At 63.8% G+C, this 53,027-nt stretch carries 45 protein-coding genes; 19 read left to right on the top strand and 26 right to left on the bottom strand.

Annotated elements, in window-relative coordinates; all coding sequences use genetic code 11:
- Positions 1-270: 270 nt before the first annotated feature.
- On the top strand, positions 271-1,656 hold the full coding sequence (locus tag ABD919_RS00395; protein ID WP_345232754.1) for a hypothetical protein: 1,386 nt from the start codon (positions 271-273) through the stop codon (positions 1,654-1,656).
- A gap of 135 nt (positions 1,657-1,791) precedes the next feature.
- Here the strand turns inward: ABD919_RS00395 and ABD919_RS00390 are convergent, their stop codons facing one another.
- The 3 genes from ABD919_RS00390 to radC form a co-directional block, all read right to left on the bottom strand.
- Positions 1,792-2,940: a PQQ-dependent sugar dehydrogenase gene (locus ABD919_RS00390; protein ID WP_345232752.1), complete on the bottom strand. Its 1,149-nt coding sequence runs from the start codon at positions 2,938-2,940 to the stop codon at positions 1,792-1,794.
- 264 nt (positions 2,941-3,204) lie between these two features.
- Positions 3,205-3,822 (bottom strand): hypothetical protein, encoded by a 618-nt coding sequence (locus ABD919_RS00385; protein WP_345232750.1) that lies wholly within the window; start codon positions 3,820-3,822, stop codon positions 3,205-3,207.
- A 68-nt stretch (positions 3,823-3,890) separates the two neighbouring features.
- The gene (radC, locus tag ABD919_RS00380) at positions 3,891-4,634 is read right to left on the bottom strand and encodes a RadC family protein (protein ID WP_345232748.1); all 744 of its coding nucleotides are present in this window, start codon (positions 4,632-4,634) and stop codon (positions 3,891-3,893) included.
- 115 nt (positions 4,635-4,749) lie between these two features.
- Between radC and ABD919_RS00375 the strand changes: the two genes are divergently transcribed.
- From ABD919_RS00375 to ABD919_RS00365, 3 genes are all read left to right on the top strand, one after another.
- Entirely contained in the window at positions 4,750-5,988 is a 1,239-nt protein-coding gene (locus tag ABD919_RS00375) for a metallophosphoesterase (protein WP_345232747.1), read from the top strand.
- A 123-nt stretch (positions 5,989-6,111) separates the two neighbouring features.
- Complete coding sequence (locus tag ABD919_RS00370; RefSeq protein ID WP_345232745.1) at positions 6,112-6,813, top strand: hypothetical protein; 702 nt, start codon at positions 6,112-6,114, stop codon at positions 6,811-6,813.
- Positions 6,814-6,936: 123 nt separating this feature from the next.
- The gene (locus ABD919_RS00365; protein WP_345232743.1) at positions 6,937-7,611 is read left to right on the top strand and encodes a carboxypeptidase-like regulatory domain-containing protein; all 675 of its coding nucleotides are present in this window, start codon (positions 6,937-6,939) and stop codon (positions 7,609-7,611) included.
- Positions 7,612-7,885: 274 nt separating this feature from the next.
- Here ABD919_RS00365 and ABD919_RS00360 read toward each other — a convergent pair whose 3' ends face one another.
- Positions 7,886-9,571 carry a hypothetical protein gene (locus ABD919_RS00360; RefSeq protein WP_345232741.1) on the bottom strand — a complete coding sequence of 562 codons (1,686 nt, stop codon included), beginning with the start codon at positions 9,569-9,571 and terminating at the stop codon, positions 7,886-7,888.
- Between the two features lie 412 nt (positions 9,572-9,983).
- Here ABD919_RS00360 and uvsE point away from each other — a divergent pair, with 412 nt between their 5' ends.
- A complete protein-coding gene (gene uvsE / locus ABD919_RS00355) occupies positions 9,984-11,021 on the top strand; it encodes a UV DNA damage repair endonuclease UvsE (protein WP_345232738.1) in 1,038 nt (345 codons plus the stop codon).
- A gap of 8 nt (positions 11,022-11,029) precedes the next feature.
- Positions 11,030-11,383, top strand: coding sequence for a hypothetical protein (locus ABD919_RS00350; RefSeq protein WP_345232736.1), 354 nt, complete (start codon positions 11,030-11,032; stop codon positions 11,381-11,383).
- A gap of 282 nt (positions 11,384-11,665) precedes the next feature.
- Here the strand turns inward: ABD919_RS00350 and ABD919_RS00345 are convergent, their stop codons facing one another.
- From ABD919_RS00345 to ABD919_RS00310, 8 genes are all read right to left on the bottom strand, one after another.
- Entirely contained in the window at positions 11,666-12,049 is a 384-nt protein-coding gene (locus ABD919_RS00345) for a hypothetical protein (RefSeq protein ID WP_345232734.1), read from the bottom strand.
- Positions 12,050-12,210: 161 nt separating this feature from the next.
- Positions 12,211-13,497, bottom strand: a complete 1,287-nt coding sequence (locus ABD919_RS00340) for a metal-dependent hydrolase family protein (RefSeq protein WP_345232732.1) — start codon at positions 13,495-13,497, stop codon at positions 12,211-12,213.
- A gap of 64 nt (positions 13,498-13,561) precedes the next feature.
- Positions 13,562-15,289: an FG-GAP repeat domain-containing protein gene (locus ABD919_RS00335; RefSeq protein ID WP_345232730.1), complete on the bottom strand. Its 1,728-nt coding sequence runs from the start codon at positions 15,287-15,289 to the stop codon at positions 13,562-13,564.
- A gap of 288 nt (positions 15,290-15,577) precedes the next feature.
- Positions 15,578-18,271 carry an MGH1-like glycoside hydrolase domain-containing protein gene (locus tag ABD919_RS00330; RefSeq protein ID WP_345232726.1) on the bottom strand — a complete coding sequence of 898 codons (2,694 nt, stop codon included), beginning with the start codon at positions 18,269-18,271 and terminating at the stop codon, positions 15,578-15,580.
- Between the two features lie 324 nt (positions 18,272-18,595).
- Positions 18,596-18,931: a hypothetical protein gene (locus ABD919_RS00325; RefSeq protein WP_345232724.1), complete on the bottom strand. Its 336-nt coding sequence runs from the start codon at positions 18,929-18,931 to the stop codon at positions 18,596-18,598.
- 152 nt (positions 18,932-19,083) lie between these two features.
- A complete protein-coding gene (locus ABD919_RS00320; protein ID WP_345232722.1) occupies positions 19,084-19,692 on the bottom strand; it encodes a helix-turn-helix domain-containing protein in 609 nt (202 codons plus the stop codon).
- The gene (locus tag ABD919_RS00315; RefSeq protein ID WP_345232721.1) at positions 19,689-20,066 is read right to left on the bottom strand and encodes a cupredoxin domain-containing protein; all 378 of its coding nucleotides are present in this window, start codon (positions 20,064-20,066) and stop codon (positions 19,689-19,691) included. The genes ABD919_RS00320 and ABD919_RS00315 overlap by 4 nt, the downstream gene beginning before the upstream one ends.
- A gap of 366 nt (positions 20,067-20,432) precedes the next feature.
- Positions 20,433-22,736 carry a heavy metal translocating P-type ATPase gene (locus tag ABD919_RS00310; RefSeq protein WP_345232719.1) on the bottom strand — a complete coding sequence of 768 codons (2,304 nt, stop codon included), beginning with the start codon at positions 22,734-22,736 and terminating at the stop codon, positions 20,433-20,435.
- Positions 22,737-23,062: 326 nt separating this feature from the next.
- On the opposite strand from ABD919_RS00310, the gene ABD919_RS00305 reads away from it, so the two are divergent.
- The 9 genes from ABD919_RS00305 (at position 23,063) to ABD919_RS00265 (ending at position 33,331) form a co-directional block, all read left to right on the top strand.
- Positions 23,063-23,518 (top strand): hypothetical protein, encoded by a 456-nt coding sequence (locus tag ABD919_RS00305; RefSeq protein ID WP_345232717.1) that lies wholly within the window; start codon positions 23,063-23,065, stop codon positions 23,516-23,518.
- Between the two features lie 216 nt (positions 23,519-23,734).
- Positions 23,735-24,661, top strand: coding sequence for a heavy metal-binding domain-containing protein (locus tag ABD919_RS00300; RefSeq protein ID WP_345232715.1), 927 nt, complete (start codon positions 23,735-23,737; stop codon positions 24,659-24,661).
- 94 nt (positions 24,662-24,755) lie between these two features.
- Positions 24,756-25,568 carry a DUF305 domain-containing protein gene (locus ABD919_RS00295; RefSeq protein WP_345232714.1) on the top strand — a complete coding sequence of 271 codons (813 nt, stop codon included), beginning with the start codon at positions 24,756-24,758 and terminating at the stop codon, positions 25,566-25,568.
- A gap of 192 nt (positions 25,569-25,760) precedes the next feature.
- Positions 25,761-26,972 (top strand): TolC family protein, encoded by a 1,212-nt coding sequence (locus ABD919_RS00290; protein ID WP_345232712.1) that lies wholly within the window; start codon positions 25,761-25,763, stop codon positions 26,970-26,972.
- Between the two features lie 2 nt (positions 26,973-26,974).
- Positions 26,975-27,541, top strand: coding sequence for a hypothetical protein (locus ABD919_RS00285; protein WP_345232711.1), 567 nt, complete (start codon positions 26,975-26,977; stop codon positions 27,539-27,541).
- 83 nt (positions 27,542-27,624) lie between these two features.
- On the top strand, positions 27,625-28,749 hold the full coding sequence (locus ABD919_RS00280; protein WP_345232709.1) for an efflux RND transporter periplasmic adaptor subunit: 1,125 nt from the start codon (positions 27,625-27,627) through the stop codon (positions 28,747-28,749).
- Positions 28,750-28,917: 168 nt separating this feature from the next.
- Positions 28,918-32,268 (top strand): efflux RND transporter permease subunit, encoded by a 3,351-nt coding sequence (locus tag ABD919_RS00275; RefSeq protein ID WP_345232707.1) that lies wholly within the window; start codon positions 28,918-28,920, stop codon positions 32,266-32,268.
- 80 nt (positions 32,269-32,348) lie between these two features.
- Positions 32,349-32,990: a hypothetical protein gene (locus tag ABD919_RS00270; protein WP_345232706.1), complete on the top strand. Its 642-nt coding sequence runs from the start codon at positions 32,349-32,351 to the stop codon at positions 32,988-32,990.
- Positions 32,991-33,121: 131 nt separating this feature from the next.
- Positions 33,122-33,331, top strand: coding sequence for a heavy-metal-associated domain-containing protein (locus ABD919_RS00265; protein ID WP_345232704.1), 210 nt, complete (start codon positions 33,122-33,124; stop codon positions 33,329-33,331).
- A 191-nt stretch (positions 33,332-33,522) separates the two neighbouring features.
- Here ABD919_RS00265 and ABD919_RS00260 read toward each other — a convergent pair whose 3' ends face one another.
- On the bottom strand, positions 33,523-34,944 hold the full coding sequence (locus ABD919_RS00260) for a Glu/Leu/Phe/Val family dehydrogenase (RefSeq protein ID WP_345232702.1): 1,422 nt from the start codon (positions 34,942-34,944) through the stop codon (positions 33,523-33,525).
- A 167-nt stretch (positions 34,945-35,111) separates the two neighbouring features.
- Here ABD919_RS00260 and ABD919_RS00255 point away from each other — a divergent pair, with 167 nt between their 5' ends.
- Positions 35,112-35,390: a hypothetical protein gene (locus tag ABD919_RS00255; protein WP_345232700.1), complete on the top strand. Its 279-nt coding sequence runs from the start codon at positions 35,112-35,114 to the stop codon at positions 35,388-35,390.
- Between the two features lie 231 nt (positions 35,391-35,621).
- Entirely contained in the window at positions 35,622-36,089 is a 468-nt protein-coding gene (locus ABD919_RS00250; protein WP_345232698.1) for a hypothetical protein, read from the top strand.
- Positions 36,090-36,229: 140 nt separating this feature from the next.
- Here the strand turns inward: ABD919_RS00250 and ABD919_RS00245 are convergent, their stop codons facing one another.
- Complete coding sequence (locus tag ABD919_RS00245) at positions 36,230-37,120, bottom strand: DNA/RNA non-specific endonuclease (protein ID WP_345232696.1); 891 nt, start codon at positions 37,118-37,120, stop codon at positions 36,230-36,232.
- A 167-nt stretch (positions 37,121-37,287) separates the two neighbouring features.
- On the opposite strand from ABD919_RS00245, the gene ABD919_RS00240 reads away from it, so the two are divergent.
- Entirely contained in the window at positions 37,288-37,932 is a 645-nt protein-coding gene (locus ABD919_RS00240; RefSeq protein ID WP_345232695.1) for a class I SAM-dependent methyltransferase, read from the top strand.
- Positions 37,933-37,959: 27 nt separating this feature from the next.
- Here ABD919_RS00240 and ABD919_RS00235 read toward each other — a convergent pair whose 3' ends face one another.
- The 12 genes from ABD919_RS00235 to ABD919_RS00180 form a co-directional block, all read right to left on the bottom strand.
- Positions 37,960-40,434: a TonB-dependent receptor domain-containing protein gene (locus tag ABD919_RS00235; protein WP_345232693.1), complete on the bottom strand. Its 2,475-nt coding sequence runs from the start codon at positions 40,432-40,434 to the stop codon at positions 37,960-37,962.
- Entirely contained in the window at positions 40,415-41,836 is a 1,422-nt protein-coding gene (locus ABD919_RS00230; RefSeq protein ID WP_345232691.1) for an HTTM domain-containing protein, read from the bottom strand. Before ABD919_RS00230 ends, ABD919_RS00235 begins: the two co-directional genes overlap by 20 nt.
- 115 nt (positions 41,837-41,951) lie before the next feature.
- Positions 41,952-43,070 (bottom strand): imelysin family protein, encoded by a 1,119-nt coding sequence (locus ABD919_RS00225; protein WP_345232689.1) that lies wholly within the window; start codon positions 43,068-43,070, stop codon positions 41,952-41,954.
- Positions 43,071-43,196: 126 nt separating this feature from the next.
- On the bottom strand, positions 43,197-44,342 hold the full coding sequence (locus ABD919_RS00220; protein ID WP_345232687.1) for a DUF4856 domain-containing protein: 1,146 nt from the start codon (positions 44,340-44,342) through the stop codon (positions 43,197-43,199).
- 181 nt (positions 44,343-44,523) lie between these two features.
- Positions 44,524-45,414 carry an SMP-30/gluconolactonase/LRE family protein gene (locus ABD919_RS00215; protein ID WP_345232685.1) on the bottom strand — a complete coding sequence of 297 codons (891 nt, stop codon included), beginning with the start codon at positions 45,412-45,414 and terminating at the stop codon, positions 44,524-44,526.
- Positions 45,415-45,522: 108 nt separating this feature from the next.
- Complete coding sequence (locus ABD919_RS00210) at positions 45,523-45,942, bottom strand: hypothetical protein (protein WP_345232683.1); 420 nt, start codon at positions 45,940-45,942, stop codon at positions 45,523-45,525.
- 452 nt (positions 45,943-46,394) lie between these two features.
- Positions 46,395-47,441: an arsenosugar biosynthesis radical SAM (seleno)protein ArsS gene (arsS, locus tag ABD919_RS00205; RefSeq protein ID WP_345232682.1), complete on the bottom strand. Its 1,047-nt coding sequence runs from the start codon at positions 47,439-47,441 to the stop codon at positions 46,395-46,397.
- Between the two features lie 217 nt (positions 47,442-47,658).
- A complete protein-coding gene (locus ABD919_RS00200; protein ID WP_345232681.1) occupies positions 47,659-47,991 on the bottom strand; it encodes an arsenosugar biosynthesis-associated peroxidase-like protein in 333 nt (110 codons plus the stop codon).
- A 64-nt stretch (positions 47,992-48,055) separates the two neighbouring features.
- Positions 48,056-48,892 (bottom strand): SDR family oxidoreductase, encoded by an 837-nt coding sequence (locus ABD919_RS00195; protein ID WP_345232679.1) that lies wholly within the window; start codon positions 48,890-48,892, stop codon positions 48,056-48,058.
- Positions 48,885-49,874 carry an NAD-dependent epimerase/dehydratase family protein gene (locus ABD919_RS00190; protein WP_345232677.1) on the bottom strand — a complete coding sequence of 330 codons (990 nt, stop codon included), beginning with the start codon at positions 49,872-49,874 and terminating at the stop codon, positions 48,885-48,887. The genes ABD919_RS00195 and ABD919_RS00190 overlap by 8 nt, the downstream gene beginning before the upstream one ends.
- The gene (locus tag ABD919_RS00185) at positions 49,874-50,566 is read right to left on the bottom strand and encodes a TIGR04283 family arsenosugar biosynthesis glycosyltransferase (protein ID WP_345232675.1); all 693 of its coding nucleotides are present in this window, start codon (positions 50,564-50,566) and stop codon (positions 49,874-49,876) included. Before ABD919_RS00185 ends, ABD919_RS00190 begins: the two co-directional genes overlap by 1 nt.
- 174 nt (positions 50,567-50,740) lie before the next feature.
- Positions 50,741-51,832 carry a BamA/TamA family outer membrane protein gene (locus ABD919_RS00180; protein WP_345232673.1) on the bottom strand — a complete coding sequence of 364 codons (1,092 nt, stop codon included), beginning with the start codon at positions 51,830-51,832 and terminating at the stop codon, positions 50,741-50,743.
- 96 nt (positions 51,833-51,928) lie between these two features.
- Here ABD919_RS00180 and ABD919_RS00175 point away from each other — a divergent pair, with 96 nt between their 5' ends.
- Positions 51,929-52,723 (top strand): DUF547 domain-containing protein, encoded by a 795-nt coding sequence (locus ABD919_RS00175; RefSeq protein ID WP_345232671.1) that lies wholly within the window; start codon positions 51,929-51,931, stop codon positions 52,721-52,723.
- Positions 52,724-53,027 lie beyond the last annotated feature (304 nt).

The raw sequence follows: 53,027 nt of genomic DNA, 5'->3' as shown, positions 1-53,027 counted from the left end.
CGAAAGCGCGTCACCTCTTTGTCGAGAAACAGCTTCTTGCCTTGCATCTTCCCTCTACGAAAACTGGTTCTGCAACAGCCACATAGGCTGTTCTATACCTTTGTGTTGTCGATTAATCATTCGTAATCAATGAGTTGCGATTGGATTGATTGATTTTGGCACGCAGCCCTTTCAAGCAGTAGGGCGCCCTGGCCGCGGGGTAGCTACACGCCGCCTGGCCCGACTTATTGCTACGACAGTACGCAGAAAATTCCATTAACCATCACCAAAATGAAAAAGCAGACACCTGCTCAAAGTGCCCGGCGCGGCGTTCGCAGCGCCTTTTACCCTACCCTGGGCCTGGCTGCCAGCCTGCTGCTGGCCAGCAGCTGCTCCCACGAGGAAGCAGAGGCTCCCGCTTTGGCAGCCCTCACCACCGAGGCCGACGCGGTGAGCGCCGACCTGGTGGCCGCCCCTGCCATCGCGGCCAGCAACTGGACTGCTGGCCGGTTCACGGGTAGCATTGTGCCGCTTGGCTCGCAGCGGGCGATGCCCAACGTGACGCTGGGCGGCAACCCCATCGTGAAAAGCAACAACCCCGAGAAATTCACCAGCACGGGCTGGCTGACGCAGCACACCTACACCCACCCCAGCCGGGGTGGCAACAACGCCTGGCTGAGCGGCAACTTCAACATCTACGTGAGCCACTACAACGGCCTCACTACCCAAGCCTACCTGCAGGTGCTGGCCGTGAACCCGCACGCTTACCCCATCACGGTATCCTATCGAGGCTCCATCCTCACCTCGTCTGAAGCCGGTGATTCCCGGGGAATTCTCGGCAAGTCGAACTACTACATGGTGACGGAAAACATGCTGAGGCTCCCCAGCACCGTCACCAGCAAAACCATACCGGCCCGGGGCGCCGTGCTCCTGGCTTTGAAGCGGCTCAACAGCGGCGGCAGCGTGGATGGCACGCTGCTGGTAAACGCGGCATCGCCCGGCGTATTCACGTATGTGGTGGCCACCAACACCGACAGGATTGATGAAGGCCTGTCGCTGGCGCATAACCCCAGTACCCGCCGCCCGGCCACGGGCAATATCAAGCCGCCTACCGTCAAAGACTTTGGCACTGAGGCCGGCGTGTATGGCTTCTCCAAGGTGACGGCCACCCCCAACGTACCGCTGCCCGGCGGCATCGGCCACATCGGCATTTCGGTTAATTATGCGGGGTATGAGGAAACTGTTGCCAGCCCCTACGTGCAAACGGCGCCGGCCAACCGCAACGGCAGCGGCCAGATACTGCGCCTGTTCGACTCCTCCTACCGTACCAACGGCAACTATGGCCACGAGTACAATGTGACGCTGCGCCTGCAAAACACCCTGGCTCGCCCGCGCCGGGTAAAGGTATGGTTTGCCTCCAACGCCCATACTGCCACCCGGGGCCTGCTCTACAACGGGGCCATGCTGTTCAACGGCAGCACCCGGCAGGTGGTGACCAAGCCGATAAAGACGGTTCCGAATGAGCCCTTTAATGCCCGGCAGGAGCTGACAGTGGTAAACGGTGTTTCCCAGCCCTTGCTGATAGGCGCTAATAGCACCCTAAACGTGCCAGTACAGTTTTATATCCCCGGCCTGTCGTCGGCAGGCGCACACTTTATCCTCGAAACGCAGGACTAAGCAGCCCGCTGGCCTGAAAACACAAAGCCCCATCAAGGCAGCGCCCCGTCGGGCGGGGTGCTCCTTGGTGGGGCTTCGTGCTTTAATCGGGTGCCTGCTACGGCTCTATTTGCAAGTGCTCAAGCAGGCCCAGGCTCACTTCTTCCAGATGTAATAGATGACGCCGCTTTTGTCGTCGCTCACAAGAAAGGCGTTTGGGCCCCACTGCATTACATCGCAAGGGCGGCCGTAGCGCTGAGCTTCGGTTTTGCCCTGTAGAAAGCCGGTAACGACGGGCACGTACCGGTCCCGGCCGGTCACCATCACCACCTCGTTGCCGCGCTGCCGGCCCACGGTGGTGCTGCCGTGCAGGGCCACCAGCATGCGCTGGTTGAGCAGGCTGTCGGCGTAGTTGGTGAAGTAGCACAAGCCCAGCGGGGAAGAGTGCGCCCGGAAGCCGCACAGGCCCGGCTTTTCTACCCGCAGCCCCGGCGCCCGGGTAGAGTCCTTGAAGTAGTCGTCGGGCCTTATCTGCTGGCGGTACTGATAGAAGTAGGGCCAACCGTAGAAGCCCTGGTCGCGCACGGTGGTAAGCACGTCCTGGGGCGTATCGGGGCCCAGCCCGTCCCGGCCCATGTTGGTTACCCAAAGCTGGTTGTTGACCCACTGCAGGCCCACGGCGTTGCGCAGGCCGGTGGCATAGAGCCGGGCCCGGCTGCCATCGGGCTGCATCTCCACGATGCAGGCCCGCCAGGCTTCTTTTTCCTTGCAGGCGTTGCAGCTGCTGCCAATGCTGACGTAGAGCTTGTTGCGGTGAATGGCCAGGCTGCGGGTGAGGTGCCAGCCGCCGTACTTGTAGCTTAAGCCGTAGGCCGGAAACCGGGCAATAACCCGGCCCTCGCCGGCCTGCTTCTGGGAGCCCGGCACGTAGTCAAAAACCGTGAGCTTGTCGGTTTCGGCCACGTAGAGGTAGTGCTTGCCCTGGGCAGTGTAAAAGGCAATCTGGTTGGGGTTGTGCAGCCGCTCCATAAAGGGAACCACGCTCAGAAAGCGGTGCTCCTGCTCGCTCCAGTTATCGAGCAGCAGCACGCGCCCGGCCTTGTTGTCGTCGAGGTTGTGCAGGTCGGTCACAAACAGCCGCCCATCGGGCGACTTTGCGAAGAAGCGGGGGCGCTCCAGGCCCTGGGCCGCTACGCTCAGCGCGTGGCCCTGGGGAATCTGTAAGGTAAAGGCGGGCTTGCCTTCCAGCAAGACCGGGGCCGGCTGCAATGGCAGCTGCGCCCAGGCCGTTAAACCGGTAGCCAAGCAGCAGGTGAATAGAAGCGTCAGAAGCTTATGCATAGGGGAGGCCACCGCAGCTGCGGCAGCTAAATCAGTTCTCAGGTCAGAGTACCGAGTTAAAAGTGGAGCGTTAAAAGTTAAAAAGCAGCCAGTAGGCATTTTAACTTTTAGCTGTTTGAAAAAGGGTACATCAGCTTATAAACAGTTCTAACAACCCTGAAATTAGGGCGGCCGCGGCTATAAGCGCTGCAGGACGCTGGCATTAAACTTCCGTAAACACCTGCGGCGCTACTGCCCGCAGGTGCAGGCCGTGGACTGATACTCCTGCAGCGCGGCCAGCTCCCGCGCTACCAGGGCTTGCCACTTCTGCAGGCGGGGCAGGGAAGGGTCCTGGTGGGTTTCCTGGTCGAAGCTCTGGTTGAATACATTCTCGGCTTTCAGCAGCAGGCCGATTTCGTCCTGCAGGTCGAGGCCGGGGCTGGCGCGGGTGCCGGCGTGGTGCTGGGCTATTTTCTGCCGGATTTTTCGGGCAAACAGCTCGTTGATGTCGAAGTGCAGCTGCTCGTGGGCCAGCACCAGCTGGTTGTCGAAGCGGGTGGAGTCTCTTACCCAGGACTTGCTTTTCACAAAGAACGACTCCACCAGCAGGGTGGGCCGGTCGTGCTCGTCGCGGTAGGGCAGCACGGCAATTTCCGCGGTGCAGCAGGCCGCCAGCCGGGCGCTGCCCGGGTAGGAGAGGTGCGCAGGAAAGCTGCGGGCCGCAAAGTCTTTCCAGCGCAGCTTCACGCCCGGCTGCCAGCAAACGACGTCGGGGTTGGGCGGCGGGTACAGCATGGTGCGCGACTGGCCGGAGGCAGCAAGGCCAGGCGGCAGGGCGACAAGGAGGACGAGCAGGTGGAGGCGCATGCAGGCTTCCCGCCCCGCTGGCGCGGGCAGGACAAGCAATAGGCCGGCCACGGCGCAAAAGTTCCCGCTTACAGCATGCCTTCGTCGGCGAAGCTGTAGTAGCCCTGGTCGGTGTAGATGAGGTGGTCGAGAATGGGCAGGTCCAGGAAGCTGCCGGCTTCTTTGAGCTTGCGGGTGAGGGCGATGTCGGCGGCGCTGGGGTTGCGGTTGCCGCTGGGGTGGTTGTGCACCAGGATGATGCTGCTGGCCAGGTTTTCCAGCGCCTCCTTGAAGATAAGCTTGGGGTCGGCCACGGTGCCGGCCACGCCGCCCTGGCTGATGGCGGTTTTGCGCATCACCACGTTGGCGCGGTTCAGCAGAACCACCCAGAACTCTTCGTGGGGCAGGTCCATGAGCTGGGGGCGCACCAGCTGGTAGATGTCGCGCGAGCAGGTGATGGTGACGCGGGCCGGGGCGTCGGCTTCCTTGCGGCGGCGGCCCAGCTCCAGGGCGGCCACCACCGTGATGGCCTTGGCTTCGCCGATGCCGGGGTGGCGGCAGAGCTGCTTCACGCTTTGGCGGGCCAGCTCGTTGAGGTCGTTGCCCACGGCCTGCAGCATGAGCATGCCCACGTCGACGGCCGACAGCTTGGTAGTGCCCGAGCCGAGGAGAATGGCCAGCAGCTCGGCATCGGAGAGGGCGGCGCGGCCCTTTCCCATGAGCTTTTCGCGGGGCCGGTCTTCCTCGGCCCAGCTCTTGATGCCAAAGGAAGAGGGCGTGGTGTAGGGGGGCAGGGGCGCGGTTTCTTCGCTGCCAGAATTAATCAGCTCCATATAGGTAGAATAGGAAGTAGGCAGGAAAAGTAAAGTAAAATCGGCGGGTTCGCGTTTGCGTTGCGGCCAGCCCCTCCTTAACAAAGGGCGGCAGCTGGCCGTTTTACCTTCTTGTATGCGCAACCGAATGCTTTTCTGGCTGATTATATCCGCCCTGTTTTTGTCGGAATGGTATGGCTTTCAGGCCGTCCGCACCATTACCCAGCACCAGTCCGCCAATGTGCGCCGGGCCGTGGCCATTGGCTACTGGCTGCTCTCGCTCACGGTCTGGATAGTGGCGTTCTGGGCCGGCAGCACGCGCAAAACCGGCAACACCCACCTGAAAAGCTACCTGATGAGCCTGCCCCTGCTGCTGCTGGCCGGCAAGCTGTTCGTTATCATCCCGCTGCTGCTCGAAGACTTCACCCGCCTCATTCGCTGGGTAGCCGGCCTAGTGACGCGGCCGGCCGGCAGCCCCGGCGAGCCCATTCCGCGCAGCGAATTCCTGAGCAAGCTGGCCCTGGGCCTGGGTGCCATTCCCTTCACGGCCCTGCTCTGGGGCATGCTGAAAGGCGCCACCGACTACAAAGTGCGGCGCGTGACCCTGCGCTACCCCAACCTGCCCCCGGCCTTCGACGGCTTTAAGGTGCTGCAGATTTCCGACCTGCACACCGGCAGCTTCAGCTCGACCGAGCCGCTGGAGCGGGCCGTGGCCCTCATCAACCAGCAGGGCGCCGACCTGGTGCTGATGACCGGCGACCTGGTCAACAACATCGCCACCGAGGTGGAGCCCCATATGGCGGCGCTGTCCAAAATAAAGGCCCCGCTGCCGGTGTTTTCCAGCCTGGGCAACCACGACTACGGCGACTACGTGCAGTGGGAAAGCCGCGAGGAAAAGCAAGCCAACCTGCAGCGGCTGATGCAGAACCACGCCAAGATGGGCTGGCGCCTGCTCAACGACGAAAGCCACATTATCACGCGGGGCGAGGATAAGATTGCCGTGCTGGGCGTGCAGAACTGGAGCAGCCACGCCAACTTCCCGCGCTACGGCAACCTGCCCAAGGCGCACGCCGGCAGCGGCGATGCGCCCTTCAAGATTCTGCTTTCCCACGACCCTTCGCACTGGGAAGCCGAGGTGCTCAACTACCCCGACATCGACCTCACCCTGAGCGGGCACACCCACGGCATGCAGTTCGGCGTGAACCTGCCCTTTCTGAAGTGGAGCCCGGTGCAGTACGTGTACAAGCAGTGGGCGGGCCTCTACGAGCAGGGCCGGCAGCGGCTGTACGTGAACACTGGCCTGGGCTACCTGGCCTACCCGGGCCGGGTGGGCTTCCTGCCCGAAATCACCGTGTTTGAGCTGCGGCGGGCGTAACAGGAGCGGGCTAATCAGCAGGTAGCCATGGACAAGAGCAGAGCCTAAGCAACTTCTACCGTGGGGCTTGCGTAAAGCGCCGGCAACCACTTACGGTTGATTTCCTTTTTCCTATCCTTTCCCATGAAAAATTCCCTGTTGATTCTCGCGGGCGCCGCTGCCCTTACTTTTTCGTCCTGCTCGCAGGAAAAAACCACCGAAACCACCACTGATACCACCACGACCACCGAAACCAGTGGCTCGGCCATGTCGGCGGCCGACACCGAGGCCATGATTCAGGCCCGGGCCCAGCGCATTGCCGATAGAATGGTGGCCGATATGAAAATCTCGGACGACGCCACCAAAGAGCGCATCCGCACCGTGTACCTGACCCGGGCCCAGCGCGTGGGCGGCATGCGTAGCCAGTACGCCACCGACACTACCGGCATGGCCGCCGCCATGCGCGACGCCAACGCCGCTACCGACGCCGAGTTCAAAACCATCTTTACCGACCCCACCCAGTACCGGGCCTACGAGTCGAGCCGCAACACCTACTACTCCATGGAGAACGAGGAGCCCAGCGTGTCGACTGATATGGCATCCGGCACTGGCTCGGATATGAATGCTACCGGCTCGAACACGGGCAGCACTTCGGGCACACCCACCTCCGGCATGAGCGACGTCGACAAGATGAAGATGAAGTCGGCCGATGGCAGCAAGGTGAAAGTGAAGTCGGACGGCGACGTGAAAATCAAAGACGCCCAGGACAACAAGCTGAAGGTGGACGGCGACGACGGCACCGTGAAAATGAAGCCTGAGAACGGCGAAAAAACGAAAATCAAATAGCGACGGATAAGGCCTTTCTGTCGATTTGGAACCCGCACCTGCAACGGTGCGGGTTTTTTTTGCCTCCCTGTTGCGCTACTTTGTGGCAGTTTTGTGTTAGGGTGGTTGATGAATGCTGCTGTTTTGAGTAAAGTCCTTTCCTGCGTTGCCGACTGGCCCCGCGGCCTGCTGGCCCTGGCCCTGCTGCTGGCGCTGGCCGCTCCGGCCCGGGCCCAGCTGCGGGTAAGCGGCACCATCACCTCGGCCGACAACCGGCAGCCGGTGCCTGGCGCCACGGTGCAGGTGCTGCGCACCCGCAGCGGCGTGGTGAGCTCGGCTACCGGGGCTTTTTCCATCGAGGCCCTGCCCACCGATACCCTACTATTTCGGGCCCTGGGCTTTAAATCCCAGCGCATGCCCCTGGGCAACACCGGCCTTTCCCAGCTTATCATCCGCGTGCAGCTGCTGCGCGACAGCGTGCAGCTGGGCGAAGTGAAAGTGACCGGCGACCGGGCCGACCGCGCCATCATCAACCGGGCCCTGCGCAATGTGAAGCGGCCCGAGCCGCCGGTGGTAAGCCAGGTGAAGCGCCCCCCCAAGCCCAAGCCGCTGTTTGCCGTCGACTCCACCGCGCCCAAGGCCGTGCCCACGCCCACCCTGGCCAGCCCCGTCAGCCTGCTCTACGAGGAGTTTTCCCGCGCCGGCAAGGAGCGCCGCAAGATGGCCGAAATCCTGGAAGCCGAAAAAGTGGAAAAGGCCCGCAAGGAGAAAGCCAAGTACAACAAGCAGTTTAAGGACAACCGGGGCTATGAGCCGTGAGGGTAGTGGTCAATGAGCAATTAACAATGACCAATGAGCAAAAAAGCGTGTCATGGCGAGTGAAGCGCAGCGGAACGCGGCCATCCGTCCTCTAGCACTCAGAAGCCAGATAAACCCAGACATAAAGAAGCCCCAACGCCAGAACTGGCATTGGGGCTTTTTTGTACGAGTGAAGCTATTGGGCCGGGCTGCTGCCGTAGCCAGTGGTTTTGCAGCACACCCGGGCGCGGCAGGGGCAAAAGCGAGCTGCCGACGCATTGTGACCTGCTGCTGCCTATTCCAACACCAAGCGCTGAAGCTGCTGGCCAGCGCGCACCAGGTAGAGGCCGGGGGACAGGGCCAGGGGCAGGCGCAGGGGACCGGCGGCGGGCATGGTGCCCTCCCCAAGCGGGCGCCCCAGCACGTCGAGCACCGTCACCCGCTGGCCAGAGGGCGGCCCCTGCACCCACACGGCCCCCTGGGCCGGGTTAGGCCAGAGCTGCAGGCCGGTGTTGCCCTGGGCCGTGGGGCGGGTAGTGGCCAGGGGCGTAGCCGCGGCGCGGGCCACGAAGCCGGTGGTGGTGCCGGGCCCGGCGCTGGCCAGCACGTGGGGGCCGAAGCGCACGGTGCGGGAGTGGAAGCCGCCGGCCATGTTCAGGCGCTGCCGTCCGTCCAGGGCCAGGGCCGTCACGTACACCGTGTCCAGGGGGAAGAAGCCCTGCCAGGTGCCTGTGGCCCCGTCCAGGCGCGCAAACTGAAATCTACCTGCGTTTGGGGTAGGGTCGAGCAAGTTGCCCGTTAGGTGTAACTGCCCGCGTGCGTCGGCAACGGTGTTAACGACTCCCTCGTTACCAACTCCCCCGTTGCGCACGGCCCAGTCCCACTGCCCAGTGCCGGCATCGAGCCGGGCCACAAAGGCATCGGCGCCGTAGTTGTTGGGGTAGTACACCGGACTGTTGGGCGGCGAGGGCAGCCGCGCGCTCAGGTTGGGCATCACGGTAGCACCGATGCGGGCCGCCGCGCTCACATAATAGCCGCCCACGTACAGGTGCCCGCTCCCGTCGTAGGCCAGGGAAAAGGGGAAGATAATATTCCGCTGCGTCACGGCATCGCCCTGTACGGCCCAGAGCCAGGCACCCGCATCGTTGGTTTTGGCCACGAACAGCTCATGGCCATACTGGTCATAGTATGAGCCCGGTACGGTTCGCGTGGTCAAGGTAATGGCTCCGAAGCTGGCCGTGCTGCTGAAAGAGCCGGCCACGTACAGGTCACCCTGGGCATCGATGGCCAGGTGCTCGGCGCCGGCGCCCACCGACCGTGCCCAGAGCCAGGTGCCGGCGGGGTTCAGCTTAGCCAGATACACCATCGGACCGGCCAGCGGAAAAGGTCCGGCCGTCGTTGCCGTAGCCACGCTGCCGAGCACGTACAGGTCGCCGGCCGGTCCCACGACAACCTTATTAAGTTCATCTGGCCCGGTGCCGCCCACGCGGCGGGCCCAGGAACACTGCCCGCTGGCGGCGTCGAATTTGGCGACAAAGCCCTCGTTGTTGGCGCTGGAGTTGAAGAGCACGGGCCCACCGGGGCCGAACTGCACGCTGTGGCTACGAAACGTGCCCACCAAGTATACTCCGCCCACACTATCGACGGTCAGGGCACTGGCTAAGGCTTGCTGCCCGTCGTTGATTTGCACAGCCCAGACGTAGTTACCTGCCACATCGAGCTTGGCCACAAACACGCCATAGAAACTAGGAGAAACCGAGAGTAGAGTGTTGCCCAGGGCAATGGTGCCTTCGAACTGGCCAGCCACATAGGTGTTGCCGCGCCGGTCTGCCACCAGTGCGGTAGGACCCCATCCGTTAGTGGTGCGACCGTCCCCGCTGGCACAGGTCACGGCATAGTCGAAGGTAGGGGCCTGGGCGTGCGTGGCCCGGCTGCCCAGGCCTAGGGCCAGTAAGGCCAGGAAGTGGAAAAGATGTTTCATAGCGGGTCAGGGTTAGTTTTCCAGTTTTCCTACCCGGGCGTTCAGGGCCTCGTTGGCTTTTTCCAACTGGATAAGGTGCAGCGTCAGCTCCTCAATTTTCCGGAGTAGTAAGGCCTGCATTTCTACTAGCTCGATACCATTGCTGCCTACCTGCCCGGCACTGCGCCTGCGCTGATGATGTTACAATGTAGGCAAATTGTATGGTGATTCAGGGAGGCTTGTCAAAGAACAGGAGAAAGCTAAGCTGTCACTGTTGCCCGTTGAGCCTGATTTTTCTTCTGTTTTATACCTCAGAACCTAGCAAGCAGTGAAGGGAAGGCTTGGCCGTGCCGCGTATTGACACCTGCTTTCTTACCGCTCATTGCTCACTGCTTATTGATAACTGTTCACTGATAACTGCGTAAGCCGGGCTATGAAGATTGGGTATCCTTGCGTGAACGAGGCCATGGACTGCAGCGCGGCGTCCACCTTCCGGCTGGCTTCTTATACCGATGAGCGGGTGCAGGCGGCCGTGGCCGGCAACCTGGCCTGCGTGCGCCGCATGCTGGAGTGGAACGTGGCCCAGGGCCTGCTGTTTTTCCGCATGGGCTCGGGCATTGTGCCCTTTGGCTCGCACGCCATCAACACCTTTCCCTGGCAGACGCACTTCCAGAACGAGTTCAGGGCCCTGGGCGACTACATCAAGGCCAACAACCTGCGCGTGAGCTTCCACCCCGACCAGTTTGTGGTGCTCAACTCGCCCGACGCGGGCATTGTGGAGCGCAGCATTGCCGAGCTGGTGTACCAAGGCTCGATGTTCGATTTGATGGAGCTGGACGCCACGGCCAAGCTGCAGATTCACGTGGGCGGCCTGTACGGCGACCGGGACCTGGCCATCAGCCGGTTTGCGGCGGTGCATAAGCAGCTGCCGGAGGCTGTGAAAGCTCGCGTAGTGGTAGAGAACGACGACCGGCTTTTCAGCCTGCGCGACTGCCTGCGCCTGCACGAGCTGACCGGCGTGCCCATTCTGTTCGACAACTTCCACCACGAGTGCCTCAACCACGGCGAGCCCATGCGCGAGGCCTTGCGCCTGGCCGCCGCCACCTGGCAGCCCGGCCGCGACGGCGTGCCCATGATGGACTACAGCTCCCAGGCCCTGGGCGAGCGCAAAGGCAAGCACACCGATGCCATTGTCGAAGACCTGTTCCGAGGCTTTCTCACCCAGCTCGATGGCCTGGATATGGACATCATGCTGGAAATAAAAAATAAGGAAGTCAGCGCCCTGCGGGCCGTGGCCATCCTGCGCGAGCTGGGGCTGGCGGCACCCGCGCCCGGCCTGCCCATCCCGCCGCTTAAACTTCCGGCCGACGCCAGCGCTTCTGCTAAAGCCAAAGCCGGCAAGCGCACGCCCAAGCCCACTACAACCTCCGTCGACGCCCCCATCACCCTTCCCGACCCTTCCATTCACTAGCCCCGGTTATGACCTCCGACCACCTGAACGCCACCATCTCGGCCCTGAAAAACGGCCTCACCAGCCTGCCCCTGGGCTCCGCTATCGATAATGCCGAAACCTGGCAGCAGGACCTGATGCAAAGCGGCCAGCCCCCGCTGCAGGACATCGGCCGCGAGCTGGGCAACCTGCAATCCATGCTGTCCAGCGGCGCGCTGGCTCCCTCAGCCATTGGCCGCAGCCTGCACCTGCTGGGCGACCAAACCAGCCAGGCCAGCGCCTCGGCTCCCGATGAGGTGAAGAAAAGCCTCATTGAGCTGGCCGACCTGCTGCGCCGCCACGGCACTGACCTGCAGGCCCACGCCGAGAAAGGCCAGCGCTAAGAAAAAGGCCCCGCCAGCAAGCTGCTGGCGGGGCCTTTTTTTGAGTTAAAAGTTGAGAGTTAAAAGTTAAAAGGCGTTCTGCTTTTTTGACTTTTAACTCTCAACTTTTAACTGAGAAACTGTTTAGGAAGTCATTAGAACGTCATGCTGAGCGAAGTCGAAGCATCTTGCCCGCAGCAGTAAATCCAATCGAAAGGATTCACTCTCGTGGTAGAGATGCTTCGGCTGCGCTCAGCATGACGGCCGGTAGTTAAATTTTAGACTTCCTAAACAGCTTTTGAATTAAGGCTGGGGCAGGGTGCTGCTGCGGGTGCGGCGGCTGCGGCCCGGCACCACGTCGGTTGATTGCCGGCGGTGGTCGCCTTCGCGTATCAGGGGCTGCTCGCGCACGTCGGGCACGGCCGTGGGCGACTGTTCGGGGGTAGCGGCGGGGAACACGGCGGGGTCAGGTGGCAGGCGGCTGGGCTGGGCGTCGCGGTTGGTGAGGGGGCGCTGCACCTCCGGCGGCCCCTGAATGGTGCTTTGGTTGAGGGCCGGGTTCACGGGGGGCACCGTGGTCTGGTTCTGGCTGCCGCCCCGCATGGGCGCCATGGGGTCGAAAGGCACCGTCTGGGCTTGGGTGCTGGCTGCCAGCAGCAGGCCGATGAGGAGGGGGGAGAGTTTCATAGCGGAAAGGAAGAGGGTGGGAGAAACGAGAAAAACCGGCTGCCTCTAACTAGAAACTGCCGGTTTTTCAGTGCTTAACGCAAGTGTCCGGCTAAGGTTAGCCGGGCTTTTGGATTCGCCTTTCTGGGCCGGTTGCCGTTGGGGCCCCGTGCCGGGGCTCGCTACGGCTGCCGGTACAGCACGCCGCCTTTGAGTACCAGCCGCACCTGGCGCAGGGCCCTTACATCCTGGGTGGGGTCGCCGGCCACGCCCACCAAGTCGGCCAGCAGGCCGGGGCGGATGCTGCCGCGGTCGGCCAGGTGGAAGAGGCGGGCGTTGTCGCTGGTGACGCCGCGCAGCACCTGCAGGGGCGTGAGGCCGTACTCCTGCACCAGCAGCTCCAGCTCGCGCACGTTTTCGCCGTGGGCGAACACGCCCGCGTCGCCGCCCATGGCCAGGGGCACGCCGGCTTTGATAGCGGCCTGCACGCTCTGCCGCTTCTGCCGGATGCGCTCCGGTGCGGGCTCGTCGGCCTTGCGCCAGCCGCGGTACCGGGCAATAGCGTCGGTGGCGGCCACGGTGGGGCAGAGGGCCACGCCGCGCTGCTTCATCAGCTGGAATACCTCGGGCGTGCCGCCGTCGCCGTGCTCAATGGTTTCGACGCCGGCCAGGGTGGCCATGCGCATGCCCTCGGGGGTGCCGGCGTGGGCCACCACGGGGCGGCCGGCGGCGTTGGCGGTTTTCACAATCAGGTTCAGCTCGTCCTGGGTAAAGGTGGGGCGGGAAGGCTCGTTGGCGCCCCAGCGGTAGTCGGCGTACACCTTAACCACATCGGCGCCCTTGCCGATTTGCTCGCGCACGGCCCGGATGATGCCGTCGTGCCCGTCGGCTTCCTGGGCGCCCTGGGGCACGTCCACGTCCACCGAAAGCTTGGGGCCGTAGCTGCCGGTAGCCACCAGCGCCCGGGTGGCTACCAGCAGACGCGGCCCGGGAATAATGCCCTGGTTGATGGCCTGCTTCAGGCCTACGTCGGCGTATCCTGCTCCTTCGGTGCCCAGGTCGCGGGCCGTGGTGAAGCCGGCCAGCAGGGTAGCCTGGGCGTGGGCCGTGGCCCGGGCCACCCGCAGCGCCTGTGACTCCAGCAGCACCTGGTCGTTCCACTGCGCTTCGTTGTAGGGATGCAGCAGCAGGTGGGAGTGGCCCTCAATCATGCCCGGCAGCAGCGTCAGTCCGGGCAGCTCCAGGGTGGTAGCACCGGCGGGCGCCGGCAGCTTGTCGGCCGGCCCCACGGCTTTTATCCGCTCGCCTTCTACCAGCACCACCCAGCCGGGGTGCAGGTCTTGCCCGTCGAACACGGCAGCGGGGCGCAGCAGGGTGATGCTGGGCGCAGTGGTTTGCGCCTGCAGGAAGTATAGAGGCAGTAAAGCAAAAGCCAGCAGGAAGCAGGCAAAGCGTAAAGGGAAACGCATCGGCTTAGTCGGAGGTAGACGTTGAGGTGCCTAAGCTACGGGAAGACGGGGCCTGGCAGCCGGCCTATTCCACTACCAGCCGACGTGTGGCCTGGATTTCGCCGGCCTGCACCTGCAGGGCGTAGAGGCCCGCGGCCAGGCCCAGCAGCCTCAGCTCGTGGCGCAGGCCGGTGGCGGGCAGGGCTACCGTCTCGCGGCTGACGGTGCGGCCCAGGGCGTCGCGCAGGGTGAGGGTGGCGTGGGTAGCGCCGGGCATTGGGGCCAGCGCCACCGTGGTAGCGGCGTGGGCGGGGTTAGGCAGCAGATGAAGCGCCTGCGCCAGCGTGGCGGCCGAGGTGCTGGTGGGGTTTTGCACGCTGAAGTAGCCGGCAGTGGTAGCGGCTCCGCTCGCTTTTTGTACGGTGATGGGGCCGGTAAGGGCCCCGGCGGGCACTACAATGTCACTAATGGAGGTGCCCGCCGCGTTCACCCTGAAGCCGCTGCTGACCGTGGCGTTGCTGCCGGTAAAGCGGATAAGCTGCGTTCCTGTCAGGTCGGCCCCGGTTAAGGTCATGCGGCTGCCAACGGACCCCACCGCGGGCAGCATGCCCGTGACGGTGGGCACGGGATTCACGGCCAGCAGCACCACTACTTCGTTTACCATTGCCAGCGCCGCCACCAGGTCGGGGCGGCCGTCGTTGTTCACGTCGCCCACGGCCACGGCGTAAGGGCGCTCGTTGTTATAAGTGGCGGTATGGTTGGTGGAATACACTGCCAGCGGCCCCAAGATGCCGCCCAGCCGCCCCGGCAGTATCCCCAGTTGTGTGGTGTTGGTATTGGCCACCACCACATCAAGCAAACCGTCGTTGTCGACGTCACCCAGCGTCATCCCCAGCCCCCCACCTCCGCAAGGATAGGCAGTGGCTGCTCCAAACCCGCCGCCAGCCTGCCCCAGCAGCACTCCTACCTGGGCGGCCCCTTGCCCGGCCACGACCAGGTCGAGCCGGCCATCGCCGCTGACGTCGCCCAGGGCCACATTGCGGGGCTGGCCAGCGAAGAGGTAGGTAGTGGGCGGGCCAAAACCGCCCGTTGATAAGGCCAGCAGCAGGGCCGCGCCGCCGTTGTTGCTGGCGGTGGTGGTGGCGATGTCGAGTCGGCCATCGCCGTTAACGTCGCCCAGCGCCAGGCCTTCGGGGCTGCTGCCAGGGCCGGTGGTGTAGCGAAGGGGAGCGGCAAAGACACCGCCCGGCTGCGCCATAAATACGTCCACCGCATTGTCAAATAGGCTGGTTGAAACGACATCCAACCGGCCGTCGCCGTTCATGTCCCCCAGGGCCAGCCCCCGAACGGTGACATTAAACATCACCGGCAAAGTGGTATAGGGCCCAAAGCCTCCGCCCGACAGGGCCGGCAACACCCCCACGCTGGGCAACCCGTAATAGGTGCTGGCCACGATGTCGGGACGGCCGTCGCCAGTGACGTCGCCCAGCGCCACTTTAAGGGCGCCGCTATTGGTGCCCGGACCAACGGCGTAAGTGGTGTAAGGGCCAAAACCGCCCCCGGCCAAGGCCAGCATTACCCCCACGCCGTCCTGTATGTCGGTCGTCACAATGTCGGGAAGCCCGTCGCCGTTCACGTCCCCCAGCTGCACCTCATTGGGGCCGGTATAGCCGCTCCCCAAGTTATTGTTCGTGTTGTATACGGCTATTGGGCCGAAGTCTTGTGCCCGTGCGGGCACAGGCAGCAAGGCCTGCAGGGCTACTGTGAACAACACCAAGCCGAAGCTGCGGGCGAAAAGGCGGGTCTGGTGCATATTAAACTAGGAAAATGCTGTGGCTGGCAGGTTTACAAGATAGCCTCGGTAAATATACCCGCTGCCGGTTTTCAAGGCGTCTGCTACCATTTACCACGCCCAAACCGGGCCAGACGCCGCGTCCGATGCCACTCCGCGTCGGCGAGAGGCATCCGACACCATGTCGGGAGGGTTTTGGCGACGAAGGCTACCCGTCGCCGGGTCCAACCTGGTTCGGCTGAGCAAATGGCAGCCGACATAAATTTGCTGACGCACCGTTAGGGCCCGGAGACGCGAAGGGGCGCGTCTCTACAGTCGTTCTGGTGCCATGGTGCTGCTGGAGAAGACAAAATGCTCCTTCCGTTGTTCTGAGGGGGCCCCCAGCAGCCGCACAATCAGCCCCGTCCAGCCGGTTTGGTGGCTGGCGCCGAGGCCCTGGCCGCTGTCGCCGTGGAAGTACTCGTAGAAGAGCAGGTAGTCTTTGAAGTGGGGGTCGGTTTGCAGCAGGGCGTTGTCGCCGAAGGCCGGGCGCTGGCCCTGCTCGTCGCGGCGAAACAGGGCGGCGAGGCGGCCGGCCAGGGCCGTGGCCACCTCATCCAGGGTGCACTGCTGGCCCGAGCCGCTGGGGTACTCCACCGTGAAGCTGTCGCCGTAGTAGTAGTGAAAGCGCTGCAGCGACTCAATGATGAGGTAGTTAATAGGAAACCACACCGGCCCGCGCCAGTTGGAGTTGCCGCCGAACATCGACGAGTCCGATTCGCCCGGCACGTAGCTCACGCTGAAGTCGGTGGTAGGCGTATGGAACACGTAGGGGTGCTCCAGGTGGTAGCGCGATAGTGCCCGGATGCCGTAGTCGGACAGGAATTCTTCCTCGTCCAGCATGCGCTGCAGCAGGTGCTTGAGGCGGTCGGGGCGCAGCAGTGACAGCAGGTGGTGCTCGCCCTTGGCCGCAGGCCACTTCGAGATAAGGGCCGCCAGCTGGGGCCGGTTTTCCAGCAGCCAGCTTACGCGGTGGCTGAACTCGGGCATGGCCTGCAGCAGCTCCTCATCGAGCACTTCCACGGCAAAGAGCGGAATCAAACCTACGATGGAGCGCACCTTGAGCTTGGTGCGGCGGTCGTCGGGCGTGTGTAGCACGTCGTAGTAGAACTGGTCTTCTTCGTCCCAGAGGTTGAAGTTGCCGTCGCCGCTGCGGGTCATGGCGTCGGCGATGTAGAGAAAGTGCTCGAAGAACTTGCCGGCAATTTCCTGGTACACGGGGTTGGTGCGGGCCAGCTCCAGGGCCATGCGCATGAGGTTGAGGGCGTACATGGCCATCCAGCTGGTGCCGTCGCTCTGCTCGATGGTGCCGCCGGTGGGCAGGGGGGCGCTGCGGTCGAACACGCCGATGTTGTCCAGCCCCAGGAAGCCGCCCTCGAAGATGTTGCGGTTGCTTTTGTCCTTGTGGTTTACCCACCAGGTAAAGTTGAGGGTGAGCTTGTGGAAGACCGACTCCAGGAAGTAGGTGTCGCCCTGGCCGTTGTTGCGCTTTTTGTCCATCTGGTACACGCGCCAGGTGGCCCAGGCGTGCACGGGCGGGTTCACGTCGCTCAGGTTCCACTCGTAGGCCGGCAGCTGCCCGCTGGGGTGCATGTACCAGTCGCGGGTGAGCAGGCGCAGCTGGCTTTTGGCAAACTCGGCATCCACCATGGCCAGCGGAATGCAGTGAAAAGCCAGGTCCCAGGCCGCGTACCAGGGGTACTCCCACTTGTCGGGCATGGAGATGATGTCGGCGTTGTAGAGGTGGCGCCACTCGCTGTTGCGGCCTTTGTCGCGGCCGGGCGGTGGGGGCAGCACGGCCGGGTCGCCGTCGAGCCACTGGGCCATGTCGTAGTAGTAGTACTGCTTGCTCCAGAGCATGCCCGCGAAGGCCTGGCGCTGAATGCGGCGGTCGTCGGCATCGGCCAGGTCCTGCTGCAGGCAGTCGTAGAACGCGTCGGCCTCCTGCTGGCGCCGGGTCAGCAGCTCCTCAAAGTCCTGGAAGGGGGCGCCATGCGTCTCCCTGCTCAGGCGCAGGCGCACGGTGGCGCTGCCGCCCGCCACAATGCTGAAGGCGTACTGCACAGCGGCCTTGGTGCCTTTGCAGGCCGGGTTGATGGCCGCGGCATCGCCCTCCACCACGTAGTCGTTGATGCCGTCCTTGAAGTAGCGTCCCTGGCTGGGCAGGCCATACAGCCTGGGGCCGTTGGTGTCGTTGTCGCAGAAGAGCAGGGGCGGGGGCAGGCCGGGCAGGCCGTGGTCGCAGTAGAGGTGGTAGCTGCCCAGCTCGCGGTGCTCGGCTTCGAGGCGGCCGGGGCCGGTGGCGCGCAGCTGGGGCCGGTAGTCGTCGAGGCCCCAGGCCCAGGTGTTGCGAAACCAGAGCTGGGGCAGCACCTGCAGGCGGGCCGTGGCCGGGCCGCGGTTGTGGGCCGTAATCTGGATGAGCAGGTCGTCGGGGCCGGCTTTGGCGTATTCCACAAACACGTCGAAATAGCGCCCTTCGTCGAAGATGCCGGTGTCGAGCAGCTCGTACTCCGGCTCCTGCCGGCTGCGGCGGGCACTTTCGGCCACCAGCTGCTCGTAGGGGAAAGCCTGCTGCGGGTACTTGTACAGCATCTTCATGTAGGAGTGCGTGGGCGTGCTGTCGAGGTAGTAGTAGTGCTCCTTCACGTCCTCGCCGTGGTTGCCCTGGCCGTTGGTGAGGCCGTAGAGCCGCTCCTTCAGCATCTCATCCTGCCCGTTCCACAGGGCCAGGCCAAAGCACAGGCGCTGGCGGTGGTCGCAGATGCCGGCCAGGCCTTCCTCGCCCCAGCGGTAGGCCCGGCTGCGGGCCATGTGGTGGGTAATGAAGTCCCAGGCGTTGCCGTCGGCCGAGTAGTCTTCGCGCACCGTGCCCCACTGCCGCTCGGTGAGGTAGGGGCCAAATTTTTTCCAGGCAGCGTTGCCGGCGGTGGTATCAGAAAGTCGAAGTTGTTCCTGTGTCATCAATAGAAATAGCCAAAAGGCCATGCCGTGCAGGCCCGCGCGGGGCGGGCCTGCCGCATGGGCAGAATAGAATAGTATAAAAAATCAGCCTTGCCCGGCTGGGGTCAAGGCCGCTGGGCTGAGCGCCGGCCGAAGGCCGCGGCACTCGTAAAGGGGCAGGAAAGAAGGGGAATAGTCAGGTTCGTTCATAGTCCTGCAAACGCGCGCTGGCCCGTGGTGTTACAAATGCCGAGCTTAAGGCCCTGGGCGGCAGCGCGGCCCAATCGTTTGCAATGCGGCCTGCAGCCGGTAGCGGGCCACAATAAAAAAACTGCCCGGGAAAGCTTACGGCAGCAAGCTGGGCCGCAGCCACTGCATGGCCTCGCCCTCGTTGTTGAACAGGTCGATGTCGTAATGCTGGCTCGGGGCCTGCGACAGCGCTACAAACTTTTTCTGGTCGGGGTCGGTGCGGTAGATTTCGCTCATGGCCGGCGAGCTGAGCACCGCCAGGCGCAGGCGGCGGGGCGCTAGCCGGCTGGCTGCCTGGGGATAAAACGTGCTGCTGCACCACGCGCTGAGCTCCACGGTTACCGTATCCCGGCGGCGCACATCGAATAGCCAGTCGCTGGCGCCGAAGGTTTTCGCCGCTGCTAGCATCTGAGCAGAATCGGCCTGCACCACTTCCAGCGGGGCATGCGTGTGTCAGCGCACAACCATCATCTGCAAGTCCGGGCGGAAGTAAGCTGTGCGCGTCTTAAGTTCAATGGGAGCCGGCATGAGCTAAAAGCACAGGGGGGGCAACAACTACCCAAGCGCCGGGCCCGGCGGCAGGCCTAGCCAAGGTTGTCCAGGGGCAGGCGGCCGGCCTGGCCGGGGCCCAGCTGCTGGAACTCGGTGGGAGAGAGGCCCGTCACCTGCCGGAACTGGTTGGTGAGGTAGGCTGCGCTGCTGTAGCCCAGCTGCCGGGCTACCTCGGCCACCGTGGCCTGCTGGTAGCTGAGCAGCTCCTTGGCCCGCTCCACCTTCTGGCGGATGATGTACTTCTCCAGGGTGAGGCCTTCCAGGGCCGAAAAAGCCTGCGAGAGCTGGTGGTAGTCGCGCCCCAGCCGCTGACTCAGGTACACGGAAAAGTTCTGCCGAAGCTCGGCGGCCGGCGTGTAATGAATCAGCTCCACCACAATGGCTTTTATCTGCTCCACCAGCTGCCGGGTCGGGTCGTCGACCAGCTCAAAGCCGCCCGCCTGCAGGGCCGCCTGCACGGCGGGGCGGTCGGGCACCGGGCCAGCTACGTCGGCCGCGCCCAGCACCACCTGGCGCAGGGGCAGGCCCAGCTGCGTCAGGGTGCGCTCCACGGCTTCCACGCAGCGGGCGCACACCATGTTGCGGATGATGAGGCGGGTGCTATCCGGCGCGGGCGGGGCTAAAGGGGCGGTGGGGTTCATACGACGACAATGCTGCCCCGCAGCATGTGCATGCCGCAGGTAAACTCAAATTTACCGGCCTGCTGCGGCAGAAACTCCACCGCCGTGGTCTGGAACGCCGGCAGCTCCCGCCGTATCTGGAAGTCGGGCAGCAGCAGCTCTTCCGAGCAGCTGCTTTCCTCGTCGCGGTAGAAGTTGAGCTGCACGGGCTGGCCCTTCTTCACCTCAATCACATCGGGCGAGTAGCCGCCTTTCACGGTAATATCGACCTGCTGCACGCCGGTGGCGGAGGAAACGGCGCTGGCTACCTGGTGCGGCGCAAAAAAGAAAAACCAGACGACGAAGGCGATAAGAGCCAGGCCGAGGATGGTTACGAGAAGCTGGGAGGTGTCCATTTTTTTTTTAATTAAAAATTAAAAATTATGAATTAAAAATTGACGGCAGGGCCGGGTGATAACCTGTATTATTATATTTCTTGTGGAGGAGCTTTTTTGATGGAAGTCATGGCTTTGAAGCAGTTTAGTAAGTGTCAAAACCCAATCTTAACCGTCATGCTGAGCGCAGCGCAGCGCAGCGCAGGCTAAGCATCTCTACCACGAGAGTAAACCCTTTTTAAGGAGAATTACTGCCGCCGGCAAGATGCTTAGCCTGCGCTCAGCATGACGTTCTTTCCGTGACGTTCTAATGACTTCCACAAAGCTTCTTTATGACGGATTAAAGGACTCATTGCCGGCTCATTTTCAATTTTTAATTCATAATTTTTAATTGACAGAAAAGCCGCGCAGGCGCAGCGAGTTGGTCAGTACCGACACCGAGCTCAGGGCCATGGCGGCGGCGGCCAGCATGGGCGAGAGCAGCCAGCCGGTGAAGGGGTAGAGCAGGCCGGCGGCAATGGGAATGCCCAGCACGTTGTAGATAAAGGCGAAGAACAGGTTCTGGCGGATGGTGCGCATGGTGTGGCGCGACAGTGCGATGGCCGTCACCACGCCCATCAGGTCGGCCCGCATGAGGGTGATGGCGGCGGCTTCCATGGCCACGTCGGTGCCGGTGGCCATGGCCAGGCCCACATCGGCCCGGGCCAGGGCCGGCGCGTCGTTGATGCCGTCGCCCACCATGGCCACGCGGCGGCCTTCGGCCTGCAGCTCCTGCACCTTGCCGGTCTTGTCCTGGGGCAGCACCTCGGCAAAAAAGCGGCTGATGCCCACCTGCCGGGCTACTTCGGCGGCGGTCTGGGGGTTGTCGCCGGTCATCATCACCACTTCCAGGCCCTGGCGCTGCAGCTCCTTAATGGCCGCGGCTGAAGTGTCGCGCAGGGTGTCGGCCACGCCGAGCAGGGCGGCAGGCTGGCCGTCCACGGCGGCGTAGAGCACGGTTTTGGCCTGGGCCAGCAGCGGGGCGGCGGCCTGTTCCAGGGCGGGGGTAATGGCCACGCCATTCTCCCGCAGCAGGCGCCGGTTGCCGATGAGTATGCTGCGCCCCTCGACGCTGGCTTTGGCACCCTGGCCTTCTACGGCCTGGAAGCTGCTGGCGGTAAGCTGGCTGCTTTGCTGCTCGTCGGCATAGCGTACCACGGCGGCGGCCAGCGGGTGCTCGCTCTGCCGCTCCACGGCGGCCAGCAGGGGCAGCAGTTCGGTGGCGGCAAGGCCGGGTAGGGGCAGGAAGTCGGTTACGGCGGGCTCGCCGCGGGTAATGGTGCCGGTTTTGTCGAGCAGCACGGTGTCGACCTGGTAGGCTTTTTCCAGGGCTTCGGCGTTGCGAATCAGCACGCCGTGCTCGGCGCCTTTGCCGGTGCCCACCATGATGGCCGTGGGCGTGGCCAGCCCCAGGGCGCAGGGGCAGGCAATGATGAGCACGGCCACGAAGTTGACCAGGGCCAGGGGCAGGCGGGTGGCTTCCGGGGCGAAGTCGAACCACAGTACAAAGGTGAGGATGGCAATAATCACCACCACCGGCACGAATACGGCGCTGACCTTGTCGGCCAGGCGCTGAATGGGGGCGCGGCTGCCCTGGGCTTCGCTCACCAGCTTCACAATCTGGGCCAGCATGGTTTCGGCCCCCACCTTGGTCACGCGGAAGCGGAAGGAGCCGGTTTTGTTAAGCGTGGCGCCATACACCGGGTCGCCGGCTTTCTTTTCCACCGGCAGGCTCTCGCCGGTGAGCATGGACTCGTCCACGGCCGAGTGACCGGCCTCCATCACCCCATCGGTCGCTACTTTCTCGCCGGGGCGCACCACCACCAGGTCGTTGAGCTGTACCTGCTCGATGGGAATGTCTACTTCCTGCCCGCCGCGCAGCACGCGGGCCGTGCGGGCCTGCAGCCCCAGCAGCGCCTTTATGGCGGCCGAGGTGCGCGTCTTGGCCCGCGCTTCCAGCACCTTGCCCAGCAGGATGAGGGCAATGATGGTGGCCGTGGTGTCGTAGTACACCTCGGCCGCGATGCCGCGGCTGGTAAGCCAGCCGGGGACGATGGTAGCCACCAGGCTGAAAGCGAAGGCCGCGCCGGTGCCCACGGCAATGAGGGTGTCCATGCTGGCCGTGCGGTGGCGCAGCCCGTTCCAGGCCGAGACGTAGAACTCGCGCCCGCTGTAGAAAATGACGGGCAGGGTGAGCGCCAGCAGCACGTAGTTCAGCACCGGCATGGAGATGCGCTGCATCAGGGCCGGCCATAGCATGAGCATAGACAGCGGCATGATGACAGCGGCAAGGGCCGTGGCCACCCAGAAGCGGCGGCGCAGGCGGGCGTAGGCCAGGGCTTTGCGGGCTTCCAGCTCGTCGTCGCTGGCCAGGGGGCTGGCGGCGGCCGGCTGGGCGGTTTCGGCCACGCCGTAGCCGGCCTGCTCCACGGCGGCTTTCAGGCCGGCGCGGTTTATCTGGGCGGGCACGAAGTCGATGGTGGCTTTCTCGGTGGCCAGGTTCACCACGGCGCGCTGCACGCCGGGCGTGCGGCTGAGGGCGCGCTCCACGAAGTTGGAGCAGGAGGCGCAGGTCATGCCCTCAATGTTAAGGGTGGCCGTTTCGGTGGCCGCAGGGGCGGCCGTCTCGGGGGCAGTGGGCGTTGGTTTCATGAGCAGGCGGCCGGGAGGCCGGTTGGGTAAGTGCTTATTCAACGACAAAGGAAGCGGACGGGTGCCCCGGTACTGGTGCGCAATTCCAGCCTGGAGTTGTAAGATTTGTCGGGCCCTGGCAAGCGCCGGGCAAAGGGGGGCATAATTCAGCCAGCGGCTTGCAACATTTCTGAGGCCGGATGACCGCGCCAGGGCGCTAATGCCCGGAAAAACACGCGGCTGGCCCTTTTTTCTCTTTGCAGTTGGTCAAGGCGTGGTGCCGTGCGCCAGTCAAGCCAATTGACGGGAAAGAACTCCGTCCCTACTTTTGTCGTTCGCAAATCCCTATGTTCCGACTTTCTCCCATAACCAAGCGTACGACGGCCTCGCTGCTGCTAGTGGTGTTTCTGCACCTGCTGGCCAAGCAATGCCTGTGCCTGGCCATGGGAGTACCCGTCGGCAATGCCCAAGCCGTAGCCGCCAAAAGCACCGCGCCCGACCCGCACGCCTGCTGCAAGAAGCTGGGCAAGGAGCAGAAGAGCCGCAGCACCAAGCCCATGCCTGCGAGCGAGAAGCCCGACGACTGCTGCAAGCATAAATCGGTGGTGCTGAAGTCGGTGGACGCGCCCACGGGCAAGCAGCTGGACGCGCCCGCGCTGCTTAGCCTGCCGCCGGCACAGAGCTTCACCTTTGCCCGCTTTGTGGCCTGGGATGCCTCGGCCCCGGTTACGCTGGTGCCCCCGCAGCACCTGCCCCCCAAAATCCCCGACTTACGGGTTTTCCTCCGGTCCCTGACCGTCTAGTCGTGCGTGCCTGCTAAGGTCTGCGCCGCTTCCCCGTGGGGAAGGGGCCGGGCCTTTTTGTTTGGCCCTGCCCCCGACCTGGCCCGCCTGCGTTTGTGGCGACGGGCCCCTGCCGACCAATAAGTTAGCCGAGCAGGTGTTCTGCTTCCGCCAGAGCAGCCTGCCTTATCTGCGCCAGCCTCGGCCCCCTCTGCGGGAACCATCATCAAAAAAAACATGAAATCCATCTCAATCCTCACCCTGGCTGCGGCCACGGTTCTTTCCTTCGCTTCCTGCTCTTCCGACAACAAAAAGGCCGATGAGGCCACTGCTGCCGACGCGGCCCACAGCGGCGCCCACACCTACACCTGCCCCATGCACCCGGAGGTGGTGAGCGACAAGCCCGGCGACTGCCCCAAGTGCGGCATGCACCTCGAGCACACCGACGGCGCCGTGAGCAACGGCAAAACCTACAGCATGGCCTTCAGCACGACGCCGGCTCAGCTCACGGCAGGCCAAGCGGCTACGCTGTCGTTTCAGCCCCAGGAGCAAAACAATACCGCGGCCCCGGTGCCGCTGGCCGTGGTGCACGAAAAGAAAATCCACCTCATCATCGTGAGCAAGGATTTGTCGGAGTTCTACCACGAGCACCCGGAGTTCAAGGCCTCGGGCCGCTACGACGTGCCGTTTACTTTTAAGAGCGGCGGCGACTACGTACTGTACCAGGACTACCAGCCCGAGGGCGCCGGCCACCAGCTGGGGCGCCAGGACGTAAGCGTGGCCGGCCCGAAAAAGGCGGCGGTGAAGTTCTCGGCCGACCAGCTGCAGTGGAGCAAGAACGGCTACCAGGCCACGCTCAGCTTCAGCAAGCCGGCCCAGGTGGGACAGTCGCTGGCCCTTGCCGTCACGCTAAGCCGCAACGGCCAGCCGGTGACCGACCTGGAGAACTACCTCGGGGCCCTGGGCCACATGGTGGTCATCAGCGAAGACACCAAGCAGTACCTGCACGTACACCCCCAGGACCAGGCCGACAAAGGCCCGAAAATCGGCTTCCAGACCATGTTCGAGCAGGCCGGCCGCTACCGCGTATTCCTGCAGTTCAACCACGGCGGGCAAATTCATACCGCCGACTTCACTGTAAATGTGGCCCCGGCTACGGTGTAGCTTAAGCCGCTAGCCGGCGCGGCTTCGTATCCATTCCGGTGCTGCCCGCGTCGGCGCCTTTTCTTATTACCCCCAACATCTAAACTCTGAACCCATGAAAGCCCCGTTCTTTCTTTCCCTGGCCCTGGCGGCCTCCTTGCTCAGCAGCTGCGGCGAGCAGAAGCCCATCCGCGAATCCAATGAGCCGGCCAGCGCCGAAACCGAAGCCACCATCGACTCGGCCCATCAGCACCACATGGAGCACGGCGCGGGCGCCGCGGCCGGCAGCAGCCTTACCGGCGCCATGGCCAAGATGATGCAGGACATGCACGACTTCAAGGCCAACGGCAACACCGACCACGACTTCGCCCACATGATGATGGCCCACCACCAGGGCGCCGTGGAGATGTCGGAAGTCTTGCTGCGCGAGGGCAAGGACCCCGCCCTCAAGGGCATCGCCCAGAAGATTCTCGACGACCAGAAACAGGAAATTAGCGCCCTGAATGCCGCGGCCGAGCGCCTGGACGCGGCCGCGAAGAACTACGAGCCTACCAATGCCAGCGACAAGTACCAGCAGCGCATGACGGCCTCCATGAAGGTGATGATGCAGCCCGTTACGCCCACCGGCGACGTCGACAAAGACTATGCGCTGATGATGATTCCCCATCACCAGAGCGCCGTCGACATGGCCCAGGCCGTGATTGACCTGGGCAAGGACGCTCAGGTGAAGAAAATGGCCCAGACCATGATTCAGGAGCAGAAAAAGGAGATTGCGCAGTTCCAGGCCTGGCTTAAGCAGCACGGCGGCGACCAGGCCGCGCAGGCTACAAGCGCCGTGTACGAGTGCCCCATGGCCTGCGAGGGCAGCAAGAGCACCAAGCCCGGCAAGTGCCCGGTGTGCGGCATGAACCTGGAAAAGAAAGGGTAAGACTGCTTAGTTGTCAGTTGTTGGTTGTCAGTTGTCAGGGATGTTCTGACGGCTGCCTGGCTAGCGCAGGCTGACAAATCAACTTGCTCTGGCAGCGGCCTTTCCAGGACAAGCGCCAAATAGAGCCTTGCCTTGGCGGCAGCATCTCCAGAACAAGCTGACAACTGACAACGAACAACTGTCAACTAAAGAATGAAACGAATTCTGATAGCCGGCTTGCTGCTGGCACTGGGGCTGGGCCCGGCCGGGGCTCAGCAGCTGGTGCTGCCCCTGGACAGCGTGCTGACCGGCGCGCTGCGGGCCAGTCCTTTGCTGCGGCAGTCGGGCGAGGAGCGGCGCGAGCAGGAGGCCCTGCGGCGCGGCTCCTTCTCGCTGCTCAACCCGGGGCTGACCGTGGAAAGCCCCACCGGGGAGTTTTTCACCCTGGGCGTGCAGCAGCTGTTCGACTTTCCGACCGTGTACACGCGGCAGGCCCGGGTAGGCCGGGCGCAGGTAGAGCTGGCCGACCGCAGCCTGGCCGTGGCGCGGGCCGGCGTGCGGCGCGACGTGCGGCTGGCTTACCTGGCGCTGCAGGTGGCCGAGGCCCGGCAGCAGCAGCTGCGCAGCCAGGACAGCCTGCTGCGTACCCTGGCTACGGCCTCGGAGCGGCTGTTTGCGGCGGGGGAGGTCGACTACCTGCAGCGGGTGAGCACGGCGGCGGAGTCGCGCCAGGCCAGCAACCGCGTGCAGCAGGCCGAGGCCGACCGCCGCGCCGCCCAGCGCCGCCTGGGTTTGCTGCTGGGCCGCCCCACCGCCGACCTGGCCACCGGCACCGACCTGAGCCGGCCGGCCAACCTGCCCAGCCAGGCCCCGCTGGCCCTCATCGACGTGGCCGACACGGCCCAGCTGCGCGGCAGCCCGCAGTGGGCCCTGTACACCCAGAACATCGAGGTGAGCCGTCAGAACCTGCGCCTGGCCCGGGCCCGCAACCTGCCCGGCCTCAGCCTGGGCTACATCAACCAGGGGCCGCGTGAAACGCCGCAGATTCAGCGGCTGCAGGCGGGCCTCACGCTGCCGGTGTTCTTCTTTCTGAACCGCAGCCGCACCCAGGCCGCCGAGGCCCGGCTGCGGGCCGCTACCGCCCAGCGCGAGGCGGCGGCCCTGGAGCAAAACAGCCAGTACCAGCAGGCCCTGGCCGACGCTCGGAAGTTTGGGGCCAGCCTGCGCTACTACCAGGAAACCGGCCTGCCCCAGGCCGTTACCATCATCCGCACCGCCCAGCGCCTGTTTCAGGCGGGGGAAGTGAGCTACTACCTGTTTGTGCAGAGCGTCAACCAGGCCTTCCAGATTCGCACCGACTACCTCGACGCCGTGCGCGGCTACCAGGAAGCCCTTATTCAACTCAACTACCTGCAAGGCCAATGAACATGCGCTTTCTCTTGCTGATGCTGCTGACTTTTCTGCTGACGGGTGGCCCCGTGCTGGCCCACGGCGGCGAAGACCACGGCGCCGAAGCCAAGCCCAGCGGCGCGGCCGGCCCCAGCTACTTCTCCACCTTCGCCGCCTCCGAGCAGTTTGAGCTGCTGCTGCGCTACGAGCCCCTGAAGCCCGGCGAGCCGGCCCACCTGCGCCTGTTTATCGCCGACTTCGCTACCAACGCCCCCATTCGCGGCGCGAAGCTGGCCCTGACCGTGCCCGAAGACAATACCGTGAAGCTGACGGCTACCGAGCGCGGCCCCGGCGAATACCTCATCGAGGGGAGCTTCCCGAAAAAGCAGGCTTACAGCATGACCGTTACCCTCAGCGCCGGCGAGCAGGCCGACCTGCTGCTGCTCAAAGGCATTGATGTAGGCAAGGAGCTGCCCCACGACGAGCACGAAGACGCCGCCCAGCCCTGGCTGACCTGGAAAACCGGTCTGCTGCTGGCCGGCATGTTCCTGGCCGGCATGGGGCTGACGGCCTTGCTGATGCGGAGGAGAGACGCCGGAATTTAGACATTAGACATGAGACGTTAGACATGAGAAAGTTCTTCTGTCAGAACGATTCTAACGTCTCACGTCTAAAAACACATCCTACTATGACAACCGCCACCAAAGCTCTAACCGCACTTGCCCTCACCGGCCTGCTGGCCACGCTCTTGCCCACGCCCCGGCCCCTTGCCGCCCACGGGGGCGACGACCACGGCGCCGCGGCCAAGCCGGCCGCCAGCGGCGGGGCCCCCGACGAGGTGCTGATGCCCAAGGAAAGCCAGTTTCTCTTTGAAATCCGCACCCAGCGGGTGCAGACCGACACCTTGCTCACCCGCAGCACCCTGCTGGGGCAGGTGACGGCCGCCCCCGGCGGGGAGGGCCGCATCGTGGCGCCCCAGACCGGCCGCCTGGCCAGCGTGAGCGTGCGCGTAGGCCAGCAGGTGCAGGCCGGGCAGGTGCTGGCCGTGCTCGACCAGACCCTGGCCGCCACCGAGCAGATTGGCCTGGCCACAGAGCGCGCCAACGCCCAGGCCGAGCTGCGCGCCGCCGAGCAGGACTACCGCCGCCTGCAAAGCATTGCCGACATCGCCGCCCGCAAAGACGTGGTAGCCGCCGAGCTGCGCCTGCGCCAGGCCCGGCAGAACGTGGCCATTCAAACCCAGCAGGCCGGCCGCCGCGTCACGCTCACGGCGCCTGTCAGCGGCACCGTCGACGTGTTCACCCTGGCGCCGGGCCAGCAGGTAAACCAGGGCGACGAGCTGATGCGCGTCATCAACCCCAGCAAGCTCTACGTGCAGGCCCAGGTGTTTGCCGCCGACCTGAGCACGGTGGGGGAGGCCGCCCGCTTCGTGGTGGAAGGCCTGCAGGGCGAAGGCGCGGTGCCCGCCCGCCTGGTGTCGTTCAGCAACGTGGTAAACCCCGTGAACCAGGCCCGGCAGCTGATTCTGGCAGTGGACGGCCGCACCGCGCTGCGCCCCGGCCAGAGCGTGAACGTGCGCGTGCAAACCAGCGGCGGCAAGGCTCAGCTGACGGTGCCCACCGCGGCCGTCACCGACATCAACGGCAAGCCAGCGGTGTTTGTGCATACTGCGCCCGAGGTATTCAAGCTGCGCTTCGTGCAGCCCGGGCCGGCCGATGCGCAGCAGACGGCCTTCCTGGGCGGCCTGCAGCCCGGCGAGCGGGTGGTAACCCAGCACGCCTACCAGCTCAAGTCAGTGTACTTAAGTCAATAGAAGGCTGGAGTTAAAAGTTGAGAGTTAAAAGTTAAAACTCCATCAACTCCATTAGCTCCATCAGCCTCCGGCAGTTCTTTTAACTCTTCACTTTTAACGAAAACCGCCTGCGCTGCCGTGGCTCCCCCTCTCCCGAAGGGGAGGGGGCCGGGGGGTGGGGTGTCATCCATGCTCGACCGAATAATCCGATTTTCCCTCGAAAACCGGCTGCTCACGCTGGCTTTTGCGCTGGCCCTGCTCATTGCCGGGTTCAGCACCCTGCGCGGCCTGCCCGTCGACGTGCTGCCCGACCTCGACCGGCCCCGCGTGACGGTGTTCCTCGAAGCCCAGGGCATGGCCCCTGAGGAAGTGGAAGCCCTGGTAACGCGCCCCGTCGAAACCTCCCTCAACGGCGCCACCGCCGTGGAAGCCGTGCGCTCCAACTCCACCGTGGGCCTGGGCATGGTGTTCGTGGAGTTCAACTACGGCACCGACATCTTCACCGCCCGCCAGATTGTGGCCGAAAAGCTGCAAACTGTGCAAGGCCAGCTCGCGCCCGGCATCACGCCGGTGCTCGGCCCCATCTCCTCGGTTATGGGCCAGATAATGCTGGTCGGCATGTCGTCTTCAGTGAACAGTGAACAGTTGACAGTTAACAGTGAACAGTTAACAGTTAACAATGAGCAATTAGCAATGAACAATGGGCAGCCAGCCCCAGGCAGCCCTCAGGCAAAAACAGAAGAAAAGTCGCCAGGCTCCCCCTCCCAGCAGGATTCCGCGCATCAAGCGGCGAAGGGGTCGGGGGGTGGGGCTACTTCCTCCGCCGACCTCCGCACCCTGGCCGACTACACCGTGCGCCAGCGCCTGCTCAGCATTCCCGGCGTGGCCCAGGTGATTCCCATTGGCGGGGAGCAGCGCCAGTACCAGGTGCTGGTCGACCTGCCCCGGCTGAACGCGGCCGGCCTCACCATCAACCAGCTGGAGGAGAGCCTGCGCCAGAGCAACCTCAACACCACCGGCAACTTCTTCGACCGCAACGGCTCGGAGGTACTAATTCGCAACCTGGGCCGCCTGCGCTCGGTGGAAGACATTGAGAACATCGTGGTGGGCTACCGCGAAGGCTCGCCCGTGACGGTGAAGCAGGTGGCTACGGTGCAGTTCGGGGCCCGCTTCAAGCGCGGCGACGGCAGCGTGAACGGCCGCCCGGCCGTTATCCTCAGCATTGAGAAGCAGCCCGGCACCGGCACCCAGGAATTGACGCGGCAGGTAGAGGAAGCCCTGAAAGACCTGCAGCCCTCGCTGCCGAAGGACGTGCAGTTCAACACCCGCCTGTTTCAGCAGGCCGAGTTCATCAACGCCTCGCTCACCAACGTGGAGGAGGCCCTGCGCGACGGCGCCATCCTGGTCGTCATCGTGCTGTTTGCCTTCCTGCTGAACGTGCGCACCACGCTGATTTCGCTCACGGCCATTCCGCTGTCGCTGCTGGTCACGGCCCTGGTGTTTCGGGCGGCGGGCATCAGCATCAACACGCTCACGCTGGGCGGGCTGGCCATTGCCATCGGCGAGCTGGTCGACGACGCCATCGTGGACGTGGAAAACGTGTACCGCCGCCTGCGCGAAAACCAGGGGCTGCCCCAGCCCCGGCCGGTGCTGCAGGTGATTTACGAGGCCAGCTCCGAGGTGCGCAACTCCATTGTGTACGCCACCATCATCGTGGTGCTGGTGTTTATCCCGCTGTTTGCCCTCTCGGGCATGGAGGGCCGCATCTTCGCGCCGCTGGGCGTGGCCTACATCACCAGCATCGTGGCCTCGCTGTTTGTGTCGCTCACCGTTACGCCGGTGCTGTGCTATTACTTATTGCCCAAGCTGAAGCTGAAAGCTGAGGAAGACACCCGCCTGGTGCGCTGGCTGAAGGCGCGTGATACGCGGCTGCTGCACTTCTCCTTCGCGCATCCGAAGGTGATTCTGGGGCTGACGGGCCTGCTGTTCGTGGCCGCGCTGGCCGCGGTGCCCTTCTTCGGCACCGAGTTCCTGCCACCCTTCAACGAAGGCTCGCTCACGGTCAACTTCTCGGCTCCGGCCGGCACCTCCCTGGCCGAGTCGAACCGCCTGGGCACCCTGGCCGAGCGGCAGATGCTGGCCGTGCCCGAGGTGGCCTACACCGCCCGCCGCACCGGCCGCGCCGAGCTCGACGAGCACGCCGAGTCCGTCAACAACTCCGAGATTGACGTGACCTTCAAAACCGACGAGGAGCTGGCGGCTGAGAAGCGGGAGCGCCGCCCCAAGGACGAAATCCTGGCCGACCTGCGCCAGCGCCTGAGCCTGCTGCAGGGCGTGAGCATCAACATCGGCCAGCCCATCTCGCACCGGCTCGACCACCTGCTGAGCGGGGTGCGGGCCCAGGTGGCCATCAAAGTGTTCGGCAACGACCTGCTGGAGCTGCGCCACTACGCCGACGACATCCGGCGGGTGGCGGCCGGCGTGCCCGGCGTGGTCGACCTGCAGGTGGAAAAGCAGGTGCAGGTGCCGCAGCTGCTCATCAAGCCCCGCGACGAGGCCATCCGGGCCTACGGCCTGGCCCGGGGCGAGGTGGTGCGCGACCTGGAAACCCTGTTCCAGGGCGCCGTGGTATCGCGCATCCTGCAGGGCCAGCAGAGCTTCGACCTCATCGTGAAGCTGCCCGAAGCCCAGCGCCAGGACTTAAGCCAGATTGCCGAAACCCGCCTCGAAACGCCCGGCGGCGGCTTTATCCCGGTGAAGGCCATTGCCGACGTGAGCTACGAGCCCGGCCCCAACACCATCAACCACGAAAACACCCAGCGCCGCATCACGCTCTCGCTCAATGTGGCCGGCCGCGACCTGGGCTCCACGGTGAAGGAGCTGCGCCAGCGCGTGCAGGAGCAGGTGAAGCTGCCCGCCGGCTACTACCTCACCTACGGCGGGCAGTTTGAAAGCCAGCAAACCGCCAGCTCCCGCATCCTCTGGCTGAGCATCTTCTCCTTTATCGGCATCTTCCTGGTGCTGTTCTCGCACTTCCGCTCCAGCCTCATGGTGGGGCAGATTATGCTCAACATCCCGCTGGCCCTGATTGGCTCGGTGGCGGCGGTGCTGCTCACGGGCGGCACGCTCAGCATTGCCTCGCTGGTGGGCTTTATCACCCTCACCGGCATTGCCTCGCGCAACGGCATCATGATGATTTCGCACTACATCCACCTCGTGGAAAAGGAAGGCGAAGCCTTCTCCGACCACATGATAGTGCGCGGCTCCCTGGAGCGCCTGGTGCCTGTGCTGATGACGGCCCTGGTAGCCGCCCTGGCCCTGATTCCGCTGACCCTGGCCAAGGATGCGCCGGGCAAGGAAATTCTCTACCCCGTGGCTACGGTCATTCTGGGCGGCCTGCTGTCCAGCACCCTGCTCGACATGGTGGTGACGCCGCTGGTGTTCCGGCTGGTGGGCCGCCGGGCGCTGGCACAGTACTTCAAAAGCCAACAGGGCGGCGGGCTGGTGAGCCCCGGGGCGCCGACACCACAAATTCTGTAAGCGCCCGGCGCAATTCTGTACCGCATTGGCTGGCCGTACCGGGTACTTTTGTGTTCTTATTGTAGCTCTATAGCTCCGCAATGACGCTCTCCCCCGGTTTTCGCAAGCTGCTGCTCACGGCCCACCTCACGTTTTCGGTGGGCTGGCTGGGGGCCGTGCTGGTGTTCCTGGCTTTGGCCCTGGCCGGCCTGCGCAGCCCCGATGCCCAGCTGGTGCGCGCGGCCTACCAGGCCATGGAGCTGAGCGCCTTTTTCGTGATTGTGCCCGCCAGCCTGGGCGCCCTGCTCACCGGCGTAGCCCAGGCCCTGGGCACCCACTGGGGCCTGTTCCGGCACTACTGGGTGCTGGTGAAGCTGGTGCTGACGGTGGCGGCCACGGCCCTGCTGCTGCTGCACCTGCGGCCCATCGGCTTCCTGGCTGGCGTGGTGAGCAGCGGCGGAATGCTGCCTGCCCTGCACCGGGGGCTGCGCCTGCAAATGGTACTTGATGCCGGCGCCGCGGCCCTGCTGCTGCTCGGGTTGGTGCTCATCTCGGTGTACCGCCCCTGGGGCCGCACACCGTTTGGCCGGCCCCGGCAGCCGGCGCCGCCGTCCCACAGCCCGGCCGGGCCGGCAGCCGACGCCCGCTGGGGCACCGGGGGCTACGTGCTGGCCGCTCTGCTGCTCCTGCTGGGGCTGGTAATTCTAAAGCATCTGTTGGGCGGCGGCCTGCGCCATCACTAGCAGGTGCCTGCGCTTCCATCGTACAAGGGGGACGCTCTCTCCGAATCCGCCTTCTTTTTTCTGCACCAGGCCCCGTCGTTAATTGTTCCTTCCTCAACCGCGCCTTGCCGGGCGCCCTAGCCTATTATCTCATGAAAACCCTGAAGTTCAAAACCAACATCAACTGCGGCAACTGCATCCGCGCCGTCACGCCCACGCTCAACGAGCAGGTGGGCGCCGGCAACTGGCAGGTAGACACTGCCAATCCCGACAAGATTCTGACCATTAATTCCGATTCGGTTGATACCGAAAAGGTGAAGGCCGCCGTGAAGGAAGCCGGGTTTGAGATTCAGCCGGCGTAACCCCACCCCCGGCCCCTCCCCTCCGGGAGAGGGGAGCCAGACGACTTTTAACTTGCTAATTCCAATAAAAAGCCCCGCAGCAACTGCTACGGGGCTTTTTATTGGAATTCATCTTGCTGTGAGCACCGCCTTTTCAAAACTGGCTCCCCTCCCCCGGAGGGGAGGGGCCGGGGGTGGGGTTTCCGTGGGGCTTACGGGAAAATCCCCAGCGACTGGTAGCTGACGCCAATCTTCTCGATGGCGCTGTAAAAGGCGGCGGTGCGCATATCCTCAATCCCTTTTACCTGGTTCATCACCCCGCGGATTTCGTGGTAAGCCACAATCATGGTGTCTTCCAGGCCGGAGCGTACCAGGCTGATTTCGTCGGAGCCGCGCACAATGAGGTCGCGCTCCTGGGCGCTGATGCTCTTGCCGGTGGTTTGCTCGATGGTGCTGACGAGGCGGCGCAGGGAAGCTTCCTCGGCCCGCTTGCCCATGCGGCCGAAGCGCACGTTGGACAGGTTTTTCAGCCACTCGAAGTAGGACACCGTCACGCCGCCGGCGTTGAGGTAGAGGTCGGGCAAAATGATGATGCCGCGCTCTAGCAGCACTTTTTCCGCGTCGCGGGTTACCGGGCCGTTGGCCCCCTCGGCTACTACTTTGGCTTGAATGCGGGCCGCGTTGCCTTCGTGAATCTGGTTTTCGAGGGCGGCGGGCAGCAGCACGTCGCACTCGTATTCAAGCAGCTTGAACGAGTCGGCCACATCCTCGGCGCCGGGGAAGTGCAGGATGGAGCCGCTGTCCTGGCGGTGCTTGAACACGGCCGCCACGTCCAGCCCGTCGGCGTGGAAGATGCCGCCTTCGCGCTCGGCAATGCCGACAATCAGGGCGCCTTCCTGCTGCAGGAAGTGGGCGGCGTAGTAGCCCACATTGCCCAGGCCCTGCACAATGATGCGCTTGCCGGCCAGGCCGCTGCTCAGCTTCATCCGCTTCAGCATGTCGCCGTCTTCAAACAGCTCGCGCAGGCCGAAGAACACGCCCAGGCCGGTGGCCTCGGTGCGCCCCCGGATGCCGCCCTGGCCCACGGGCTTGCCCGTGACGCAGCCCAGGGCGTTGGTGTCGCCGAACTTAAACGCCAGGTAGGTGTCGGCAATCCAGGCCATCTCGCGGCTGCCGGTGCCGTAGTCGGGCGCGGGCACGTCCATGCCCGGGCCGATGAGGTTTTTCTTAATCAGCTCGCTGGCGTAGCGCCGCGTCACACGCTCCAGCAGCTCCACCGAGCTGGTGCGGGGGTTGATTTTGACGCCGCCCTTGGCCCCGCCGAAGGGCACGTCCACCAGCGCGCACTTAAAGGTCATGAGCGTAGCCAGGGCTTTCACCTCGTCCTCATCCACGTACATGCTGTAGCGGATGCCGCCCTTGCTGGGCAGCTTGTGGTGGCTGTGCTGCACCCGAATGCCCTCAAACACCTGCACATGGCCGTCGACCTCAACCGGGAAGTTGACCTTGTAGATGCTGTTGCAGGCCTTAATCTGGCCCAGAATACCGGGGTCGAGCTTGGAGAACCGGGCGGCCTGGTCGTAAAACTGCAGCACGCTGTCGTAAAAGTCTTTTCCCTGAATTGGCTGGCTCATCGGTGCAGAGGTGTAAGTGAATGATGCAATTCATAACGGCAAACTTTCCGGCGCAGTTGTGCCCAGGGCCGCCGGGCTGCGGCCTGCAGGAGCCATAAGATATATCCGTAATGGACATGGGCCGTACATACGGGGGTAAAGTGCTTCTCTCACTTGCTTTCTTGCTCATGAATACCTTCTCTCGCGCTTCCCTGCTGTTGCTTCTGGCCCTGGCCGGCAGCTGTCAATCCAACAACGACGCGGCCACTGTTGCCGCCGACCTCAACTCCTCCAACCCGGCCGTAGTGGAGCAGGCCCGGCGGGTGCAGCTGCTGGAAGGCCAGATAAAGCAGCAGGAGGCCGTCATTGAAGCCGAGAAAACCAAGCTGGAGGCCATGCAGCAGCAGCTGGCCGGCGTGCGCCAGACGCTGGAAGGCGTGAAAAAGGAAGACCGGGCCGCGCAATAGCGGGTAGCTGTCCTTAGAGCGGTTTCGAGTCAGTGGATTTGTAGCGTGGACTCTGTGAGTCCGCGCGTAGGAAGGTTCACACGCGCGAACTCACAGAGTCCACGCTACACCCACCGCGAAACTGCGCTAGCTGGGCAGTTAGGCCAGGGCGGTGCGGGCCGCAAAGTAGGCTGCGCCTGCTTTATTTTGCGGGCACACTATCCGGGCTTTGGCCCCTTAGCCCTGCATTGCATGAACCAAGCGCACCTGCACCAGCTGCTCAACCATTCGCCCATTCTCGCCAGCCTGTTCGGCCTCGTGGTGCTGCTCATTGCCCTGCTGAAGGGCAATGCCGTGCTCACCCGCACCGGGCTGGTAACCCTGCTGGTGGCGGCCCTGCTGGCCGTGCCGGTGCAGCTCACGGGCGAAGGCGCCGAAGAAATTGTGGAAGACCGGCCCGGCGTCACGCACGCGCTGATTCACGCGCACGAGGAAGCGGCCGAAGCGGCTTTCTGGGCCATTGAAGTAACCGGTGCCCTGGCCATGCTGAGCTTGCTGATGCTGGGCCGGCAGGCCAGCCGGGCCGGCCTGCTAAGCAAGCTGACCCTGGCAGGCGCGCTGCTCAGCTTTGGCCTGCTGGCCCGCGCCGGCAACCTGGGCGGTCAGATTATGCACCCCGAAACGCGCCACGACGTGGTGTCGGACACGCTGGGGCACTAGCATAGTGAGCGCAGTTTCCAAGTCAGTGGACCGGGTTAAAAGTTTAGAGTTAAAAGTTGAAAATCCTCCTCCCCTGGTTTTAACTCTGAACGTTTAACTTTTAACTCCTTCCAACAGGATACTTCAACCCGGAAACCGCGCTAGTTGGTGGGGCCGTTGTCGGTGCGCGCTTCCACCACTTGCTGCACGGCAGTGGGCACTGCCGACAGTATATCATAGCCGGTAGCCGCCTCAATGGCATCCACTGAGGTGCGGTACGTGCCCCAGCTGGTGTTCAGCGCATTGTCGTTGGGCGTGTCGATGGCAATTATGCGGGTGGCGGTGCTGACCCGGGCGGCATCGTCGTTGCCCAGGGGCAGCACCACCACCACTTTCCAGCAGCGGGCCGGCACCGTAATGCGGCCCTGGTCTATGGTCGTTTGAAACCCCATGGAGCCGGTGCCGCCGCGACCGTAGCTGCCGCAGATGATGTACAGCTCATTGCCCTGGCTTACCAGGGTGCGGCAGTAGTCTTCCAGGCTGGCCCAGGTTTGCTGGTTGTTGCGCGGGGCCTGGGGCATCATGTTGGTCATCAGAAACGTGACCGAGTTATCGGCCGCGGTGCGGGTGCGGTCGGCGCTGGGGCAGTTGTGGCCCCGGTCGAAGCCCGAGCCGGTGTAGCTGCCGGCTCCCGGCCGGTACCAGCCGGCGGGAAGGTCGGGGTTGGGGCGGAAGTCGTCCTGCCGGGGGGCGCTGCCCAGCCACTCCGGGCTCAGGTGCCAGCTTACCCAGTTGGGCTTGCCCTGGTCGCGGTGGTAAGACAAGGCAAACTGGGGCTTGGATAGCAGGTAGTTGGCTGGCTGGGTTGCGTCCGTAGTAGCGCCGCTGGGGTTGCCCAGCGTCAGGTGCTCGGGCAGGACGGGCGCCGCCGGCGCGGGCGGGGCCGGGTCTTTGCGGCAGGCGCCGGTCAGCAGGGTCAGTACCAGCAGCAAGGGGTAGGCCAGGTGCCTGGTGGGCCGGGCCGCACGGGCTTGATAGGAGGGATTATGCATTTTCAGGGGGTAAGTGCAGGTATTGACCCAGCGGGCCGGCTCGCAGCGCTGCTCGCCACTACGAGACTAGTGGCAGCAGGTGTTCGGGAAAGGCGAGGCTGTGGGCTGGGAAAACCCGGTAGAGGGAGCCCGGTGGTTTGCCGAAAAGCCATTTTATTAGCGGCATCATGGAAAGCCCACAACCCGAACCAGCCCCGCTTCCTGCCGCTGCTGCGCCGCTGGAGGCGGAGCGCCAGCGCTGGAACCAGGCCTTGCTGGACCCGCAGTGGCGGGCCAGCCGCTTCAACGCCGCGCCCAACGCCCTGCTCGTGGAAGCCGTGGCCGGGCTGCCGGCCGGCTCGGCCCTGGATATCAACATGGGCGAAGGCCGCAATGCCCTGTACCTGGCGCAGCAGGGCTGGCAGGTAACGGGCGTCGACATTGCCGACCAGGCCCTGGCCTTCGCCCGGCAGCGGGCCCAGGAGCTGGGGGTGAGCATCAGCACCCACGCCCAGGACCTGCAAACCTTCGACTGGGGCCGCGGGCAGTGGGACCTGCTGGTGCTGTGCTATGCCGACGAGCAGGACCACGCCCGGCAGGTGGCGGCCGCCCTGCGCCCCGGCGGGCTGGTGGTATTCGAAAACTTCCACCGCGACGTAAACCAGGCCTGGGGCGAAAAGCTGGGCCGCGAGATAGGCTTTACCAGCAGCGAGCTGCGCGACCGGTACGTGCAGGCCGGGTTTGAGATTGTGCGCTACGAGGAGCCAGTGGCCGTGGCCGACTTCACCCGGGAAACCCAGCGGCTGGTGCGGCTGCTGGCCCGCCGGCGCTAAAGCCTGTGCGAGCACCGCACCGGCCGGCTACCACTTCACCTGCACCGTGAAGAAGTAGCTGCGCCCGTCCGAGGGCAGGATGCCCGGCCCCGGGTAGCCCGTGGCGCGGCGGCTGAAGTAATACGCATCGGCCAGGTTGTTGATGCTGCCTTCCAGCTTCAGCCAGCGGCGCTCCCAGGACACCGACACGTCCATGACGTGATAGGCGGGGATGAGGCCCACCACGGCCGACGTGCCGCCTTCCCGGGCGTTGGTGGCGTCGGAATATTGGTCGGAGAGGTAGGTGTACTGGAAGGAGGCTTTAAGTGGGCCATAGCCCAGGCGGGTGCCGGCTTTGAGGTTCACAGCGGGCACAAATTCCACCTCCCTGCCCGACACCAGGTCGTTGCCGAGACGGTCTTTTACATGGCTTTCGGTGTAGCGCCCCCGGATGAGGGAGAGGTTGCTGAACACCGACCAGGCCCAGGGGCCGGGCGCAGCTTCGGCCGGGGCCGGGCGCAGACGCAGCAGCTCGGCCTCGGCGTAGGATTCTACCCCGACAATGAGGGCGGCGCCCACGTTGGTGCGGTAGCGGAAAGAGGGCGTGCGGGAGTTGTAGTCGGTTATTTCGCCGATGCGGTTGGCATAGCGCAGGGCAAACAGGCTCAGGTCGTAGGTCAGCCAGCGGCCCTGCTCGCCGCGCAGGCCCAGGTCGGCCGAGTAGCCGCGCTCGTCCTGCAGGTTGGGGTCGATGACGGACGAGGGGTTGGTGATGCGCATGTCGCTGAAGGTGATGGACCGGTAGTTCTGCGACACGTTGGCGTACAGCTCACGGTTTTCCACGGGCTTGTAGCTGGCGCCCAGGCCGGCAATGAGGAAGCTGCGCGAGCTGGTGCGCTGCTCCTGGAAGGTTTCGCGGCCGTAGATGTTGCCGGGAATGTCGCGGAAGAGGATGCCGTAGCTGCCATCGGCGGTGGTGCGGATGTGCTCGATGCGCAGGCCTGGCGTGATGGAAAGCTTGTCGCCAAAGTAGATGATGTTCTCAGCGAAGGCCGCTGCGTTGTAGTTCGGGAACTCGTAATCGGAGGTGCCATTCTGAATGCTATAGCCTTCCTCAGGGCCTACAAACCGGAAATCAGCCCCCCGCCCGCTGGGGCCGAAGCCCTGGATGCTGTGGTTGTAGCCCTTGTAGTAGCGGGCACCCACCAGCAGCACGCTGGGCAGGCGGCCCAGCTGGTAGCGGTTGAGGTAGCGCGCCTCCACGCCGTAGTTGCGGAAGTCGCCGGTAATAAGGTCGCGCAGGTAACGGTCGTTGTCGTCGGCTGCCACCTGGCTGGGGCGGAAGCCCAGCGACTTACGGGAGGCCCGCAAGCCAAAGGCCGTCAGGTTGAGGTTGGACTGCGGCGTGAGCTTCCAGTCGGCGTTGAGGTTGAACAGGTTCCAGTCGACCTCAAACCAGTTGCGCTCCCGGTTCGACTGCCGCGGGTTTTCCCGGAACATCTCGTCGCTGAGGCCGCCGGGCTGCTGGGCCAGGTAGTCCATGTGCGTCACCTGGGCGCCCACCTTGAAGTTTTCGGTGAACTGGTAGCGCAGGTCGGCGTAGGCGGTTTTGCTGTCGAAGTGGGAGTTGGGCCGCCAGCCGTCGCCGCGCTTGTACTGGGCAAAGGCGTAGTAGCTGAAGCCCTTCACCGTGCCGCTCACGCTGTTGAAGGAGTTGAAAAAGCCGAAGGAGCCCACGCTCTGCCGCGCAGTCACGCTCACGGTTTTGTCGGGCTCCGGCTGGCGCAGCTCGAAGTTGAGCAGGCCGCCAAACTGGGTGCCGTACTGCAGGGAGGCCGCCCCGCGCACCAGCTGAATGCGCTTGATGGCCTCGATGGGCGGGGTGTAGTAGCTTTCGGGGTAGCCCAGGGCATCGGCCGAGATGTCGTAGTTGTTCTGGCGCACGTTGAAGTTGGCCGTGCGGTTGGGGTCGAGCCCGCGCCCGCCGATGCTGAGCTGCAGGCCGCCCTGGTCGCTTTCCCAGATGTTGAGGCCGGCCACGCGGGCATACACCTGGCGGGCGTTGTTGGTAGCCAGGTTGGCCACGATGTTGTCGGGCACAATCACCTCCGACTTCTTGGCCGCGAAGATGGCTGTGCCCTCCACCTCGCGCAGGCGGCCCTGGCCGAAGGTGGTTTTGGGGGCGGCCACCACTACCTCGCCCAAGGCCTGGTCGCGGCGGCTCAGGGTAAACTCCTGCACCTCGGCGCTGCCGGTCACATTCACCTCGGCTTTGAAGGGCTGATGGCCCAGGGAAGCAAACTGCAGCTGCACGCGCCCGGTGGGCAGCTTGCTGAGGGTGAACAGGCCGGCGCTGTCGGTGCGCACAATGCTGCGCGAGCCGCGCACGTACACCTCGCAGTCGGGCACGGGCCGGTTGGTTTCGGCTTCGCGCACGCGGCCGCGCAGGGTTTGCTGGGCCAGGGCGCCGTGGCCGAAAAGCAGGCTCAGGCAAAGGAAAAAACTATAAACCGCTAATCTCATCATTGAAAGGTAATATCCAGGACTTGGGGCGCAGGTTGTCCTGCTGGCGGGCCAAGTCCACCGTAGGGTCGATGTAGGGCCGGCTCAGGCGCCCGTTCAGGGCCACGTAGGCATCGGCATATACCCGGGGCTGCTGCACACCGCGGGCGGCGTAGTAGTCGCGCAGGTAGTGGGCAAACTGCACCATCATGTCGGGCTGGGTGCTCATCATCTTTTCCTGCAAAATGCTGAGGTGGTCGCGGTTGTCGACCAGCACGCGCCGGCCGGTGGCGCCGTCCACTACTTTGAACTGCACCTGTCCCATTTTCTCCATCAGCATCACGCGCCAGGAAAAGCGGTAGCCTTCCTCCGTCCAGAACAGCTCGCGCGGGTACAGCAGGTAGCGGAAGGGCAGCAGCAGCTGCACCAGGAAAAACACGGCCAGGCCCATGACTAAAAGGCGCTGGCTGCGGGGCAACCTCACCCCCCGGCCCCCTCTCCCGCGGAGTTGGGGAGCCTGACGATTAAGTTCTGGAGTCGTCTGGCTCCCCTCGCCGCCGGAGAGGGGCTGGGGGTGAGGTTTTCCGGCTCGCAGCACGTCCAGAATCCGCTCGTGCAGGGTGGGCGGGAAGAACACCAGCGCGGCCACCATCATCACGTAGGGGAACATGCCGATGGGAAACAGGATGGCCGTGAGCACGTGAAACACCACCACCGTGGCGTAGGCCCAGAGCCGGGTGCGCGGGTGCAGCAGGAAAAAGGGCACTGTCAGGTCGTAAAAGGCGCCAAACCAGCTGAAGGCGTAGGCCACCCAGGGGTAGCCCAGCAGGAAGCCCAGCACCGGCAGGTCGTTTTTGGCCGGCAGCCAGATGCGCAGCGGCATGGCTTCCACCAGCCAGTCGGAGTTGAGCTTGGCCAGGCCGGCGTAGAAGTACACGATGCCGATGAGCAGGCGCAGGGCATGCACGGTCCAGCGCGGCACCTGGCCCTGCCAGCGGCGCGGGTCGCGGCGGGCATCCACCGAAAAGTAGGCGCCGGCGGGCAGCCAGATGAGCAGAAACGCCGCCAGGCTCACAAAGTAGTAGTGGTTGAGGTAGGTGCTTTTGTCCATGAGCTCGATGTAGGTGAAGCTCAGGAACAAGGTCACGGCCGCGGTGCGATACCACCAGCCCAGGGCCAGCAGCAGCGCGCTCAGCCCGCACAAGGCAAAAAGCCCGTAGGTGTACGGGCCCAGGGGCTTCACAAACGCAAAGCCGTAGTACGAGAAGAAGAACTTTGGCTGAATGTACAGCTCAGCTATCCAGCCCTTGGCCCAGAAGCGCAGCACGCTGCCCAGCATCAGCAGGCCAAACGCCAGCCGGAAGACGGCCAGCGGCGCGGCCGAGGTGGTGGCATGCAGGTAGCGCTGCAGGCGGGAAGGCATAGAAGCGGCTTGCACTTGGGCTCTGTTTTTAAGTTAAAAGTGAAGAGTTAAAAGCTAAAAGGCAGGTCTGCTTCTTAACTTTTAACTCTTCACCTTCAACTGATTAAATTCCCGGTTAGTCGCCGTCGTTGTCCACGTAAGTGAGGGTAATGCCCATGGCCGACGTCATGTCTATCTTGAGCAGGCGCACTACTTTTTGCATCTCATCGTAGGAGCGAACGGCATCGGCGGGGCGCGTTTGCAGGGTGCCGTACAGGTTAGGGCCGAGCGCGCTCAGCTGCTGGTACGACGCGCCGTACTGGGTGCTGATAATCTCCGACAGGCTTTGCTTGGTCTGGCTGTCCTTGGCGCCCAGGGCATCGAGGTAAGCCTTAAAAGAAGGCCGGCCGCTGCGGCCGCTGAAGAACTGCTGCGTGGCGCTGTGGGCCGTCTGGGCCAGCTGCAGGGGCAGCGTGCCGCGGTAGTAGTAGGCCTCAATCTTGTCGGGGTAAGTAGTGCCGCTTACCCCGCCCATTACGCCGGCTGGAATGCCCACTTTACCGGCCCGCAGGTAGCGCTCGAAGTACAGAACATAGGCGTTTACCACCCGCGAGAGCGAGCTGCTGGCATCGGTGCCGGTGCTGTTCACAAAGGTGTTGCGGTAGGCGCCGGTCCACTGCCCGTACACGGTGCCAAACTTCTGGTCCATGCGGGCCACCACCTCGGTGAGGTAGCGGCGGTGGTTGGCGGAGCTGGCAAACTGCTGGGCAATGGCGGCATCGTCGCTGGCCAGGCCGTTCAGCAGGTAGTCGAGGGCCGGAAAGCCCTGCTGGGCAATGGCCGTGGCCACCTCAAAGTTGTAGCTGCCCGAGCTGATGTTCTGCCGGATGCCGGCCGCATCGGTGGGGTAGATGTTGAAGCTGTTGCGCAGGCCCACGTTTTCGGCCGGGCCAAACTCAAACAGCTCTACTTTCTGCCATTCCACGTAGGCGGCCAGCCAGGCTTGCCGGGCTTCCAGCAGGGTAGCCGGGGTAGGAGCCGCGGTAAAAGCCGTGGTCTTGCTCTTGAGTACGCTCAGCTTTTCGCTGAAGCGCAGGTAGCCGGGCTTCACCACGCTGTCGGCCAGCTGCACCAGCAGCGCCTGGCGGTCGGGGCCGCCGGCCACGGGCTTGGTGCCCTCGTCATCCTTTTTGCAGCCAATTACGCCCCAGGCAGCCAGCATTACCAGCAGGGAAAAAACAAGCGACTTTTTCATGAGTAGCGGCGGTATGCGTTTTAACTAAACACCAGCGGGGCATCGCTGCCCCGGGGTTGCTGCCAACAAGGGAGGCAGCAGATTAATGCCCGGCACAAGGAGTTTGTGCCGGGCATTAAGGCAGAATTACAGGGAGAACTTGGTGTTGATGGCCCCGATGGCAGTGTCGGCCTGGGCATTGGTCAGGTCCCAGGCGCCCTGGCTGCCCGACATCAGGCCGCGCAGCACGGAGTCAGACCAGGCGGCATCGGCGCCGAACTTGGAGCAGAAGCGCAGGGAGTAGATAAAGCCCAGGCCTTCGGCCAGCGCGTGGGTTTTGGCTTCCAGCGTGGAGTGCGACTTCCAGTTCGTGAGGTAGGAAACGGCCGACTTGGCAATGGTTTTCTCCAGCTCCGTGCGAATAATATCCGACTGGGCTTTGAGGGTCGTCAGGTCGTTGTTTACAATGGCGGCGCGGCCCTTCAGGAATGCCTGGTACACAGCGGGCGAAGCCGTACCGTTTTTCTCGTTGAGGTAGCCCGCCAGGAAACGCTCACGGGGCGTCAGGGTAATGTCGGTGGTCATGATGGCGTTGGTAGTCATGTAACCATAGGCCATATCCCAGTTGTGCTCCAGCTCCGAGTACGTCTTGCCGCTTACCAGCTGGCTGTTGTTGGCGTTCAGGCCGTTGGAGCCCAGCAGCACGTTGTCAATCTGGTCGAGCAGCAGGGCACCAATCAGGGCCTTCTGGATTACCTGGTTTACTTCGTAGCCGTTGCCATCTACCAGGTAGCGGCCAATGCGGCCGGCCTGGCCCCGAACGGCGGTGTTGTTTACCGACTGGCTGGCCACGGCCAGCTCGTTCAGCTTGGTATCGATGTAAGTGCGAACCGTGCTGGCGTTGGCTTCCGAGAACGAAGCAGCGGTTTTATCGCGCAGCTGCACGCCCGAGGTGTTCAGGGCAGCGGCCGCGAACGGCGCAGCCGTGTTGGTGTAGAAGTTGCGCAGGCGGGCAGCTTCCAGGGTAGATGGCGTACCCGGCGAGGCCACGGCTACCAGGGCCATGTAGCTGTTGAGCTCCGAAAACATATCCAGCCGCTTGGCCGCATCGCCCAGGTCCACGGTCGATACGCCTTCGCTGTTCTTGAACGCTTCCGTATAGCGGGTTGAGGCAGTCAGCGAGCTATAGTCCATCTTGGCCCGCAGGGCAGGAGTTGGCTCATCGGTTTTGGAGCAGGACGACACGCCAAGAGCCAGGGCAAACAGAGCAGTTGAGGCGAATTTGAAAGTCATAAGACGGGCAAGCGTGGTTGGTTTTGGAATGCCCTGCAAAGGTAGTTTCTTATTTGGAATGATTACAAATAGAAGCCAAAGTTTTTTAGAACGTTTCTAAACTACTAACGCCGGGCCGCCCCTCGCCGTCAGGAGCAGGGAGCTGAAACCGGCCATCAGTAAAGAGGAATAGCCCTGGAAATCAGTGGCTGGCCTGGGCACGGCGCTGTCCCCGGAACAGCTTGCCCTTCTCATTGCTCACCACAAACGTGGAGTCGTCTACAAACACCAGGGCTTCGGCCTGCCCGGTGCGGGGCAGGGCCCGGAAGCTTTTGGGGCTGTCGAACAGCCGGCGGCCGGGCTGCCGGGCAAACAGAAACACGCCGCCGTAGCCCAGCAGGGCCACGGTTTGCCCGTTGGGGCTGATGTCGGCCGCCGTAATCAGCGTGTTCAGCCGCAGGCTGTCGCGCGGGGCTATTACATAGGTGCCGGGCCGGGCGGGCAGCACGTAGTGCTTCACCCAGGGCCGCAGGCTCCGGTCCTTGCTAAACAGGTGCAGGGAATCCTGATGCCAGAAAAAGGCTTCGCAGTCGAAGTTGCGGCGGCCGCGTGGCGGCGGGAAAGCCCGCTGGTCGGCAAAGCGAAACGCAATGGTATCTATGTGGGGGCGGGCCGCGGCGGGGTCGACGCGGTAGATGGCCAGCTGCCGGCGCTGGTTGCGGTTGTTGCCAAAGTCGCCGATGTAAATGCGGCCGGCCCGGTCCTGGGCCAGGTCTTCCCAGTCGGTGTTGGGCAGCGGCGCCAGGTCGAGGCGGTGCCGCAGGGTGCCGGGCAGCTCCACCAGGGTGAGGCGGGCCGGCCGGCCGCCGTCGCCGTGGGTCCAGAGGCCGCTGTCGGCCCGGGCCAGGCCGGAGCTTTCCCGCAGCCCTGCGGGCAGGCGGCCCACGCGCATCATGCGGTAGCGGGCGTGGGCGAAGCTGCCCCGGCCCCGGTCGGGTGGGGCGCCGGCCAGCACGGCGTGCAGAAACACCAGCATGGGAAATAAGGCGTCGCGCAGCAGGTAAAGCATGGGCGGGATGGCGGTAAAAAGCATGCCGGCCGAAACTAGCCCCACCGGCGATGCCAGGCGAAGACCAGTTCGGCCGGGTTACTATACGTAGTCCGCGAATCGCGTTGCCAGCTGCCACGCAGCTGCCGCTTTTTACTGTTGCGACAACGCCATAGCGGGCGCCGTGGGCGAGGGCAGGGGCTCGACAATGTGGAGGGTAGTGCCCTGGGGCGTGGTAGCTACTTCAATGGTGTAGCGGTAGCGGGCGGCGCCCACTTTCAGCTTCAGCGCGTAGCTGCCCGTGGGCAGGTCGTGGAAGTTAAAGCGGTGGCCGTAGGCGGCATCGGTGTAGCGCTGCGAAAACAGGGGTTGGCCGGTGGTAAGGGCCACTACCTCCACGCGGCTGGCTTGCTGCGCGGGGTTGGCTACCCGCAGGCGCAGGTTTTCGGCGTCAAGCTTTTGCAGGGTCACGGGGTTGGGCACCTGCTGGGCCTGGGCCGGGGCCGGGGCGACAAACATTACGGCGACAGCAGTGGCGAAGGAAACAGAGCGGAAGGTGGTGAAAGCTTTCATGGGTTTGCAGAAAATGAGAAGGTTAAGGAAGAGAGTTGTTAATGCAGAAAAGAAGGTGAAAAGGAGAGGGTGGAGCAGAAAAAAGAAGTTGCAGAAAAAGGTGAGCTTGCAGAGAAAAGGCAGATGTAGAAAGGGCGAGGCAGGTTGCCAGAGCAGCGCAGAATTGCAGAGAAAGGTGAGTGAGCAGTAGCGGTGTTCGTTTGTGGTCAGTAAGGCTCCCGGGGTGATTAGGTATTGCCAAGCCCCGTGCCAATTTCATAAATATTTGATTTACAATAATTTATTACGCAGGTTGCAGGCATTGGTAGTAGAAAAACTGTCCATTGTCGGGCAGGTGTCCGCTTGTGAAAGTCGATTGGCTGATTTTTTTCGAAAAGCTGCAAAAAAGAAGGGAGCGCCCAGGCTGTGCAGCCTGGGCGCTCCCTTCGCGGGTAGAAGTAACGGTAGTTGCCCTATGCCGTGGCGCCGCCGCAGCTTGAGCCGCTGCCGGCCGTGCAGCCGTAGCAATGCTGGTTTACCACGATGGTGCGGCGGCTCAGCGCTTCCAGGTCGAAGTCGCGGATGTGGCGGGTGGGGCTGGCCACCTGCAGGTCCAGCATCTGGTTGAAGTCGCAGTCGTAGAGGTAGCCGTCCCAGCTCACCGAAATGGTGTTGCGGCACATCACGCCGGCAGCGGCCACGGGGTTGAAGGCATTGACCAGCTTTTCCATATAGCCGGCGTAGTTTTTCGACTCAATCAGGTAGTCGAGGTAGCGGCTCACGGGGATGTTGGTGATGGCAAACAGGCTGTTGAACACAATGCCGAAGTCCTTGAGCAGGGCGCGCTTGAACTGCAGCTCCAGCCCTTGCTGGGCGGCGGGCAGGAAGGCCCCGGCGGGGTTGTACACCAGATTGAGCACCAGGCCGCTGTCGGGCTGCCCGTAGCCTACGGCGTTGAGCATCTTCAGGGCTTTGATAGAGTCGGCAAACACCCCGTCGCCCCGCTGCCGGTCGGTTTTATCGGCCGAGTAGAAGGGCAGGGAGCTTACCACCTCCACGCCGTGCTTTTTAAAGAACTCGGGCAGGTCGTAATACTTCTTGTTGGCCACGATGATGGTCAGGTTGCAGCGCACCAGCACCTTGCGGCCCAGCTTGCTGATTTCCTCCACAAACCAGCGGAAGTCGGGGTTCATCTCCGGGGCGCCGCCGGTCAGGTCCACGGTGGCGATGTCGGAGCTGGCCAGCGCATCGAGGCAGAGCTGCATGGTCTGGCGGGTCATGATTTCCTTGCGGTCGGGGCCGGCATCTACGTGGCAGTGCTTGCACACCTGGTTGCACATCTTGCCCACGTTGATTTGCAGCACCGCCGGCGCCACCGGCTGCAGCGGAAACAGCCCGGCGCCCCGCAGCTTCTCATGGAAAAGCGGCAGGTGCAGGGTTTCGGCTACTTCGCTGCGTAGCACCGTCAGCTGAAAGGCCGAGTCGGCCAGCTGGTGGCCAGCGGCTTTGAGTGATTTCATCCTTGTTAATGTGCTGATTGTTTGATGTGCTGATGTGCTGTCTTAATGGGATGATTTTTTGATGTGCCGATGCAGGAAGCCAACGAGTGGTGTAAGCAAAACAGTTCAGGGCGCAGCGAGCACCTGCTCGTATTACTGAAATAAGCTATGTGGCGTGGGAGCTTAAGCCTCAGCACAGCCAGCACATCAGCACATCAAAAAATCAATCCATCAGCAACTACATCGACAGCTCTTTGGCTTTGTTCATCATCTGCACGCTGTGCACCAGCGTGGCGCCGCCGCGAATGGCGGCGGCTACGTGCACGGCTTCCATCATCTCGGTTTCGGAGCAGCCTTTTTCCAGGGTGTCGGAGGTGTAGGCGTCGATGCAGTAGGGGCACTGCACCGTGTGGGCCACGGCCAGGGCAATAAGGGACTTTTCACGGGCCGTGAGGGCACCTTCGGCGAACACGGCGCCGTAGTAGCTGAAAAATTTGTCGGCAAATTCCTGCTGGAACTCGCCGATGTTGCCGAATTTCTTGAGGTCGTCAGGAGCGTAGTAAGTGGCCATGAAAAGTTATTAGGGGAAGAAATTAGAGATACGAAGCAAAAAGCTATTCCGGTTTGCAAAGGTTTTATTCGTAGAAGTGGCGCAGGCGCCGGATGGTGGTCAGCACAATCCAGTCGCCGAGGCGGGGAAGGTAGGTATGCACCAGTACAATAATCTGCCCCAGGGCCGAGATAACCGTGCGCTGCCGCCGCCGCCGGATGTGGCGCAGGATGATGGCTGCCACTTCGGCCTGGCTTTTCTGCCAGCGCGGCGGGCGGTGGGCAATGGGTACGGGCTGCCCGGCGGCGTCGAGCACGCGCTTCTCGGGGTCGTTCTGGGTGAAGCCGATGTGCACCACGCCGAAGTGAACGCCGGTGTCGGCCAGCTCCAGCCGCAGGGTGTGGCAGAGGTTGGCCACGGCGGCCTTGCCGGCGCAGTAGGCCGAGCCGCTGGGCATGCCGTTCAGGGCCGAGATGGAGGAGATGAACGTGACGCTGCCCCGGCTTTGGCAGAGGTAGGGCAGGGCCGCTTTCAGCGGAAACACGGCCCCGTACACGTTGCTGTCGAGCACCCGCCGGAACACCTCGGGCTGCATGTCGGCAAAGTAGGCGCGCTGGGAGATGCTGGCGTTGGTAACCAGGATGTCGAGCTGCCCAAAAGCCGTGATGGCGGCCGCTACCAGCCGCTCGCAGTCGGCATAGTCGGTGACGTCGGCCACGCAGGCCGCCACGCGCAGGCCGGCCTGCGCCAGGGCCTGGCGGGTGTGCTCCAGCCGCTCGGGGCAGCGGCCGTTCAGCACCACGGCGGCCCCCTGCCGGCACAGGGCCCGGGCCGTTTCGCGGCCGATGCCCGATTCCGAGCCGGTAACAATAGCCACCTTGCCCGCAAAAGGTGCGGAGGCAGTAGTCGGCAGCTTAGACATAGCCGTGGGCTTTAAACCAGGCCAGCGCCTCGGTGGCGGCCTGCTCGATGGGAGTTTGCGCAAGGGCCAGCTCCTGCCGGGCCTTGTCGACGCAGAAGTAGTGGCCGTCGGCGGCTACGCTTATCATGGCTTGGTTTACCTGGGTGGGACGGCCGGTCAGGCGGGCTTTAAGCTCCGCCGCCCGGACGTATAAAGCGGCCAGGCGGCGCGGTATGGGCCAGCGCGGGGCCGGCACGCCCATGGCCCCGGCCAGCAGCGCAAAGGCTTCGCGGTAGCTCAGGTTGCGGTTGCCGAGGATGTAGGATTCGCCCGGGCGGCCCATGGTCAGGGCATTCACGGTGGCTGCGGCTACATCGGCCACGTGCACGTAGTTTTTGCCCCCGGGCGGGTAGCCGGGCAGGCGGCCTTTGTAAAGCTCCAGCAGCAGGGCGTTTGAGGTGGGCTTGGCATCGCCCGGGCCCAGCATAAAGGTGGGATGAACCAGCACGGCCGGTAGCTGCTCCCGCGCTACGCAGTGCAGCACATGCTCGGCGGCCAGCTGCTTGCTGTCCATGTAGTCGAGGCCGTAGCGCTGCCCGGCGTAGGGCCGGGTTTCATCGCCGGGCCGGGCGCTGGTGCCAAAGCCGAATACATTGGCCGTGCCCACGTACACAAAGCGCTGCACCGCGGCATGGCGGGCCATGCGCAGCGCGTTCTCGGTCCCGATTACGTTCACCGCCCACAGGGCGGGGTTGCGGGCCGGGTTTACCTGGGCAAGCGCTGCCGCGTGGATGATGAAGCGGCAGCCCGCGGCCAGGTGCGCCGGGCACCTGGGGCGGCTCAGGTCGGCTTCCGCGTATTCCACGGCCCAGCTGGCCGGAAAGGGAGGCGGGGTGCCCGGCCGCAGCAGGGCCCGCACGCCATGGCCACGCCGCTGCAGCTCGGCCACGAGGTGGCGGCCCAGAAAGCCGTTGGCGCCGGTAACAAGCACGGTAGTCGGCATCAGCGGTAGGAGAGCATTTTTTTGTACACCCGGGCAATGCGCGTGGGCGGCTGGTGCAGAAAGAACAGCAGAAAGGCCGTCAGGTTGGCCAGCTGCACCCGCAGCCAGGAGTTGGTTTCGTACTTGCGGGCCGACACCACCACGTCGGCCGGAATAATGAAGAACGTGGCCAGGCGCCGAATCCGGCGGATGATGTCGAAGTCTTCCATGATGACGTAGTACTCATCGAAGCCCTGCAGCCGCTCAAACAGCCTGCGGGTGATGAACAGCGTCTGGTCGCCGCCCCGGCTCATCAGGCCCCGGAAGCGGGTGCCGTAGCTGTTGATGCGCAGCAGCGGGTGCGGGGAGTCGAAGCGGAAGCGGTAGCAGCCGGCCTCGTGCCCCAGGGCCACGGCACCCCGAATGTCGGCCACGTAGTTGGGGTGGACTCTGACATCGGCGTGCACGAAGTAGAGCAGCTCGCCGCGGGCGTGGCGGGCGCCGTGATTCATCTGGGCCGCGCGGCCGGGGCGGGGTGCCTGCAGTACGGTGGCCCCGGCCTGCCGGGCGGCTTCGGCCGTGCCGTCGGGGCTGTTGGCATCCACTACCAGTATTTCTACTGCCTGGGAGCCGGCATAGCGGCGCAGCTCGGTAACTACCCGGCCAATGTTGGGGGCTTCGTTGTAGGTGGGAATGATAACGCTCAGGAGCATAAGGCGGCTTGCCGTTGGGGTGCAACTTGGTGCTTTTTTTTCATACGGAGATAGAAGGCTGTTCCGGCATTGCTAGCCCGGGCGCGGTGGGCGCGGCGGGCAGTGCGCCACTTCGGAAGTCCTCCTGTATTCTAAGGTCTCATGTCTAAAGTCTAAGGTCTAAAGTGTAAGTCCTTAAAAAGCTTCGCCAATGGTGAGGTAGAAGCCGCTGGATTGTTGGCCCAGGCCATAGTCCAGCCGCAGGTTGAGGTGGTCGCGGCGGTTGATGGTAAACCGCAGGCCGGCGCCGTAGGCGGCTTTAGGCTGGTGCAGGCGCAGCAGGGCGTCGTCGTCGCCCAGCGTGCCCACTGAGCCGAACAGCACGCCGCCCAGCCGCCGGTATACGTCGAAGCGCAGCTCGGTTTGCAGCAGCGCGGCGTTCTGGTCGCGGTAGCGGCCTTCGTAGTAGCCGCGCATGCGCCGGGTGCCGCCCAGCAGCGACAGGGCGTTGAACGGCGCTACGCCCGTGGTGAAGCTGGCCCAGTAGTTGGCGGCCAGCACGGCGTGCGGGCCCAGGGCGTGGTAAGACGATACATCGGCCGAGTAGCGGGTGAAGCGGGTGGTTGCGCCCCCGGCGCCCGCACCCACGGCCCGGTTGCGGTACAGCAGGGCCACGTCGGCCACCACTCCTTTGCGGGGAAAGAGCACGTTGTCGCGGGAATCGTAGAAAACGCCCAGGCCCCCGCCCGTGAGCCGGCTGCCCCGGCCGCCGGGTACGGTGCCGCCGGCCAGCAGCCCGCCTTCGGCCACGGAGGTCAGGTCGTAGTCTTCGTACTGGTAGCGCCCGCCCAGGTACAGGCTGCCCCGGCCAATTCCCGTCAGGATGCGCCGGAAGGCGTTGAGGCGCACGCGGGGGAAGTTTACCCCGTATAGCTCGGGCTCCACTTCCCGGGTGCCCTGCCCGAAGTAATAGTAGTTGTAGCGGTAGTAGCCGGCCTCGCCGTAGGCGTAGTAGGTGTTGCGGGCATAAAACAGCTGAAAGGGCAGGTAAAGCAGCAGCTGGCGGTTCTGGGTGTACGCTACCCCCAGCGTGAGCTGGGACGGCCGCGCCCCGGCAAAGCCGGCATCGCGCCGGAAGCGCAGGGTGGCCACCGCTGCCGCCCCGTAAGCCAGCCGGGTTTCGGGCGTGTAGTACACCAGGGGCAGCGGAAAAAGCGCCAGGCGCCGGGGCGTGCTGTCGGCAGGAGCGGGGGCCGATAAGCTCAACAGCGCAAGGGGCAGCAGCATTTTTCAGGAGAGTTTTTTCTCCTTACGTAATAAATCCTGGGTTCAGGTTTAGCCGGGGTCAATCTTTCCGCTGCCTTGCTTCCGTATATTCCGCCGATGAACAAGCTGAAACTATTCTCTGGGCTGGGGCTGCTGCTGCTGGCCTTTGCCGTAGCGGCCCGCACCACCCTGCTGGAAGCGCCCGGCGTGCCCCAGGGCAAGCCCGGTGCCGGGCCGGTCGACCACCGTGTGTTCGACCGGCTGCTGAAAAAGCACGTCAACGCCGAGGGCAGAGTTAACTACAAGGGCTTCAAGGCCGAGCAGGAGGAGTTCAACAAGTACCTGAGTCTGCTGAGCAAGAACCCGCCCGCGGCTTCCTGGAGCAAAAACGAGCAGATGGCTTACTGGATTAACGCCTACAACGCCTACACCATCCGCCTGATTCTCGACCACTACCCGCTGAAGAGCATCAAAGACATTGGCCCCAAGATACAGGTGCCCTTTGTGAATACGCCCTGGGCCAAGAAGTTCTTTACCATCGGCGGTGAGGAGATGAGCCTCGACAACATCGAGCACGGCACCCTGCGCAAGAAGTACAACGACCCGCGCATTCACTTTGCCCTGGTGTGCGCCTCCATCTCCTGCCCGCGCCTGCGCAACGAGGCCTACACCGCCGAGCAGCTCGACCGGCAGCTCGACGAGCAGGGCCGCGACTTTCTCAGCAACGCCAGCAAAAACAAAGTGGGCAAAGACAAGGCGCTGCTTTCCAAATATTTCGACTGGTACAAAGGCGACTGGGAAAAAAATGGCCAGAACGTGGTCAGCTGGGTGAACAAGTACAGCCCCACCAAAATCGACAAGAACACCAAAATCGGCTACCTCGACTACAACTGGAAGCTGAATGAGCAGTAGGTTTAGTTATCAGTTGTTAGTTGTTAGTTGTCAGTTGTCAGGATTGTTCCTGATGTTGTGTGCTTGCAGCTGAACATTATTGATTGTGCTAGGCTCCCATGGAAGAAGAAGCTCTTTCACCCCCGTTTTTAGCTCTCTGATATCTAGCAATTAATACCTAATAACTGACAACTAACAACTGACAACTGACAACTGACAACTAACAACTAACAACTAACAACTAGAGCGGTTTCGCAGTTACTGTACATGATATCCGCAATGGTCAAACCAGTTTTTGGCATCCTGTTCGGTTATCCAGGCGGCG

This window comes from Hymenobacter saemangeumensis, assembly GCF_039541835.1.
Lineage (GTDB): Bacteria > Bacteroidota > Bacteroidia > Cytophagales > Hymenobacteraceae > Hymenobacter > Hymenobacter saemangeumensis.
This window is presented reverse-complemented; position numbering and strand designations above follow the sequence as displayed.

Coding starts and splice junctions, on each gene's coding strand:
- ABD919_RS00190 (WP_345232677.1), bottom strand. CDS start 49,874: ATGCCGACTACCGTGCTTGTTACCGGCGCCAACGGCTTTCTGGGCCGC.
- ABD919_RS00245 (WP_345232696.1), bottom strand. CDS start 37,120: ATGCATAATCCCTCCTATCAAGCCCGTGCGGCCCGGCCCACCAGGCAC.
- ABD919_RS00385 (WP_345232750.1), bottom strand. CDS start 3,822: ATGCGCCTCCACCTGCTCGTCCTCCTTGTCGCCCTGCCGCCTGGCCTT.
- ABD919_RS00375 (WP_345232747.1), top strand. CDS start 4,750: ATGCGCAACCGAATGCTTTTCTGGCTGATTATATCCGCCCTGTTTTTG.
- ABD919_RS00370 (WP_345232745.1), top strand. CDS start 6,112: ATGAAAAATTCCCTGTTGATTCTCGCGGGCGCCGCTGCCCTTACTTTT.
- ABD919_RS00305 (WP_345232717.1), top strand. CDS start 23,063: ATGTTCCGACTTTCTCCCATAACCAAGCGTACGACGGCCTCGCTGCTG.
- ABD919_RS00240 (WP_345232695.1), top strand. CDS start 37,288: ATGGAAAGCCCACAACCCGAACCAGCCCCGCTTCCTGCCGCTGCTGCG.
- ABD919_RS00200 (WP_345232681.1), bottom strand. CDS start 47,991: ATGGCCACTTACTACGCTCCTGACGACCTCAAGAAATTCGGCAACATC.
- ABD919_RS00350 (WP_345232736.1), top strand. CDS start 11,030: ATGACCTCCGACCACCTGAACGCCACCATCTCGGCCCTGAAAAACGGC.
- ABD919_RS00250 (WP_345232698.1), top strand. CDS start 35,622: ATGAACCAAGCGCACCTGCACCAGCTGCTCAACCATTCGCCCATTCTC.
- ABD919_RS00360 (WP_345232741.1), bottom strand. CDS start 9,571: ATGAAACATCTTTTCCACTTCCTGGCCTTACTGGCCCTAGGCCTGGGC.
- ABD919_RS00270 (WP_345232706.1), top strand. CDS start 32,349: ATGACGCTCTCCCCCGGTTTTCGCAAGCTGCTGCTCACGGCCCACCTC.
- ABD919_RS00340 (WP_345232732.1), bottom strand. CDS start 13,497: ATGCGTTTCCCTTTACGCTTTGCCTGCTTCCTGCTGGCTTTTGCTTTA.
- ABD919_RS00195 (WP_345232679.1), bottom strand. CDS start 48,892: ATGTCTAAGCTGCCGACTACTGCCTCCGCACCTTTTGCGGGCAAGGTG.
- ABD919_RS00395 (WP_345232754.1), top strand. CDS start 271: ATGAAAAAGCAGACACCTGCTCAAAGTGCCCGGCGCGGCGTTCGCAGC.
- ABD919_RS00265 (WP_345232704.1), top strand. CDS start 33,122: ATGAAAACCCTGAAGTTCAAAACCAACATCAACTGCGGCAACTGCATC.
- ABD919_RS00335 (WP_345232730.1), bottom strand. CDS start 15,289: ATGCACCAGACCCGCCTTTTCGCCCGCAGCTTCGGCTTGGTGTTGTTC.
- ABD919_RS00290 (WP_345232712.1), top strand. CDS start 25,761: ATGAAACGAATTCTGATAGCCGGCTTGCTGCTGGCACTGGGGCTGGGC.
- ABD919_RS00185 (WP_345232675.1), bottom strand. CDS start 50,566: ATGCTCCTGAGCGTTATCATTCCCACCTACAACGAAGCCCCCAACATT.
- ABD919_RS00315 (WP_345232721.1), bottom strand. CDS start 20,066: ATGGACACCTCCCAGCTTCTCGTAACCATCCTCGGCCTGGCTCTTATC.
- ABD919_RS00280 (WP_345232709.1), top strand. CDS start 27,625: ATGACAACCGCCACCAAAGCTCTAACCGCACTTGCCCTCACCGGCCTG.
- ABD919_RS00180 (WP_345232673.1), bottom strand. CDS start 51,832: ATGCTGCTGCCCCTTGCGCTGTTGAGCTTATCGGCCCCCGCTCCTGCC.
- ABD919_RS00300 (WP_345232715.1), top strand. CDS start 23,735: ATGAAATCCATCTCAATCCTCACCCTGGCTGCGGCCACGGTTCTTTCC.
- ABD919_RS00310 (WP_345232719.1), bottom strand. CDS start 22,736: ATGAAACCAACGCCCACTGCCCCCGAGACGGCCGCCCCTGCGGCCACC.
- ABD919_RS00230 (WP_345232691.1), bottom strand. CDS start 41,836: ATGCCTTCCCGCCTGCAGCGCTACCTGCATGCCACCACCTCGGCCGCG.
- ABD919_RS00260 (WP_345232702.1), bottom strand. CDS start 34,944: ATGAGCCAGCCAATTCAGGGAAAAGACTTTTACGACAGCGTGCTGCAG.
- arsS (WP_345232682.1), bottom strand. CDS start 47,441: ATGAAATCACTCAAAGCCGCTGGCCACCAGCTGGCCGACTCGGCCTTT.
- ABD919_RS00235 (WP_345232693.1), bottom strand. CDS start 40,434: ATGAGATTAGCGGTTTATAGTTTTTTCCTTTGCCTGAGCCTGCTTTTC.
- ABD919_RS00295 (WP_345232714.1), top strand. CDS start 24,756: ATGAAAGCCCCGTTCTTTCTTTCCCTGGCCCTGGCGGCCTCCTTGCTC.
- ABD919_RS00275 (WP_345232707.1), top strand. CDS start 28,918: ATGCTCGACCGAATAATCCGATTTTCCCTCGAAAACCGGCTGCTCACG.
- ABD919_RS00255 (WP_345232700.1), top strand. CDS start 35,112: ATGAATACCTTCTCTCGCGCTTCCCTGCTGTTGCTTCTGGCCCTGGCC.
- ABD919_RS00210 (WP_345232683.1), bottom strand. CDS start 45,942: ATGAAAGCTTTCACCACCTTCCGCTCTGTTTCCTTCGCCACTGCTGTC.
- ABD919_RS00215 (WP_345232685.1), bottom strand. CDS start 45,414: ATGCTTTTTACCGCCATCCCGCCCATGCTTTACCTGCTGCGCGACGCC.
- ABD919_RS00220 (WP_345232687.1), bottom strand. CDS start 44,342: ATGACTTTCAAATTCGCCTCAACTGCTCTGTTTGCCCTGGCTCTTGGC.
- uvsE (WP_345232738.1), top strand. CDS start 9,984: ATGAAGATTGGGTATCCTTGCGTGAACGAGGCCATGGACTGCAGCGCG.
- ABD919_RS00175 (WP_345232671.1), top strand. CDS start 51,929: ATGAACAAGCTGAAACTATTCTCTGGGCTGGGGCTGCTGCTGCTGGCC.
- radC (WP_345232748.1), bottom strand. CDS start 4,634: ATGGAGCTGATTAATTCTGGCAGCGAAGAAACCGCGCCCCTGCCCCCC.
- ABD919_RS00285 (WP_345232711.1), top strand. CDS start 26,975: ATGCGCTTTCTCTTGCTGATGCTGCTGACTTTTCTGCTGACGGGTGGC.
- ABD919_RS00225 (WP_345232689.1), bottom strand. CDS start 43,070: ATGAAAAAGTCGCTTGTTTTTTCCCTGCTGGTAATGCTGGCTGCCTGG.
- ABD919_RS00330 (WP_345232726.1), bottom strand. CDS start 18,271: ATGACACAGGAACAACTTCGACTTTCTGATACCACCGCCGGCAACGCT.
- ABD919_RS00345 (WP_345232734.1), bottom strand. CDS start 12,049: ATGAAACTCTCCCCCCTCCTCATCGGCCTGCTGCTGGCAGCCAGCACC.
- ABD919_RS00320 (WP_345232722.1), bottom strand. CDS start 19,692: ATGAACCCCACCGCCCCTTTAGCCCCGCCCGCGCCGGATAGCACCCGC.